General features: G+C 36.3%; 47 protein-coding genes (2 of these 47 cut by a window edge). 22 read left to right on the top strand and 25 right to left on the bottom strand.

Features of this window, described 5'->3' with window-relative positions:
* Positions 1-399 carry the 5' portion of a sterol desaturase family protein gene (locus tag CES88_RS00810; RefSeq protein ID WP_290729633.1) on the bottom strand. The gene continues 381 nt to the left of window position 1, outside the view, so only the first 399 of its 780 coding nucleotides appear in the window; the start codon lies at positions 397-399; its stop codon lies beyond the left edge, outside the window.
* 210 nt (positions 400-609) lie between these two features.
* Here CES88_RS00810 and CES88_RS00805 point away from each other — a divergent pair, with 210 nt between their 5' ends.
* From CES88_RS00805 to CES88_RS00770, 8 genes are all read left to right on the top strand, one after another.
* The gene (locus CES88_RS00805; RefSeq protein ID WP_290729630.1) at positions 610-1,089 is read left to right on the top strand and encodes an Rrf2 family transcriptional regulator; all 480 of its coding nucleotides are present in this window, start codon (positions 610-612) and stop codon (positions 1,087-1,089) included.
* Positions 1,086-2,513 (top strand): Fe-S cluster assembly protein SufB, encoded by a 1,428-nt coding sequence (sufB, locus tag CES88_RS00800; RefSeq protein ID WP_290729627.1) that lies wholly within the window; start codon positions 1,086-1,088, stop codon positions 2,511-2,513. The genes CES88_RS00805 and sufB overlap by 4 nt, the downstream gene beginning before the upstream one ends.
* 11 nt (positions 2,514-2,524) lie before the next feature.
* Complete coding sequence (sufC, locus tag CES88_RS00795; RefSeq protein WP_290729624.1) at positions 2,525-3,277, top strand: Fe-S cluster assembly ATPase SufC; 753 nt, start codon at positions 2,525-2,527, stop codon at positions 3,275-3,277.
* An 8-nt stretch (positions 3,278-3,285) separates the two neighbouring features.
* The gene (gene sufD, locus CES88_RS00790; RefSeq protein WP_290729621.1) at positions 3,286-4,542 is read left to right on the top strand and encodes a Fe-S cluster assembly protein SufD; all 1,257 of its coding nucleotides are present in this window, start codon (positions 3,286-3,288) and stop codon (positions 4,540-4,542) included.
* Entirely contained in the window at positions 4,542-5,762 is a 1,221-nt protein-coding gene (locus CES88_RS00785) for a cysteine desulfurase (protein ID WP_290729618.1), read from the top strand. Before sufD ends, CES88_RS00785 begins: the two co-directional genes overlap by 1 nt.
* Before the next feature lie 16 nt (positions 5,763-5,778).
* On the top strand, positions 5,779-6,333 hold the full coding sequence (locus CES88_RS00780; protein WP_290729615.1) for a NifU family protein: 555 nt from the start codon (positions 5,779-5,781) through the stop codon (positions 6,331-6,333).
* A 127-nt stretch (positions 6,334-6,460) separates the two neighbouring features.
* On the top strand, positions 6,461-6,613 hold the full coding sequence (locus CES88_RS00775) for a hypothetical protein (protein WP_290729613.1): 153 nt from the start codon (positions 6,461-6,463) through the stop codon (positions 6,611-6,613).
* Between the two features lie 191 nt (positions 6,614-6,804).
* Entirely contained in the window at positions 6,805-7,443 is a 639-nt protein-coding gene (locus CES88_RS00770) for a hypothetical protein (protein WP_290729611.1), read from the top strand.
* A 119-nt stretch (positions 7,444-7,562) separates the two neighbouring features.
* Here CES88_RS00770 and CES88_RS00765 read toward each other — a convergent pair whose 3' ends face one another.
* From CES88_RS00765 to hemF, 8 genes are all read right to left on the bottom strand, one after another.
* Positions 7,563-10,088, bottom strand: coding sequence for a hypothetical protein (locus CES88_RS00765; RefSeq protein WP_290729608.1), 2,526 nt, complete (start codon positions 10,086-10,088; stop codon positions 7,563-7,565).
* A gap of 235 nt (positions 10,089-10,323) precedes the next feature.
* Positions 10,324-11,559, bottom strand: coding sequence for a hypothetical protein (locus CES88_RS00760; RefSeq protein ID WP_290729605.1), 1,236 nt, complete (start codon positions 11,557-11,559; stop codon positions 10,324-10,326).
* 55 nt (positions 11,560-11,614) lie between these two features.
* The gene (locus tag CES88_RS00755; RefSeq protein ID WP_290729602.1) at positions 11,615-12,829 is read right to left on the bottom strand and encodes a hypothetical protein; all 1,215 of its coding nucleotides are present in this window, start codon (positions 12,827-12,829) and stop codon (positions 11,615-11,617) included.
* A gap of 226 nt (positions 12,830-13,055) precedes the next feature.
* Entirely contained in the window at positions 13,056-13,391 is a 336-nt protein-coding gene (locus CES88_RS00750) for a hypothetical protein (RefSeq protein WP_290729599.1), read from the bottom strand.
* Positions 13,378-18,369 (bottom strand): RHS repeat-associated core domain-containing protein, encoded by a 4,992-nt coding sequence (locus CES88_RS00745; protein ID WP_290729596.1) that lies wholly within the window; start codon positions 18,367-18,369, stop codon positions 13,378-13,380. The genes CES88_RS00750 and CES88_RS00745 overlap by 14 nt, the downstream gene beginning before the upstream one ends.
* The gene (locus tag CES88_RS00740; RefSeq protein WP_290729593.1) at positions 18,362-20,635 is read right to left on the bottom strand and encodes a hypothetical protein; all 2,274 of its coding nucleotides are present in this window, start codon (positions 20,633-20,635) and stop codon (positions 18,362-18,364) included. The genes CES88_RS00745 and CES88_RS00740 overlap by 8 nt, the downstream gene beginning before the upstream one ends.
* 122 nt (positions 20,636-20,757) lie before the next feature.
* Entirely contained in the window at positions 20,758-21,546 is a 789-nt protein-coding gene (locus tag CES88_RS00735; protein WP_290729591.1) for a hypothetical protein, read from the bottom strand.
* A 147-nt stretch (positions 21,547-21,693) separates the two neighbouring features.
* A complete protein-coding gene (gene hemF / locus CES88_RS00730) occupies positions 21,694-22,587 on the bottom strand; it encodes an oxygen-dependent coproporphyrinogen oxidase (protein WP_290729588.1) in 894 nt (297 codons plus the stop codon).
* Between the two features lie 78 nt (positions 22,588-22,665).
* Between hemF and CES88_RS00725 the strand changes: the two genes are divergently transcribed.
* From CES88_RS00725 to CES88_RS00695, 7 genes are all read left to right on the top strand, one after another.
* Positions 22,666-23,325 carry a DUF3943 domain-containing protein gene (locus CES88_RS00725; RefSeq protein WP_290729585.1) on the top strand — a complete coding sequence of 220 codons (660 nt, stop codon included), beginning with the start codon at positions 22,666-22,668 and terminating at the stop codon, positions 23,323-23,325.
* Complete coding sequence (locus CES88_RS00720; RefSeq protein WP_290729582.1) at positions 23,325-24,032, top strand: hypothetical protein; 708 nt, start codon at positions 23,325-23,327, stop codon at positions 24,030-24,032. The genes CES88_RS00725 and CES88_RS00720 overlap by 1 nt, the downstream gene beginning before the upstream one ends.
* 8 nt (positions 24,033-24,040) lie before the next feature.
* Complete coding sequence (gene arsC, locus CES88_RS00715; RefSeq protein ID WP_290729581.1) at positions 24,041-24,388, top strand: arsenate reductase (glutaredoxin); 348 nt, start codon at positions 24,041-24,043, stop codon at positions 24,386-24,388.
* Between the two features lie 170 nt (positions 24,389-24,558).
* Positions 24,559-26,028, top strand: a complete 1,470-nt coding sequence (locus tag CES88_RS00710; RefSeq protein ID WP_290729578.1) for a FecR family protein — start codon at positions 24,559-24,561, stop codon at positions 26,026-26,028.
* 63 nt (positions 26,029-26,091) lie between these two features.
* A complete protein-coding gene (locus tag CES88_RS00705; protein ID WP_290729575.1) occupies positions 26,092-27,675 on the top strand; it encodes a tetratricopeptide repeat protein in 1,584 nt (527 codons plus the stop codon).
* A gap of 20 nt (positions 27,676-27,695) precedes the next feature.
* The gene (locus tag CES88_RS00700; protein ID WP_290729572.1) at positions 27,696-29,927 is read left to right on the top strand and encodes an adenylate/guanylate cyclase domain-containing protein; all 2,232 of its coding nucleotides are present in this window, start codon (positions 27,696-27,698) and stop codon (positions 29,925-29,927) included.
* Positions 29,927-30,295 carry a methyl-accepting chemotaxis protein gene (locus CES88_RS00695; protein WP_365992767.1) on the top strand — a complete coding sequence of 123 codons (369 nt, stop codon included), beginning with the start codon at positions 29,927-29,929 and terminating at the stop codon, positions 30,293-30,295. The genes CES88_RS00700 and CES88_RS00695 overlap by 1 nt, the downstream gene beginning before the upstream one ends.
* Positions 30,296-30,337: 42 nt before the next feature.
* Here the strand turns inward: CES88_RS00695 and CES88_RS00690 are convergent, their stop codons facing one another.
* A complete protein-coding gene (locus CES88_RS00690) occupies positions 30,338-32,386 on the bottom strand; it encodes an alpha-ketoacid dehydrogenase subunit alpha/beta (protein ID WP_290729570.1) in 2,049 nt (682 codons plus the stop codon).
* A gap of 204 nt (positions 32,387-32,590) precedes the next feature.
* Between CES88_RS00690 and fbaA the strand changes: the two genes are divergently transcribed.
* On the top strand, positions 32,591-33,616 hold the full coding sequence (gene fbaA, locus CES88_RS00685; protein ID WP_290729568.1) for a class II fructose-bisphosphate aldolase: 1,026 nt from the start codon (positions 32,591-32,593) through the stop codon (positions 33,614-33,616).
* Positions 33,617-33,729: 113 nt separating this feature from the next.
* On the opposite strand, the gene CES88_RS00680 is transcribed toward fbaA, so the two are convergent.
* Both CES88_RS00680 and CES88_RS00675 read right to left on the bottom strand, forming a co-directional pair.
* Positions 33,730-35,049: a di-heme oxidoredictase family protein gene (locus CES88_RS00680; protein ID WP_290729565.1), complete on the bottom strand. Its 1,320-nt coding sequence runs from the start codon at positions 35,047-35,049 to the stop codon at positions 33,730-33,732.
* Positions 35,042-36,295, bottom strand: a complete 1,254-nt coding sequence (locus CES88_RS00675; protein WP_290729562.1) for an imelysin family protein — start codon at positions 36,293-36,295, stop codon at positions 35,042-35,044. The genes CES88_RS00680 and CES88_RS00675 overlap by 8 nt, the downstream gene beginning before the upstream one ends.
* A 92-nt stretch (positions 36,296-36,387) precedes the next feature.
* Between CES88_RS00675 and CES88_RS00670 the strand changes: the two genes are divergently transcribed.
* Positions 36,388-37,761, top strand: a complete 1,374-nt coding sequence (locus CES88_RS00670) for a cytochrome c peroxidase (RefSeq protein ID WP_290729559.1) — start codon at positions 36,388-36,390, stop codon at positions 37,759-37,761.
* Here the strand turns inward: CES88_RS00670 and CES88_RS00665 are convergent.
* The 7 genes from CES88_RS00665 to pepN all read right to left on the bottom strand — a co-directional run bounded on the left by CES88_RS00665 (position 37,751) and on the right by pepN (position 46,869).
* Positions 37,751-40,804 (bottom strand): hypothetical protein, encoded by a 3,054-nt coding sequence (locus CES88_RS00665; protein ID WP_290729556.1) that lies wholly within the window; start codon positions 40,802-40,804, stop codon positions 37,751-37,753. The two genes, CES88_RS00670 and CES88_RS00665, sit on opposite strands and share 11 nt — an antisense overlap.
* Before the next feature lie 71 nt (positions 40,805-40,875).
* On the bottom strand, positions 40,876-41,766 hold the full coding sequence (locus CES88_RS00660) for a sterol desaturase family protein (protein WP_290733270.1): 891 nt from the start codon (positions 41,764-41,766) through the stop codon (positions 40,876-40,878).
* Positions 41,753-42,073: a hypothetical protein gene (locus CES88_RS00655; RefSeq protein WP_290729553.1), complete on the bottom strand. Its 321-nt coding sequence runs from the start codon at positions 42,071-42,073 to the stop codon at positions 41,753-41,755. The genes CES88_RS00660 and CES88_RS00655 overlap by 14 nt, the downstream gene beginning before the upstream one ends.
* 51 nt (positions 42,074-42,124) lie before the next feature.
* A complete protein-coding gene (locus CES88_RS00650; RefSeq protein ID WP_290729551.1) occupies positions 42,125-42,643 on the bottom strand; it encodes a hypothetical protein in 519 nt (172 codons plus the stop codon).
* Complete coding sequence (locus CES88_RS00645) at positions 42,633-43,346, bottom strand: transporter substrate-binding domain-containing protein (protein WP_290729549.1); 714 nt, start codon at positions 43,344-43,346, stop codon at positions 42,633-42,635. The genes CES88_RS00650 and CES88_RS00645 overlap by 11 nt, the downstream gene beginning before the upstream one ends.
* 141 nt (positions 43,347-43,487) lie before the next feature.
* A complete protein-coding gene (locus CES88_RS00640) occupies positions 43,488-44,189 on the bottom strand; it encodes a transporter substrate-binding domain-containing protein (protein ID WP_290729546.1) in 702 nt (233 codons plus the stop codon).
* Positions 44,190-44,211: 22 nt separating this feature from the next.
* Positions 44,212-46,869: an aminopeptidase N gene (gene pepN / locus CES88_RS00635; RefSeq protein ID WP_290729543.1), complete on the bottom strand. Its 2,658-nt coding sequence runs from the start codon at positions 46,867-46,869 to the stop codon at positions 44,212-44,214.
* A gap of 193 nt (positions 46,870-47,062) precedes the next feature.
* Here pepN and CES88_RS00630 point away from each other — a divergent pair, with 193 nt between their 5' ends.
* Positions 47,063-47,812 (top strand): PilZ domain-containing protein, encoded by a 750-nt coding sequence (locus CES88_RS00630; protein WP_290729539.1) that lies wholly within the window; start codon positions 47,063-47,065, stop codon positions 47,810-47,812.
* Here the strand turns inward: CES88_RS00630 and CES88_RS00625 are convergent.
* Positions 47,809-48,792 (bottom strand): hypothetical protein, encoded by a 984-nt coding sequence (locus tag CES88_RS00625; RefSeq protein ID WP_290729534.1) that lies wholly within the window; start codon positions 48,790-48,792, stop codon positions 47,809-47,811. The genes CES88_RS00630 and CES88_RS00625 overlap by 4 nt on opposite strands.
* Positions 48,793-48,996: 204 nt before the next feature.
* Here CES88_RS00625 and CES88_RS00620 point away from each other — a divergent pair, with 204 nt between their 5' ends.
* From CES88_RS00620 to CES88_RS00610, 3 genes are read left to right on the top strand one after another with little or no spacing between them, the layout of a single operon-like run.
* On the top strand, positions 48,997-50,202 hold the full coding sequence (locus CES88_RS00620) for an aminotransferase class I/II-fold pyridoxal phosphate-dependent enzyme (RefSeq protein WP_290729531.1): 1,206 nt from the start codon (positions 48,997-48,999) through the stop codon (positions 50,200-50,202).
* An 8-nt stretch (positions 50,203-50,210) separates the two neighbouring features.
* Positions 50,211-51,335: a hypothetical protein gene (locus CES88_RS00615; RefSeq protein ID WP_290729528.1), complete on the top strand. Its 1,125-nt coding sequence runs from the start codon at positions 50,211-50,213 to the stop codon at positions 51,333-51,335.
* Complete coding sequence (locus tag CES88_RS00610) at positions 51,336-52,331, top strand: NAD-dependent epimerase/dehydratase family protein (RefSeq protein WP_290729525.1); 996 nt, start codon at positions 51,336-51,338, stop codon at positions 52,329-52,331.
* A 4-nt stretch (positions 52,332-52,335) separates the two neighbouring features.
* On the opposite strand, the gene CES88_RS00605 is transcribed toward CES88_RS00610, so the two are convergent.
* Both CES88_RS00605 and CES88_RS00600 read right to left on the bottom strand, forming a co-directional pair.
* Positions 52,336-53,145 (bottom strand): phosphatase PAP2 family protein, encoded by an 810-nt coding sequence (locus tag CES88_RS00605; protein WP_290729522.1) that lies wholly within the window; start codon positions 53,143-53,145, stop codon positions 52,336-52,338.
* 3 nt (positions 53,146-53,148) lie between these two features.
* On the bottom strand, positions 53,149-53,763 hold the full coding sequence (locus tag CES88_RS00600; RefSeq protein WP_290729519.1) for a sterol desaturase family protein: 615 nt from the start codon (positions 53,761-53,763) through the stop codon (positions 53,149-53,151).
* Between the two features lie 118 nt (positions 53,764-53,881).
* On the opposite strand from CES88_RS00600, the gene CES88_RS00595 reads away from it, so the two are divergent.
* Positions 53,882-54,565 carry a hypothetical protein gene (locus CES88_RS00595; protein ID WP_290729513.1) on the top strand — a complete coding sequence of 228 codons (684 nt, stop codon included), beginning with the start codon at positions 53,882-53,884 and terminating at the stop codon, positions 54,563-54,565.
* A gap of 244 nt (positions 54,566-54,809) precedes the next feature.
* Here the strand turns inward: CES88_RS00595 and CES88_RS00590 are convergent, their stop codons facing one another.
* From CES88_RS00590 to gltX, 3 genes are all read right to left on the bottom strand, one after another.
* Positions 54,810-55,151 (bottom strand): Hpt domain-containing protein, encoded by a 342-nt coding sequence (locus CES88_RS00590; RefSeq protein ID WP_290729510.1) that lies wholly within the window; start codon positions 55,149-55,151, stop codon positions 54,810-54,812.
* An 89-nt stretch (positions 55,152-55,240) separates the two neighbouring features.
* Positions 55,241-56,512, bottom strand: coding sequence for a tyrosine--tRNA ligase (gene tyrS / locus CES88_RS00585; protein WP_290729507.1), 1,272 nt, complete (start codon positions 56,510-56,512; stop codon positions 55,241-55,243).
* A gap of 1 nt (position 56,513) precedes the next feature.
* Positions 56,514-57,671 carry the 3' portion of a glutamate--tRNA ligase gene (gene gltX, locus CES88_RS00580; protein ID WP_290729505.1) on the bottom strand. It continues 270 nt past the right edge of the window, so only the last 1,158 of its 1,428 coding nucleotides appear in the window; the start codon falls outside the window, past its right edge; it ends in the stop codon at positions 56,514-56,516.

Below are 57,671 nucleotides of genomic sequence, written 5' to 3'. Positions count from 1 at the left end.
CGGATGAAAGCGAAGAGCTGTTGTTGAATCTAAAAGATTATCTACGTGATGAACTTTATGAAATCTCCAAAGAAAGTTAAATCGATGAAAGGCCCTATGTTGAAAATAAATAATTAAATCTAAAAAAATCACTCCAACAATGACTTCGGCAAAGAATGGAAGCTTTAACCAATTTAAAATTCCTATTTCATGGGCAGAAGCAAACTCGCTACTTGCCATGGGCGCTACTCGAATAAATAGCAATGAAAATAAAGCACCAACAGACAACAGAAGAAAGTTTGATAATTTCCTACTCCACCTCTCACCTAGAGGATTAGGATCGTCTCTTCTCTTTAGATATAATTCTAAGAAAGAAAAAATGAAAAGAATCGATAAGAACGCTAGAAGCCGATAGCTCATACTTCTCCCTAGAATTGAAGCTAGAAGCTCCATTATAACCTACTAAAATAACGTAGAAGACCAATTAATTTGGGCCATCAAACAAAATAAGTCAAAATTTACCGTACTTTTTGCCCTATAATGAACAATATAGGTTTCTTTTTAACTTATATAAAGGTATATGTGTGTAATTATTTGAAATTAATACATTTTAATAACTTAGGATAGCAAATGCTAAAAGTTAATAAAAAAGTTGAATACGCTTTAATGGCGTTAAAATTCATGGTCGAAAAAGGTGGCGATTTAACAAGCGCTCGTGAAGTTTGCGATCACTTTAAAACTCCCTTTGATACAACCGCAAAAGTTATGCAAGTCATGAACTCTCACGACATTCTATCTTCTGTAAAAGGAATCAAGGGCGGATACACAATTAGTGCCGACCTCTCCGAGATTAGTTATTTAAAATTAGCAAGAATCATCGAGGCAAAAGAAGTTAAGTCAATTTGCCAAACGAATAAAGGTCTCTGCGAACTTCACTGTGATTGTAATATTGTTAATCCAATGAGTACGCTCAGTGAAAAACTCAATCAATTTTTAAATTCACTCTCCATTCAAGAATTACTCTTTGGTGAAGAGTTCAGTGATACAAATCAACTTTGTCCAATTAAGGATATTGTTAAAGACTTTACGACAAATGGAACACAGGTATGAGCGAAGAAATACTATCAGAAGAGTATAAGTACGGCTTCTATACAGATATAGAAACGGAAGAGTTTCCTAAAGGTCTAAACGAAGACATCGTTAGACTTATTTCTAAAAAGAAAGAGGAACCGGAGTGGCTTTTAAATTATAGACTCAAGGCCTATAAACTTTGGACAACAATGAAAGCTCCAAATTGGGCCAAGCTCGATGTTCCGGCCATAGACTTTAATGACCTCTACTACTACTCGGTCCCAAAGAAGAAGGAAACACTTGCAAGCCTAGATGAAGTTGATCCAGAGCTCCTAGCAACTTTTGAAAAACTTGGAATTCCTCTAACAGAACAAAAGAGAATTTCTGGTGTTGCCGTAGACGCAGTCTTTGACAGTGTTTCAGTTGCAACGACTTATAGAAAAGACCTTGAAGAAGTTGGAGTTATTTTCTGTTCGATCTCTGAGGCCGTAAAAGAATATCCAGAACTCGTTAAAAAGTACTTAGGCTCGGTTGTTCCTCCGTCTGATAATTTCTACGCTGCTTTAAATGCTGCCGTTTTCTCGGATGGGTCATTCGTATACATTCCAGAAGGTGTTACATGCCCAATGGATTTATCAACTTACTTTAGAATTAACGCCAAAGAGACAGGACAATTTGAAAGAACTTTAATCGTTGCCGAAAAAGGAAGTTACGTAAACTACCTTGAAGGCTGTACCGCTCCTCAAAGAGATGAGAATCAACTTCACGCTGCGATCGTAGAGATCGTTGCTCTCGACGATTCTGAAGTAAAATACTCGACAGTTCAAAATTGGTACGCCGGTAATAAAGATGGTCTTGGTGGAATTTATAATTTTGTAACTAAGCGTGGAAATTGCCTCGGAAGAAACTCAAAAATCTCATGGACTCAAGTTGAGGCCGGTTCTGCAATTACTTGGAAGTATCCTAGCTGTAATCTTATTGGCGACAACTCTCAGGGAGCTTTCTACTCGGTAGCCCTAACAAATAATAAAATGCAGGCCGATACTGGAACGAAAATGGTTCACATCGGTAAGAATACGAGAAGTACGATTATCTCAAAAGGTATTTCAGCAGAACAGTCTGAGAATAATTACCGTGGCCTTGTTAAAGTCATGCCTTCAGCAACAGGTGCTAGGAATTACTCTCAATGTGATTCAATGCTTGTTGGTGACAAATGCGCGGCGAACACATTTCCATATATTGATGTAAAAAATAATACTGCTACTGTAGAACACGAAGCCTCGACGTCAAAGATAAGTGAAGACCAACTCTTCTATCTGCAACAAAGAGGAATGGATATGGAGAAATGTATCTCTATGATCGTAAATGGTTTCTGCTCAGACGTTTTTAAAGAACTCCCTTTAGAGTTCTCAGTTGAAGCAGTGAAATTAATTGAAATGAAATTAGAAAATTCGATTGGATAAGGAAAATAGCAATGATTGAAATAAAAAACTTACATGCAAAAGTTGAAGAGAAGGACATATTAAAAGGTATTGATCTAACGATTAAGGCCGGTGAAGTTCACGCGATAATGGGACCAAATGGTTCAGGGAAGAGTACTCTTTCAAAAGTTATTGCAGGTCATCCAGCATTCGAAGTCACAGAAGGCTCTATTGAGTACAATATCAATGGAAAGAATACTGACCTCTTTGAACTAGAAGCTGATGAGAGAGCAAAGAATGGAATTTTCCTTGGCTTTCAATACCCTATTGAAATCCCAGGAGTAACAAACTTTAATTTTCTTCACGAGTCATTCAACGAAGTTTCAAAGTCACAAGGTGCCGCAGAAATGGACGAGGCTGCATTTAGAGAATTTCTTATGCCAAAGCTTGAACTATTAGAAATGAGAGAAGAATTTCTTAATAGACCTGTTAACACTGGTTTCTCAGGTGGTGAAAAGAAGAAGAATGAAATCCTCCAAATGGCAGTACTAAACCCTAGACTTGCTCTTTTAGATGAAACAGACTCAGGTCTAGATATCGATGCTTTAAAAATCGTGGCCAAGGGAGTGAATGCTCTTAAGAATAGATTCAATGCTGTTGTCCTTGTAACTCACTACCAAAGACTTTTAGATTATATTATTCCAGACCATGTTCATGTTCTCTATGAAGGGAAGATTATTAAGTCTGGTGGAAAAGAACTCGCTCTAGAACTAGAGGCAAAAGGTTACGACTGGTTAATCAAGTAAGGTTTAAAATGAAAATTAATGAATTAACAGAAAACTATATTAAGGATCTAACGGCGCTGGCAATATCTCCTGCTCAGAAGTCTTCGCTAGATTTCTTTAAAGACAGAGGTCTTCCACACACAAAGATGGAAGATTGGCTTTATACAAAGTTAACTGATGTACTTCCTGAAAACTTTGAAGTTGCGACAGTTAGCGATCAACAAGAGGAAGCCGCACTCTTAGGTGAATATGCTCTCTATTTTTCAAATGGACACTTATTAACATCTAAAACAAAGCTTCCAAAAGAAATTACAATTGAAGAGACGTCTACTGCAGAGCTAAAGCTAGAAGACTATGGTGATGATAATAAAGACATCTTTGCCATGCTAAACGCAACTGTAAGTGAGAAAGTAATCTCTATCAATGTGGACCAGAACTTTGTTCTAAAAACGCCTTTAACAATTATCCATGACAGTAGCTGTGAAGGCGCTTTCTCTACTCCAAGAATTCATATTCAGATGAATGCATTCTCAGAATGTAACTTTGTAGAAGTATTCAAAGGCGCGGATGAAGTAAAGTATAACCAAGCAGCGGTAACGAACTTCAAATTAGAAGCTGGTTCAAGAGCAAAGCACGTAAAAGTCCAAATAGAAGGAAATATGTCTTTTCATGCAGGAAGTGTGAATGCAACATTAAAGAAAGATTCTCACTTTAAGAGTTTCACATTTAATACAGGCGCTCTTAAAGCAAGGCATAACCTAAGTGTTGCTCTTTTAGAAGCAGGTTCATTTGCCTCTGTTGATGGACTCTATACACTCGATGGTAATCAACACTGTGACAACTTCTCTCTCATTCACCACGTTGCCGAACATACTGACAGCTCTCAGCTTTTCAAAGGTGTTCTAAATAATAGTTCAAGAGGGATTTTCACTGGAAAAGTCTTAGTTGCTAGAGATGCACAAAAAGTAAACTCGGAACAATTAAATAAGAACTTACTCCTGACAAAGAAGGCCCACGTCGATACAAGACCACAGCTTGAAGTCTATGCAGACGACGTCAAATGCGCCCACGGAGCAACTGTTGGGCAAATGAGCGACGAAGAAGCTTTCTACCTACAATCTAGAGGATTAAGTAGAGAGAGAGCACAGAAGCTTCTTATTCACGCCTACTGCGCTGATGCTATTTCTAAAATTGAAGATGATATTATTGAAAACTATCTATCAAACGTTCTATTTGAATCATTTGAAAAGTCTATTTTTGAAAATTTAGATCAAGGCGAAAAATAATGGATAACTTTGATGTGGCAAAAATTAGAAAGGACTTCCCAGAACTTGAAAGAACAGTTCATGAGAAGCCATTAATCTATCTTGATAATGCTGCAAGTACTCTTAAATGTACTCCAGTTATAGAAGCACTTAATCTTCACTACTCTCACGAAGCGGCAAATATTCATAGAGGTGTTCACTATCTAAGTGAGATGGGAACAGTTAAGTATGAAGAAACTAGGAAGTGTATCCAAAAGCTAATTAATTCGGAAAATGACTACCAAGTTATTTTCACGAAGGGAACAACTGAGTCACTAAACTTAATTGCTTCTACATACGCGAGAAAGTTTCTAAAGAAGGGAGATCAAATTCTTCTCTCTACTTTAGAGCATCATTCTAATATTGTTCCTTGGCAAATGGTTGCCGAAGAAGTTGGCGCAGAAGTTGTAGAGATCCCAGTTAATGATCTCGGAGAAATTGATCAAGACGCTTATAAGAATTTATTAAATGATCGTGTTGCTATTGTTTCTACCAATCATATTTCGAACTCTCTTGGAACAATCAACCCTATAAAAGAGATGATTAAACTTGCTCACGAAGCTGGAGCCATCTATGTTGTTGACGCTGCTCAGTCGATCTCTCATGAGAAAATTGACGTTCAGGACTTAGATTGTGACTTCTTGGCCTTTAGCTCACACAAAATGTTTGGGCCAACAGGAGTTGGAGTTCTCTACGGCAAAGAAGAACTTCTAAACAAGATGCCTCCTTACCAAGGTGGCGGCGATATGATCGATGTAGTAACTTTTGAAAAGACTACTTATAATGGACTCCCTCATAAATTTGAAGCAGGAACTCCACATATCGCAGGCGTCATCGCACTCAAAGCGGCTGTCGACTATATCCAATCAATTGGTTTAAATAAAATTAAGGCCTGGGAACATGAATTACTTGAATACGCAACGAAGAAGCTCTCCGAAATTGAAGGCCTTACTATTATCGGCACGGCTAAAGAAAAGACATCTGTTATTTCATTTACAATTGATGGTGCTCATCCACACGACATCGGGACGCTCTTAGATAGACAAGGGATAGCGGTTAGAACTGGACACCATTGCACACAGCCATTAATGAAGAGATTTAACATACCTGCAACAACGAGAGCATCTTTCTCTGTATACAATACAAAAGAAGAAGTTGATGCCCTAGTTGCTGGAATAATAAAAACGAAAGAATTCTTATAAAGAAAAAGAGGTATATATGGACATTCAAATCCAACCAACACCAAACCCAAATGCTCTAAAGTTTATCCTAGATAAGCCTGTTAAAATTGAAGGTAATTCAAGCTATAGATCTCCTATGGACTGCGGAGATAATAACTTAGCACTTACTCTCTTTACTGTTAGAGGAGTTGATCAACTTCACTTCTACGACAATGTTATTACAATCACAAAATTTGGTTACGAAGAATGGGATGCTATGGAGCCTAACATTATGGAATACATAGAGTCTGAGTACCCTAAGCACGATCCAAATTACTTTGACCCTGACCCAGAGGCCGAGAGAAGAGCGAACCTTACTCCAGAGCTAAAAGAGATTGAGGCCATTCTTGATAAGACTATTAGGCCAGGCCTTCAAGGTGATGGTGGGGATATTCAAACAATCTCTTTTGAAGACAATATTCTCCTTGTTCAATACCAAGGAGCCTGTGGGACTTGCCCGTCTTCTACTACGGGGACACTAGAGGCCATTAAAGGTATTCTTAGAGATGAGTATAATCCTGACATAGATGTCTACATTGCGCCTAGTTATTAAATAACTTAACACATTGAAAATATTAAAAAAAAGCACTTTACCAGAAGTGCTTTTTTTATACACTTGACTTTAGTTTCAATAGAGATACAATAGTTTTACCTATCAAACATATTGATCCGAGGTAATAATGATAATTCGCAACTGCTTTGAGCTCCTATCAGAACTAACTGAACTTGAAAGAAAAGTTCAAGAAAAACAAGAACTGCTAGAACAACTTGGCGTTGAAGTAGATTGTGAAGAATTACTTCTTCAATTCATTTCCAAACAAAGAGCGTTATAGCCATATAACCACTCTTTCCTTTCTAATCAGTTTTGGGTGGAGGTATGAATAATACCTCCACTCTTTTTCTCTCTCTTTACTTGACCGTAGCTCCCCGACATAAACACAAAAGGCCTTCTTTTTTTTAAGTTGTAGGAAAATATTTCCGAAAAATGATTTAAGCACAGCAATTAAAATTCATTGGAGGAAAAATGAACGCATTTATTCACGCAAGAAAATACTCTTTAGTATTTCTTTCACTTTTAGGATTACTCTCTTTTACTTCTTGTAAATCAGAAAGCTCGAACATCGAAATTGAAGGTATTGATGGACCACATGTTCAGCTACTAGAAGATAATCTACTTATCTCTATGGTTGTTGAAAATATGGTTCTAGATGGTGGACTTAGATACAATATTCCAAAGTATCCAAACTCGTATGTTGAAATCTCACCAGACCTTCAAAGTTCAGGAACACTACTATCTGTCTCAGTATCTCTAGACGATGTATTTGATGACAGACTAGGAAATCTTGATCCACAAAGACTTCCAGGAGGAAGAGCTCTTCCAGGTGTTGCAGGTGGACAACTTCCAGCAGTTGCTTTTTCAATTCAGAAATTTCACAATATGAGTCTCTACGTTGGTCCAGAAGTATTTGGAGTTTTCGTTCCAGCTGACCTAGGAATTGATGGAGCTATCGCAACTTTCAGTTACTACATGAATGATAAGAAAGCTGGAAATGTTTCAGTTGTCGGAAATGATCAAGACGGTGAAAACGGTGGTATTCTTCTACTCCTTAACATGAAAGGAAAGTTGAAAAAGAAACTAATGAAAAGAGCAAAGAAGTATTAATTCAAAATTGATATTACAAATAAAAAAATTGCCCTCAACGAAAGTTGGGGGCTTTTTATTTGTAAACTTCTCTAGAAGTAATGCCTCCTAAGAACAAGGAGACATAGTCTTGTCTTTAATTACTTATTGCTATCTATAATATCTTTCAATGTCTCGTAAGAGAATATATTTCGTTTTTTCTGATCTTCTTCTTTCTTGGCAACACTCTCTTTTGCCTTTGCCTTCTTCTTTAACTCGTCTTTCTTAGAGAACTTCAGAACCTTTCCATCAGGGAACTCAATATAGACTTCTTCCTCTGGATTACTTTCTAAAAGCTCTTCAATTTTCTCTCTCTTCTCCTCTTCACTCAAGTCAGAGAATGAAGCATCTACAATGATAGGCCTTATCTCTCCTAAGTTGGAGTTATCTATTACCTGAACATCATCACCAATATTTCTAAGTGAAGATAAACTAATTCCAGAAATTGATGAGCTTTCATCTCCTGAGAATCCAGTATTAGCAATCGTTCCTCCACTACTTCCAGAGCTAGAACTTCCTGAGGATGGTTGATCTGCACTTGCAGAATATCCAGAGGCAGCACTTCTTCCATTTGTTCCCTCTCCAGCTCTGGTCCCAGGCTCATCAGAAGAGTTTCCTATGAAAGACTTATCTAGAGCTGACGCTAAAGGAGACTTAAAGCTTACAGGCGAAGAAGGAGCATTACGAGATGACGGCGTAGCTTCTGCAACAGCAACCTCTTCCTTCTTCTTAGAAAGCTTGGCGATCTCTTCACTCTGCTTTCTAAGCTCTTCACGAAGCTTTGCTAGCTCTAAACTTTCTTTTGTCGAAGCAAGCTCATCACTTAAAGCTTTCTCTGTATTAATTTTGTCTTGTTTTAAATTATTTATTCTCTTTGTAATGTAGTCATCATAAGACTCTTCTCTATCTCTTTGACTCTCTTGCCTCTTATTCCTAAACTCATTAGCTCTTTGCGAGCTCTTCGCCGTCGGCTTGAAACTACTTGCTCTACTCACTTGATTGAAGTAATTGTCTCCGCTCTTTCTAGAAGATGGAGCTATCGATTTAGAAGTGGTGGCATTATTCCCTTTCTCTTGAATTATTGACCTAGAAGAATTCTTACTCTCAATAGTATTTATACTTGTAGATCTAGCAACAACAAATGATGGTATAGAAGACGATTTTCTTGAGGAAGATCTATTTCTGGCCCTTTCAATATTTCTTGATTTAGCATTCATCATTTCAGATATTGATTGCCTCCCACGACTTGACGAATCAATCTGACTAAAAGCAATAGTTCCATTATCATTGACTGTTGTTTGAACACCTTTATCTACCTTCCAAATTTTAAATCCCATTAGTGCATAACTAAGAGCATCTTTATTCATATCAAATCCATTCATAATTGCAAGCTCAAGCTCCTCGATTTGATTTAAAACACTCTGAACTCCTCCATCATCACTCGAAGATGAGGAACTAGAAAGAGCCGCTAAGAGGTCTACACTTTTTAATGTTTCTAACTTAGCAAGCGCTAACCTTAAAGGCTTATTTGAAGAGATCGCTGCAGATCTTTCGCGAAATAGATTATACTTTCTACAGTAAAAAATATCTTTTTCATGCTCAGCTGGACCAATCATAGCAAATGTAGAATTCATAGACGATATTGATGAGCTTACTTTACTAAGTCTATCCTTACGATCACTTTCATCACTTGATTTACTTAAGTAACTTTCAGGAAAAAAAGTTACGAAGTTAGAAGTAATCTTATCATTCAAAGTAGATTCCTTTTTTACCGCAGCATAAGACAATAGCTTACGACACCCACTTCGCCCCTTTTCTTTAGTTAAGTTTGATGAAACTTTGTTAATAAAAAATTCATCAGGGTCTACACCAGACTTAATTTCATGGAGATGAAAAGATACGTACTCGTTAATAATTTCTTCTTTAATATCATACAGGGCTTTAGCATCGTCACTACGAGCTTCGGTAGTATTTTCTAACCTACTTTCTAAAAAAAACTTTTCTCCAGTCTGTTCTGACACTTTTTTAGAAATGGCCATTAGCTCATCATTTGTAGGTTTTGCAGACTTAAGTTCTTTGAGCATACGATTGAAAACTTGGTGCTGCCTATTAAGAGTATTATTAGACTCTCCTGGAGCTTTCTTATTTTTATCTCTATTATAATCTGCTCCAATAATTCTAAAATAAGCATCATTGTTACCAAAAGAACAGCCACCTATTCCCATTTCATCATACATTAAGTTTAAATCTGTCAACTTTGTAACCATAAGCTGCTTCGGTTCAACTGTAGACTCATCAAGAGATAATGCCATTTGCATCTGATTTTCTAATTCCGTCATCATATAACCATCATAAAACTCATTTAACTTTTCTTTATCGAATCTCTTGTCAATGCAATTGCAAACCTTCTCAGCTGAACTAAAATTAGAGCAGCCAAGCTTTTGATTAAGCTGGTCCATTACACCTTTTTTGTCACTATCTTCAATACACTTCTTTGCTTTCGAACTCAAAAAAGACTCTGCTTCTTTACTATAAATTTGAATTTCATTATTAGATGAATATGGGAATCCATATGACTGAAAAGCCACAAGGAAAGAGAAAACTAAATTATAAAATATCTTTTTCATTTTCTACCTATAGTAAATATTCTTTTTAATCTTCTCGGAAACCCGACCTTTTTACTTTAGATTAATATTATAATGAAATAGCAATAACTTATAGGTTTTTTACAAAGTGACTGAAACTCAGAATATTTTGTCAAATATCGAAGCCACAAAAATGGGGCGCTTAAGAGAGAATTAAATTGGTGCTGTAATAATAGAAGGCCAAGGTATAGAAACCTTGGCCAATAATTTTGAAATACTACTTTTCTTGTATCCAGTTTAAAATATCATCTTGACCATAGTCACGCCCAAGAGGATTATCAAGCAGTAAATCCATTTGATCGTCAGTTAAATATTTCTCACTTACTCTACCTGATGTTCTAAAGTCGACTAAACACTTTGTTAGTTTCTCCATATTACTACACAAGTTTTTGTCGTAATACATTTTTTTAATTCGCTCGACGAGGCATATATTATAAGACTTTGCATCAGCATCGAAGTGAAATGAAGTTCTTCTCCACACGAGTCTATCAACTTCTTTCCACCATATTTTCCCCATAGAATTCAGTCTATTTATCTTTTCATTAGTTAAGTCAAGAGCTGTAAGCATTTTTGTGGCCTCGCTTCCACTTTTAAACTTCCCGTTAGTTTCAACTCTTTCTTTGTCACACATATTTGCCATCTTATCGATACGTTTATAAAGTTTTTTTAAGTTAGCTGGCAGATTTTCTTTTTTATTTTCATAATTTGCTACTTGATGTAATTCAAGATCTCCAGCGATGGCCATAAGTGAAGCGAGTAATACTTGCTTTGTTTGTTTTATATTATGCTTAACCTCTCGGTAGGAATCATAACCAAACCGATCTCTCATCTCATCTTCCATAACTTTATATAGATTATCTACATCATCATTACGATCCCACCCCTTTCTGTGATACTGTGGAACTTCTTCTCCGTCAGGAAGATCAAGATAATCAACCTCCTCGGCATGAACGCCCTCAATTAAAAATATACTTCTCATAATATTAAAAGCAGAGGTTTTCTCTTTAAAGGCAATGTAGATATTTTTATTAAACTCTCTGTAATACTCTATAAAGTTTTTAAAATCTCTGTTTGGAAGCATCACGAGTTTATTTTTAATATATACTTGTCTCTTTTCTAAATCACTTAGGGAAAAGCGCGCAACTTCACCTTGATAAGTAAGTCTAATCTCACCTGCTTTACTCATCGTCATCTTTGGGAGTTCTTCCTTTGAAATATTAGGAAAGATTTTAAAAAAGAATTTCTTTTCAGATTTACTTAGTCCTAAAGAATCATAGTACTCCTTAGGTTTATCTTGAAGTGTTTTAAATTTTTCAAGTCTTGTTACAAACTCTGCAGCGAGAATTCTTCTGACTTGCCTTTCTGTGAATGTATTAACTTTCTCTTTAATTCCAAAGTTTTCTTGCCCTAAGCTACTAGTCATCAATAAGAAAGAAATTAGTATAAATCGCATCAAAATCTCCCAATAAGTTTAACTACTTATCGGGATATAATAAGAGAATATTAAGCTATTTTTCTTTACTTGTGTTAATCCACTTCAGAACATCATCTTGCCCATGGTCACGCCCAAGAGGGTGATCAAGTAGTAGATCCATTTGATCGTCGGTAAGAGTTTTCTCACTAACTCTCCCAGTTGATCTATATTTGATAAGACAATTAGAGATTTTCTCCATATTTCCACAAAGATTCTTATCTTCATAAATTTTCTTTATTCTTTCAACATGACAAATATTATAAGATTTTGCATCTGCATCGAAATGAAACGAAGTTCTTCTCCATACAAGTCTATCAACCTCATTCCACCAAGATTTCCCCATGGAATCCAATCTATTAATTTTTTCATTAATCCGATCAAGTGCCGTAATCATTTTTGTAGCATCATTATTTTCTGTGAATAGTTTTGATTCAGGCTTAGCTAGTTCTTCATCACACATATTTGCAAGCTTATCAATATGCTTATAAAGCTTCTTTAAATTCGCAGGTAGATTCTCTTTCTTATTCTCATAATTTGCGACTTGTTCTAATTCAAGGTCTCCAGCAAGTGCCATAATTCCAGCTAAAAGAACCTGACTTGTCTGCTTAACATTATGCCTGAACTTTTCATCACTATAAAGATTATCAATTATTTTATCTTTAGGGCTATAGCCCTTTCGATGATAGTGAGGGACTTCTTCACCATCAGGAAGATTTAAATAGTCAGATTCTTGAGCATGGACAGAAGGAATTAGGCTTAACGAGTTAATAAACATCATGAATGTGGTCTTTTTATTAAAGCCCTCATACATATTATCACTAAAGTCCTTAAAGAATTGTCCAAATTTATACTTTGTCATTTTCGGAGTTTTAATCTTCACACCGTTTATATATACTTCTCTACTTGCTAAACTTTTAAATGTGAACTTTACGACATTACCTCGGTCTCTTAAAACTAAAATACCTGACTTTCTAATTATTAACTCTGGTAAACTATTTTTAGTAAGTTCAGGAAAAATTTTAAAAGCTGCCTCTATTTCAGAACTTTCGATTCCAACAGATTCAAAATACTCTCTAGGATTAGCTCTTAAGGCATTGTAGTTCTCAATTCTACTAACAATCTCTTTTGAATAGATATCTGTTATTTTTCGACTAACAAGTCTATCAACTTTTTCTTTGATACCAAAATTCTCTTGCGCGAGAGAAGAGAATACTGAGAGAGTTAAAAATAGAGTTAGAATAATTTTCACTGTTCACCTTTTTTAATACAAATGTATATCGGCTATTCTAAGCAAAACTATAGGGTATTCGTTAAGAATATCTCTAAGATATTAAATATACGTAAAAGAAGTGTGAAAATATCCCCACAATTAATTGGCGAATTAACTAAATAAATCTAGAGTTTTGAGAAAATAGACTTTTAGATCGCTCCTATTGCTGTATTAGGAACACTAGAAGAAGGACTCACAGTAATACCTAGTTTTTCTTATCGTAAAAACCTTCAATCGGCACCATTGGAGTATCGCATTCAGGGCAGTTTTCTTCGTTTTTGCTCGCCAGTTGATAGTCTTTAACTGTTTCACAAGAAGGACAAATATAAGTTACACCTCCATATTTGAACACTTTAGGGTATATGAAATAAAAAAAAATAAAGCAGAAAGGAATGCTCACTAGCCAAGTTTGATAATCTAAAGTAACAAGCTCATATCCTTGTGGCCCTCGACTTGGATGAGAAGCATAAGACAATACTACTGTGATAATAACAGAAAAAAAAAGTTTTTTAATCGTATATTTTACTCTATTTAAGCTCATCTCTTACCTTTTCAACAAATCTTCTTCCTGTTTGAAACCAGTTAACAAAAGTATCAGGAACATTAGAACTTGGTGCCTTCCCTTTTCCTTTAAGCAATACTTGATTTGCCAGCTCAACACCTTCCTTAACGGCTTGTGGATTTTGAGCTGCAAGTGTCATTACTGAAGCATAAAGAGAAGGACCGTAAGCGTATGCCCCTGTGGCCAGTACAGCACTTCCAATTATCCCCATACCAATATTACTTATTAGTCTATCCTGTTCCATTATACTATTTATTTGGTTTTGATCGATGGCCATTGTTGCCCAATCAGCTTCTCTTTGTGTATTAAAAGTTGCTCCATCATAATCATTTGAACCATCTCCTGCACTAAGAGAATATGATTCACTGTAATACCCACTAGGATCAATAAAATTCACAGGATCACCATTGCAGTAGACAAGAGGATTCCAATCTCCTCGTCTACTCACTAGAGATAACGGTTCCCAGATATAAGCAGGGTCTAAAGTCATCCACTCTCTTACCTTTGGAGAATAAATTCGTGTCTTAGACCAATAGAGATGACTTACTCCTGGAACTTCAATCAAACCAGCAAAACTAAAAATTGTCTTACTCTCGAGAATTCTCGCTTTGTTATTAGAAGTATAGATCAAACTCTTTACTCCGTAAGCACTATATTCTCTTTCCCATAGTAACTCTCCATCTTGATCAAACATTGCAACAACGCTTCCGAGATGATCAGATAAAACAGGGTAGACTTCATTAGTGATAGAGACTGCTACAATCTTCCCTCCAATTTTGAATGAGTGAATAATATCATTTTCAACTTTAAAAGAGTTATTATTTATTTTTTCAAAAACAATTCTTTTCTTATTGGTAACTATTCTAAGCTCTTCGTTCTCAGAGTAAAAGAAGCTTAGATTGTCGGCCTGACAAAGTAAATTATAACAATAAGAAAACTTACGCTCTTCTATTGATACGACTTGCCCTTTCTTGTTCCTTTCAAAAGTGCTTTCTCTAAGAGCTGATATATACTGAGAATTAGCATCATAGTGATATGTATTCTTAGAACCTCCATTTCGAGAGGTTCTATTTACGGAAGTTATCAAGTTAAGATCATTCTGTTTGACCTTAATATTGTATTCATTATTGCCAGATTTAATCATAGAAGTTTGAATAAGCCTCAGACCATCGTATGAGAAGCTTATCTTTAATTTATCATTAAAGATAATATTGCTAACCAGACCATGATTATTATACTGAACATTGTTCACATAAGGCTTAAACGAGAGAATATTACCTAAGTAATCCTCCTCTCTTTCATAAGACAAGCCTCCAATAGACGTTTTGGAAATCTTACCAAACTGGTCATAATCAAAACTGAGTTCATAATCCTTTGACACCACTTTTGAAAGATTAGATTTTTCATACTCATAATAAATATTTTGAGAGAGCCCTTCTGTCTTTATAACTTCTTCTTTTAAAAGTGTATCTTCGTAAGAATTTTGAACTTTATAAAATCCTCGGCAAGCCCCGCCTAAACATTTTGTTTCCAAGAACTTTCCACTTTCATTATTAATAAATGTTGAGTTCAACCCTAGGGCCATATCTGAAAGAGTAAAGCTCGATAAATTTGTGGAAAATGTCCTAATAAAATCAAACTCAACTCCTTCTCCTTTAACTTGACTCAAATTAACTGCATTTTCTCGATTATAACCCCATTTAGTATCAAACAAGTTCCCCTTAACTCTTCTCATTCTATTATCTAAAGAATAGCTCATCTCAACAGAGTTTCCAAAAGTAGCTTCAAAGTTAAACGAATAACCTTCATTATGATCAGAAGTAGTTATTAAGTTCCCGTTTAAATACTCAAGTCTTCCTTCTATAGAATAAGTGTATTCTTTATTAGAGTTTCTTAAATGATCAATTTCTTGTACTGGCCTTGAAAACTCATCGTAATACCTCTCTAATGTAATTTGCTCTCCTGTAACTTTTAAAAACTCATCTCCACTTTTATCGCTTCTAGATTCCATTATTTCCAAAGAAAATGGCTCAATTTTCTGACTAGTTTTAACTCTTCCCCATGCGTCCAACTCAATATTCTCTATATCATTCGCTCTTCTCAACTTAACTTTATTGTCGCCGAGATAATCAGAATTTATAATCTCGGTATTATTTTTCATGACCCTAATAAGTCTGTCACTAGAGTCGTACTCATACTCTACAGTATCACCTACTAGCGTTACTAATTCTAGTTTTTGTCCAGTTATACTATCACTTTTGACTTTTACTCTATTATCATTACGCTCATAAGAAGAAATCAAGTTGGTGTCCTTAGTATATTCAAATGAGTAGTAATCTGTATTATTTCTTAAGACGTTTGATAATCGCCCGAATGAGTCGCGATAAAGACTTTCACTTTGATTCTCATTAGTATACTTTTCAACTATATAACCAAGTTCTACATCATATATATTTCGAATAATCTTTTTTATATTTATAAAATCATCACTTATAATTTCTTTTTTTACAAACGTCTTTAAGCGACTCTTATCTTCAGAGAACTCTTTAACAGTACTAAGACTATTCTCACTAAGGTGTGAAAATAGTCCTAACAATCCCCCCTCAACTCTTGTTTCAATAGACTCATAAAGAAAGTTATCCTCATTGAATTTATACTCATTAATTAAAGATTTATTTCTAACAATAGTGTTATCAAAAGCGATACTATCTGTTTTCTTACTCTTATAAATAAAGACTTGATCATCACTAAGGTTCATAAAAGACCAATCATTATGAACAATATGTCTCTCACCTTTATTGTACTGAACAGCATCGTAGGAACCACTAACTTTCTTTCTTAAGTATCCATAGAGTTCGTCTTTTCCCCAAGAATAAGAAGAGGAAATATCGCTAATATTAGAAAAAATAAGTCTTTGATATTTATTTTTGAAGTAATCACTATTTTTCTTATTCTCAATATCTACTATTGAAAACCCCTCAAAAAGACCGCTTTGATTATTTAAAACAGGCGTAATGTAGTTATAAGAACTAGTCTCTACTAACTCATCCGAAGAACTTTTAACTGATGAAACAACCCACTTACCTTTATAATCATAATTAACAGTATGAAGTCCACCATGAGAATTTTTAATTTTAGATAATAATTTTGTATTCGTATCAAGTCTTAAATATTTAAAATGATCATTAAAACTATAAACGGATTGATTCTCTAGTGGAGACCTAAACTCTCCTTCTCCCTCGACAAATCTAATCTTCTTTGTAGCTCTATCAAATGAATAAATAAACTTCTTATCTTTTACGCGAGTATAATCATCAACATTAACAACTTTATCTAAAGAGATACTTTTCTTTTGAAAATATCCAGAACTATTATCTCCAAAATAAACTTCCGATCCATTTATAACATCAATACTTCCATCTAGATTAATATCAGCAAAAATCGAATCACTATGACATTTTAAATTAATATCCCTTCGTAATTCAAAGTTTAAAAATCCATTAGTCTTCTGAAGACTATATACTCTAGCTTGTGAAGAATTCTCAGAAGGATCAACTCTCCCAGTTCTTGAGTACTCAAAGATAGAATTCTTTCTTTCTTTAGAATCCTCTAATGAATGAGACAATTTATCACCGCCGGAACAAACAACTAACTCTGCTACATTATCTTGGTCAACATCCAATACTTTCATGATATTAGTGCTGTAGTTAAGCCTATACCTAGATCTTCCATTACTATTCACTTCTTTTACGAAAACACTAAATGGCCTTTCTCTAAAATTGGATTGATACTCTTTCTTTAGACCAGACTCACTTAAGAATATTTTCTTACCTAAAGATATCGTATCTATTTCACTTTGAACTTCATCTATATTAGTTGAAGAATTTAACTCACTATTAGAGATGGATTTAGAAAAGACTTCAATTACTTTTCTTAAGTAATCACTCGATTTATAATATAGCTCATCGCTATAATTATCCCCTTGTAGATCAAGAAAGAGATGAATATTCTTGTTCTTCTTATAGAGACTAGGGGTAGACAGAGAATTATCAAACACATAGCTAGTATTGTGTTCGAATTCAAACTTTGGCTCTTCTTTAGATACAAGATCAGCATATTCTACATCTAGAATAGCTACTTCACTTCCTACTTTCTTAACGCTTTGAAGATAGCCTGACTTAATATTAAACTTATAAGTCGCAGAACTTCCCTTACTCTTCACTTCGACTCGCCGAAGCTCCCTCTTATTAACAAGGTAATTATAATTTACATAAGGAAGATCATCGATAGTTTCGTATTCAAATAAGGCCTCACTAGAGGTTGAGAATATTCTCTTAGGAAAGTCTTCTTCCCACTCAATTTGAACTCTATTATTAAAAGAGTCTGAGATAGAGACAACAAGACCTCTTTCATTTAACTTAAGATAGCTTCCGTCTTTCTTTATTATTAACCAAGACCCATCGTCAAATCGAAGATACTTATTAAAATTCCCAATTTTACGAGGGATATAAACCCTATAGCTCTGAGTAAGATTTAAATCTTGTAATCGTTGCTCAAATTCTGGGTAGTCGGATTCACTTCGAGTCAGCTTATCTACATACTGAAACCCCAAAACAACAAACTCATACTTCTTCGGTGTCGATTTTTTGAATATTATTCTTGGGAGATCAACCTCCCATCCAACTCCAAAACCAGAATTTTTGTAACTTGATGATGAGTAATTAAACTTAACCCTATCGAAGTTTACGAGATTCTTAAAAATTTGAATTGAGAATGAAGTTGAAAAGTTTCCAAGGTTTTCTTGTACTTTAAAAGATGGAATACTCTTATGATAAATATCGCTATGGTTAATACTATTTGTAGAACTTGAAATATCTTTCGCGATTTCCTCAAGATCTAAGTCCTGAGAAAATACGCTCTGAGAAAATATCAATATGAATAATAAAAATTTATTCATGAACAAGTAATGAACCTGCTTGTCCATCATGTAACTTACTCTCTAATAAATTAGAATTATAAGTAGGTGAATATAAGTTTGGATTGGTAGAACTTAAGTATGAATTATAGAATACATCTTCAGTGTAGTTAGCACCAGACACCCCAGATTTCCCACCAACATTACTTATAAGACTGTCTTTCAATCTTCCTTTTATCGTAATATTTCCACCATCTCCACCTCTACCTGCAAGACCTGGAGAAGGCTGCTTAAGAGTTACTACGACACTACCATTATCAATAACGGTACTAGTTCTAGAAGTGCAGTTCCCTTCTCTTCTATCATAACAGAACATATCAATGGTCTCACATTCTAGTTTAAACTTTCTTTCAAATGTTTTTCTCATCACTCCATTATCAAAAAATAATGACGAATTACTTTGACCATTCTCACCTCTTTCACCATTTGCTATAAGTGTGATTTTTTTAATACTTGGGGCATTGATCGTAACACTCCCAGCGTTTAGACCATTTCTTCCATTAAGATTGAGAAGAGGGCTAGAAACGTACCCAATAAGGCCTTCGTTTCTAATACCTACTTCTGTGACCTTTGTTACTTGTCCCATTATTTGCGCACCAAAAGTAGAGCATGCTCTATTAAAACTATGACTTTGATCTTGATAACTTCTATCCATCACTAGTTCCTCTTCAAATTGCTCTGGTAGCGAAGGAAAGTATTTCTCTCTTAGAATAGATTCTGCATCAAGAGTCTTTGTGTTCTTTTGAGTTGGGACTGTATAAATATTGAGACCAATAATATTTACGGAATCGACTTTAATATTCTTTCCATTAGTAACAATAAGAGACAAGGGGTGACCCAAAACGCCTTCTTCAAAAGTTATATCCAAGTGTTTATTTTTTATTCCATAAACTCCTGGAGCGATAATATTTAACTCTCTAAACTTTACTATTACTGTTTCATCTTCAACATCTACTTCATTTCCAAATAAATTATCTGAAGAAGAATCAAGATTAAACACATTATCTGATTTGTAGTTTTTGTCATAATATGAATTTAGAGCACTTGTTATAGATTTTTTAATTTCCTTATTTGCTTCAGTGCTTGAGTCAGTTCTTAGTCTAAACTTAAGCTTTTGAACTTCTAGTAAGTGCAGTCTGTACTCAACAGAACGATCAGTGAGAGCTGATTTCAATTTTTCCTCTATCACTTTTGAGACTTCATCCACTTCCAATTGACTACTCAAGAAAGGAATATTCAAAAAATCACTGAGTAAATTATCCTTTGAACTCTTCATTTCTTCATATATTAAGAGATCTAAAAACTTCAAAAATTCTTCTGTATCTACTTCAGAATCAATAAATCCATACGAAATAAAGAAGAGATTAGAAATTTTATTCTTTAAGGAGATCTCCTGCCCGTTCTTAAGAAAAACCTTTATCAAGGATAATTCATTCCTATTTAATTCAAATACTAATCGATCTTCATCTATCATCTCTATTATAATAGAAATATATCGCTCAAAGTGCTTCTCAACTCCCTGAACGGAAACAATTGATTCAATTTTGTAACTTCTTACAAATTTATTAAGAACTTTATAAAGTGAGTTGTCGCTTAACTTTTCAAAAATACTCTTATATAGATTTAATCCTGTTGAAATAAGCTCATAACTCATACCTCCCCTTATAGAGAAGCTATTTAATCTATTGCTAAGCAAGTTAAGAGTCATTCTACTATTTAAAAACTTCTCTTTCTCTTCTTCGCTTACTAGTTCAAAAGCAACTAGGTCATAAATGATTCCTTTCAAAGAATCTGTCTCTAAGTACTTTCCTCTTAACTTACTAGCTAAGTCAGCTGCACTTGAGACACCATCACACCCACTTATCGAATAGAGTTCACACATTACTGCGAAGTGATTCTTTCCCTTAACCATTTTTACAATATTAGAAAGATCTCTTATGTGTCCTAGAACCTCCGCTGTATCTGACCCTTCAGACAAAGTTACTTTTGAAACTTCTTTTTCGTATAATTTTCTGACGACAGAAAACTTGTTACTATCTAAATCTGTTTCTTCAATGAGCTTAGTAATCTCGTGCCTATTATCAACCTCAACAGGAGAATTATCACTATCGGCTACACCATCGTTTGAGTCACTAGTATCGACATGTTCAGTTCCATTCACTACAGGTGCTGCAGCAGGAAAAGTCTCTTTCTTACAAGAAACTAGAAGTAAGTTTAAAGCAATAACTGCCAAGGCCATCTTTCTCATTTTTTCTCCAAAATAATTACGCACCAAGTCACAAATATCATCTACCCAATAAATAACAAGTATTTTGCATTATTTACACAGTAGTCCTTCAAGGAAGACCTATAATTTCAATGTATTAGGTATTACCTCTTCCCTAAAAGAGATTCAAAATCAACCTTCTCAATCCCTGCGTCCTGTAACTTCTTTGAGAGTAAGCTTAGATATTCAGTGTTTGCTTTTAATTGATATTGCTCAAGAAATACACGTCCCTTCTTATATTCCTTCTCTTCTTGAATCTGAACAAGTTCCTCAAGAGCAGCAACTGGAACTTTTTGAAAGACGTAGAGATTTAATTGCAAAGTCACATGTTTAAAATTTGATTTCATCGCTCTGTAGACAGTTCTCTTCTTTTTCTCACTTTCTAATTTACTAATCATTAGGATTAACTTCGATGAGAAATCACCATGATGAAAGTGAGGAAAGTCATTACTCACGATCTTCTCAATAAGATCGAGCCTCTTTACCGCATCTTCAACAGTATTGAATTTAGCAATGTAATCGGTGAATTCTTCTACATTAAAATTCTTAATTTTAAGTAGGTCGAATTTTCTAGAAATTGGTAAATCTACTAATTTAAAGTACTCCTCTTCAAATTTAGCGTAGCCCTTTGAAGCCTGCGCTTTCTTGAAAAGTAATTCTGTATAATTATTTTCTTCTAGAAATTCTCTTGCAACTTCTGCGGCCTCGGGATTACTCGCATCTCCAGACTTTTTAGTATATTCACTGATCATGGCGATTAATTCATTTTGATCAAGGGCCACTCCTTCAAAGAGTTTATAGACTTTCTGATCTTTGTCTTGATTCTTTAAACTTGAAGTCCCACACGATACGAAGATCAAACTCATCAAAGTGATTGTTAGTATTTTTTTCATCTTTTGCTCCCTTTAGCTCTTAGTCTGAATATTTTAAAACTGACTCACTAAGAGCAATTACCTTGCCAAAGAGATTGAATGTAAAATTAGGGAGATAAGTAGAAGTGTTCCAAATTAGGAACACTTTATTGTTCTAATCTGAGAGGGCTAGACCCAATTCATAGGATAGTAATACTTAAGCATTTCTTCATGAGGAGAATTGGCCTTAGGTGCGTATTTGTAACTAAATTTAACTCTCCCTGGAAGAGAGATGAGAATAGAGTCTGTTCTTCCATTACTTTGAAGTCCAAACATTGTTCCTCTATCATGTAAGAGATTAAACTCTACGTAGCGGCCTCTTCTATGAAGTTGAAAGTCTTCATCTTCGTCCGTAAATTCTTCACTGACTCTCTTATCAAGAAGAGGAAAGAATGAATCTATAAAATGATTAGATAGATCTTTCACCATGGCAAGATCGCTTTCAGTGTCGCCAGTGTTAAAGTGATCAAAGAAGATTCCACCAACTCCACGCATCTCATTTTCACGGTGCTTATTTACAAAGTAGTCATCACACTTAACTTTAAATTCTTCGTAATTACCATAAGGCCCGCAAGCGTCCGCCCAAACCTTATGAAAGTATTTAAAATCTTCAGTATGTGGGAAGTAAGGAGTTAAGTCAGCCCCGCCACCAAACCAGAATTTCTCTCCGGCCTGAATCATTCTAAAGTTTGCGTGAGTTGTAGGAACTTTAGGATTTCTTGGATGAATGATGAGGGAAATTCCCGTTGCCCACATCGTCTCGTCCGTACTACCAATTTTCTTAGCAAAGTCTGGCGCAATCGCACCATAGACGACAGAAGTATTCACTCCAGCGTTCTCTATAATATCTCCAGCGAAGGCCCTAGTGATTCCCCCTCCACCATCATTCCCTTTGAAGTCAGCGCGCTTCCAATTATCTTCTGTGATCTCAATTGAAGGATCTCTCTTCTTAAGTTCTTCAGTTATAAGGTTCTGTAACTGACGCACATGGTCCACGAAGTTTTGTTTAAGGTTATCAAGCATAATTACACCGTAAGTTGTTTATAAATTAAGCTTTGCATGGTATCAAATTGATAAAACCATATAAAAGAAGCTAATTAAATGAAGTATCTATTTATTCTACTTTTATCAATTCAATTTGTCTTTGCAAATGAAGTTGATCATTTAGATAACATAAAACAAGCGGAAGTAAGACCAAAGAAATATCAGTATACATATATTGATAGAGATCATACTCAAAGAGAAAACTTGCTCAATATAGCAGGTGTCTATGGAGTATCTTGGTTAGTTTACCCCCTCTCTCAGCCGGAGACTTTCTTCGATGAAGGAAGTTTTAAGAAGTATGGAGACAACTTTGGAAAGTTAGTCTTTGACCAAGACGAACCATTTTGGAATTGGATTGTTCATCCTGCTTCTGGTTCTCAACTCTTTCTCTTCTACAGGGCCAATGGTTACAGTCGTATTGATTCTCTAACAATGTCCTTTATTTCAAGTACACTCTTTGAATTTACAGTTGAAGTTTATACTGAGCCCGCGAGTATTCAAGATCTCTATCAAACACCAATTCTAGGAGCGGTTCTAGGAGTTGGTATTGAAAACTTATCACTCTACTTATTAAATACAGGAAATATGTTTGGAAGGTTTTTAGGACATCTCATGAATCCTTCAACACTTTTTTGGTACTACGAAGGAAAGATTCAATTACTTCCAACTTACAATGGAAAAGATAAAGTGGGACTTTATTTTTCAATGGATTTTTAATGAAGTACTTATTTCTAATCCTATCTATTCTTCTTAGTACAAAATCTTTTTCTTTTGAAAATGCTTTCTTTTTAAAGGCCGGTCTAAATGCATCGATCAATAGAATTGGTGTTTTTGAAAAAGATGAAGATGACGACGATGACGAAAAAGAAATACAAGGAAAGAACTTCTTTGGAGGAGTTGGCTTTAACACTCACTTTGGTTACCGCTGGGATCGATTTGAAGTGACAGCAAGTTCAACTATTTTCTTTGGGAAAGTTAAAGATTTGGCCTTCGTTATTAATGAAAATAGTTTTGAAGGAAGTGGGAATTATCAAAACTTAATCGTTAGCCCAAATGTTCGATACTTTGTTCCTTGGTCACCACTTCAACAGTGGAGGTTCTCATTTGGTCTTGGGCCTATTTGGTCTCAGCAAACTGTGCGTTTGAAAGAATTTACTTCAAGCGGAGACTACGCCGGAAAGAAATTTAAACTTACATATGACTCTATTGGTTTTGGAGTTGGAATTGGTATTGAAGAGAAGTTAAAATTAAAGAGTCTACACCCAGTCTTCTTTGAAATTGCCTACGTTAGACTCTACTCAATTAAATCATATCTCGTCGATACAACCGACAGCACGAAAACAAATATCTTAAGTACCTCAGAAGCTAAGAATGACATCGGAACAGAGGCCATTCTCTTTAGTATGGGTATTATTTTATTCTAGGAGAAAGAATGCTTTATTATCACAATCCAAGATGTAGTAAATCAAGACAAGGACTAGAACTCTTGTCTAACGCTGGTGTTGAACCAAAGATTAAAGAGTACTTAAAAGAAGGGCTCACAAAGAGCGAAGTTCTAGAACTTATGGAAAAATTAAATATTTCTCCTCTCGAAGGACTCATTAGAGTAAAGGATAGTCTTTTTAAGGAATTAGGTCACACTAAGAGTGATGATTTAACTAATGATAAATGGGCCTCTATTATTTCAAAGAACCCTGCTCTCCTAGAGAGACCAATTCTCGTCAATGGAAAGAAGGCGCAGATTGGAAGGCCTGTAGAAAACCTTAGTAAAATCATCTAGTTCTCATACTACTGGCACAAAAAATTATCGCCACTTTTTTTGTGCCGTAGAATTTTCAACAAGTTAAATCTTCATTTCCTACCTAAATAAACTCTCTCAAGTTTAGAGATATAATAGACGAATAGTAAAAGGGCTATCTGCCTAACTTAACTAGGACTTAGGGAAGAAAAATGAACTTTTTACAAAAAATCTTATTAATGACTACTCTCCTACTTTGCGTCGAGCACTCTGCTTTGGCCAATAACGGTGTTGCAAAAGCAATTATCCTTAAAGGAAATGTTGTCGCAGAAAATCCAACAACCAAAGAACAAATTTCTTTAAAGAAAGGTTCGTGGGTCAATGAGGGATTCATTGTAAAAACAGAAAGTAAGTCCTTTGTTAAATTTCTCTTCATTGATAAATCACAAATGAACCTTGGTCCAAAGTCAGAAATGGCAATTAGTAAGTTTCCTAAAAAAGAAGCTGGTATTATTACGCTAATGAAAGGTTCACTAAGATCTAAAGTTACAAAGAATTACCTAGATAATAAAGATAAAGACAAATCTAAATTATTCATTAAAACAAAAACTGCAGCTATGGGTGTAAGAGGAACCGACTTCATGGTTACTTATAATCCAGTGAACGAAAATACTGCTCTTGTAACATTCTCTGGTGCTGTTGCGATGGCCCAGCTAAGTGATGCAATAAGAAACGTACAAGTCTCTCAGAGCGCATTAGAGAAAGTTGTCTCTAGTGATAAAGCCGTTATTGTAACGAAGGGTCAGTTCTCAGGTGTTTCACCAGGAACAACTTCAAGAGCGACTACTCCTGTAAAAATTAACCCAGGTCAACTTGAATCAATGCAGTCAAACGACGGTTCTAAAGAAGCACCAGACCAGGCAGCAACGGATACGAAAGGACCTAAGAAGAAATTTAGAAGTGTAATACCTCCGGGCGTAGATGCAAAAGGATTTTCAAATAAAGCAAAAGTTGCAGACCAAGTTGAAAAAGTTATTGGAAAATCTGCAACGAGCGCAGTTGTTGACAAAGTTGATAAAGAGAAAGCTCTAGGTGCTGCTAACAATCCTCCACCAGAAGGCTCTGTAAACTCTGCGACAGGAGAGATTGCTCCGCCAGCAGGTGGCTATATTGACCTTGCAACAGCACAGTACATCGCTCCACCTCCAGGATCAGTTTTTGATTCGGCAACAGGAACTTATATTCCACCAGCAAACTTCGGAGGATTTAATCCTACAACTGGTCACTATGAGAATAAGAATTTCACTCTAACTAACGACGGGAAATTTGTTCCTACAGTAGATGGAAAAAGAGCACCAGCGAGTGTTAATTCTGATGGTAGTTCTACTGGAAAAGGCACAGCTTCTGCCGGAGGAGACGCTCCTCCACAACTTGCTCCAATGGATAAACCAATGGAAGCAGCAATATCAGAGGATTTCTCTTCAGATGCAGGAGACTCAAGCATAGACGGTTCAGACGGCAGTTCAGGAGACTTTGCAGGAATAGATCAGGCAGAGTTAGACGAACTTGTTGAAGATGCTCAAGATACAATTGATGAGACAATTGAAGATGCACAAGACGAGAGAAACGAAGTACTTAACAATAGTACTCGGGTAAAATTTAATATTAACAATTCTAATTAGAGGAATTTTAGTTATAATATAAGTCACTAATATTAATACTTTAGGTTAAATGGATTTGGCCCAATGAAAAACTACTGTGCACTTGTATTAACAGGTTTTATTCTCACTTCAAATGTTTCAGCTAATGAAGCAAGTACGATAAAGAAATCACTCGAATTATTTGAAAAGGGCTCCTACACGAAAGTGATAGAGGGCCTCTCTTCTCTTCGTGAAACAAAATCTATAAGAAGTACTAAGTTCTACCTCACTGCTCTTTCCTACAATAGGCTTCAAGAGTACGACAAGGCGATCCCTCTCTTTATAAAAGCAATTAAGGCAAAGAGTGGAGCTAAAGATATTTACTATGAGTACGGACAGGCTCTCTACGCTAATAACGATTTAATAAAAGCCAGAATTGCATTCAAGAAATCTGCGTCTATGGACTATAAGAAAGATTCATCAATCTACTATGTCGCTCATATATCTCAAATCCTCGAAGAAAATAAAGTTGCAAAGACTTACTACACGCAAATTTTAAATTCTGAGACTGCTGAAAAGAACTTGAAACAAATTGCACGCTTTCAAACGGGAGAGGTTCTCCTCTCTATGGCCCGTGAAAATGAAGATGCTCAGAGACTAGTAAAACAATTTGTTCTTCCTCAAATGGATAAAGCAGTTGAAGAAGATAGTAAGTCCTCACTTGCTAAGGAAATTGGTTCTAGAAAGAAAGAAATTGAAAGAGAATTTGGACTCGATCCAAATATTCTTTACAATGGAAAGAGAATTTCTTCTAAGAGATGGAGCTTATCTTTTAATCAAGACTTTACTTACGATAGTAATATTTCTCTAACAAATGATCTACCGTCTTCGGCAGCTTCTAGAGAGGAGTCATTTGTTTTAAAGTCTAGAATGAATACAGGTTATGATTTTATTTTAAAGAAGAGGTTTATAGTCAATCCAGAATTAGGAATGAGTGTTAAGAATCATACAAATAGAGATTCTGATACTGTAAAGTCTGAAGACGCTTACGACATCTCTCCTACTCTAAATATGTCTTATGAGCATAAGGCCTTTAGTAACCCTGCCTCACTTTTTTTTAATATTGATTATAATTACAATGGTAAATATAAGACCGCTCTTGCTAGAAAGGCATTCTACTCAAGATCGACCACTTATACTTTTGGAGAGAAATTTAAATTCTTCACGAAGGGAGACACGAGCTTAAAGTTTAAATACAAGGATTTAAGCTCTCATACGACGACACTTTTTAATAAAACTACTTCATTCTCAGTCGATCAGCTCTACTTAACTTCCAATTCGACAATCTTTATGTTTCTTCTCTCTTACGATTCATTAGATACCTATAATAACCAAAAGAATTCAACGGACTCAACTCTTATGAGAGTTGATTATATCAATCCAAATATCCTTCCAAAAATCACTCTTCATATTGGAGCTTCAATGACATTTGTAAGCTATACAGATGCCAATGAAAGTTCTATTAGAGGTACAGAGAAGACATTTACCCCTAGTATCAAGTTAACCAAGAAAATTTCTAATCACTTAAAATTCTCTGTTGGATATAACTATACTAAGAACTCTTCCCTTAAAGCGGATTACAATTACACAAAACACGTAACATCATCTTCAATTAAATACTCCTTCTAAAGTAAGGAGAAAGGTTTTTTATGTGGTCTAAGATCATAAAATACCTAGGGTTTATCATTATCATCTCTTTCTCTGCTCTCAGTGTATTTTTCTCACTGACAGAGAGAGATATAGAAGACCCTAGTATCAAAGAGAAAATTTCCTATACTACATTCTTTGAAAATAGATTCTTCGATTTTCGAATGAGACAAACTCTTGATAAGAAGAAGTTTGATAAGAAATTAGTTATGGCAGATATTGATGACTACTCTCTAAAAGAATTAGGGCAGTGGCCAGTAAGTAGACAAACGTGGGCCGATGTAATTGATAAGCTAAGAATTTTTGGCGCAAGAGTTATTGCCTTTGACGTCTTCTTTGCTGAAAATAGTATGAGCTGTGGTGAAACCTCGGTTGACGATATCATGGCGCAATCGATTGTGAACTTCCAATCTATTCCAGGAAATAAAGTCATTCTCCCCTATTCTCTCGACACACAGGGAGCTGACCACTTTGAAGAACTTCCCGATCAACTCTACAACTTTGTTATTGATACAAAGAATAGTGAGGGAATAGAGCTTAAGCCTAAGAAAGTCTCAAAGGCTGTCTGGCCAATCCAAACTCTTTTAAATACTGATGTAAGTCTAGGTCACATTCAAGTTGAAGCCGACAGTGATGGTATAATGAGACATTATCAACTTGTTGGTAATATCGATACGCTATATCTTCCTTCCTACGGGCTCCAGGCCTACACTGATTACACAGGCGATAGCCCCGTTCTTGAAATGCTTAATATTGGTGATTACAAATTCAAACTGGCAAATGGAAATATTGAACTTAACTATAAAGGTGAAGCAAATGTTAAATGGTTTGGAAATGAGGAACAATTTCCAAGAGTAAGTATCGCTGACATTGTTAAAGCCTTTCCAGAAGATGAAAAAATGAAGTCCGTGTTCAATAACACGATTGTCTTCGTTGGAGCGAGTGCTTACGGTGCTTATGACCTTAGGCATACTCCAGTTGATTCTATGTTACCGGGAGTTTACTTTCATATGAATATGACTCATATGCTTTTAAATGGTGACTTCTACAAACCTCAGCAAAATTCAACGTTCCTTTCTTGGGCAATTTTACTCGCTGGATCGTTAATCATTCTTCTTATTCAATTCTTTGGGAATGCGATCTTAGATTTACTCTCAACTGTTCTGCTTATTGGGGGAATTTACTACTACGATACTTACCATCTAATCCCTGCAGGCTATGAAGTAAAACTCTTCTTCTGCTTCTTCTCCATTATTTGTAGTTACTCGTGGAATACTTTCCTGCACTTCTACTTGGCCAACAAAGACAAGGCCTTCTTAAAGAATGCTTTCGGCTCTTATATTTCGCCTGAACTTATTGATGAGATGTACTCTACGGGACAGCATCCTTCCCTTGGAGGAGAATGTGGAACGAGAACTGCGTTCTTTACTGACATTCAAAGTTTCTCAACATTCTCGGAAAAACTATCTGCAACTCAACTGGTAGAACTTCTAAATGAGTACCTAACGGCAATGACTGATATTCTTCTCGAAGAAAAAGGAACATTAGATAAGTATGAAGGTGATGCCATCATCGCCTTCTTTGGCGCTCCTATGCCTCTTGAAGACCATTCTACGAGAGCTCTTACGGTTGCAGTAAGAATGCAGCGAGCTCTATTGAAGCTGAGAGAGAAATGGGTATCAGAGGGTGACAAGTGGCCGCAAATTGTTCATGAAATGAGAATGCGTATCGGTATCAATACAGGTGAGATTGTAACAGGAAATATGGGTTCAGCTTCTAGAATGAATTATACAATGATGGGCGACTCAGTAAATCTTGCAGCAAGACTTGAAGAAGCCGCAAAACAATATGGTATTTTCAATCAGACCTCTCACTTTACTCTTAACGATTGTGAAAAAGAAAAATTTCTCTTTAGAGAATTAGATACTATTCTCGTAGTTGGAAAGTCTGAACCTGTGACGACTTATGAAGTTCTAGAGACAAGAGAAGATGCCTCTGATTTATTAATCAATCTTCAAAAGAATTTCTCAGAAGGACTCTCTTTCTACAAGAATCAAGAATGGGATAAGGCCCTCGATTGTTTTAAAATTTCACTTGAGCTAGAACTGGAGCGCTTCCCTCTCTTAAGAGAGAAAACCAATCCATCAAAGATCTACATTGAAAGATGCGAGAACTTTAAAGAGATACCTCCACCACCTGATTGGGATGGTGTTTATACTCTTACTTCTAAGTAATTATCGTCGAAACAATCGTTTCAAGTACAACTTCAGTAATGGAGAAAATTATTGAAGATGGAAAGAACGCTGTCACAAAAGGTAAAGACAGAGCGCAAGAGTGTAAAGTTGTTCTCGATGAAATTATCAATAATGTTGATAACGTAAATAGAAAAGTCGCAGAAATTGCCAATGCCTCTAAAGAGCAATCACAAGGTGTTGATGAAATTTCAAGAGCGATGGAACTTCTCGATCAAGTTTCTCATCAAAATAATGATGTTGTTATTAGTACAGAAGCTTCTTCAAAAGAGCTGCAAAAAGAAGCAGATGATCTGACTCTAGTCGTTGAAAAAGTTAGAGAATTAGTAAATGGAAAGAGAAGCGCATAAGAAATTATAGGCAGAAGGAATTCCTTCTGCCTTTTTTTTAATTTAGTAAGCGAGCACTTCTCTAATAGCTGTAGTAACCTTATCAGCATTTGGAAGAACAGCCTTTTCAAGAATTCTATTAAATCCAACTGGTGTAAATGTTGAACCAACACGCTTCACTGGAGCGTCTAAATCTTCAAAACCTTTTTCGTTGATCATGGCAACAATCTCACCACCGAATCCACCAAATACTTTATCTTCATGAACAACTAAACACTTATTAGTTTTAGCAATTGATTTAAGAACTGTTTCTTCATCTAAAGGTATGATCGATCTTAGGTCAATAACTTCTATGCTTGCACCAGTCTCTGCTTTAATCTTCTCAGCAGCATCAAGACAGAAGTGAACAGTGTTTCCGTAAGTAACAATTGTTAAGTCAGTTCCCTCTCTTCTAATCCTTGCTTTACCAAATGGAACTTCAAAGTCTTCAGGAACTACTGTCATCGCTTCCTTCGCATTATAAAGAGTCTTTGGCTCTAAGTATAACGTAGGCCCTTCAGATCTCATTGCAGTTCTTAGAAGTCCAGCAGCATCGTCTGCAAATGCAGGACACACAATTCTGACACCAGGAATACCAGCGAGGTTACCTTCAAGGTTTTGCGAGTGATAAAGACCTCCACCAATATATCCACCAGAAGCAAGTCTTATTAGGATATTTGGTGCAAACGCTCCATTCGATCTCCAATAGTCGTGAGAGCATTCTACATATTGCTCCATTGCTGGCCAAAAGTAATCTGCGAATTCTGCACCTTCAACAACAACTCTAATATCTTTGTTAAAACGTGAGAAACCGTTTGCTGTTCCTAAGATATAATCTTCAGCAATTGGGCCGTTGAAAACTCTCTCTTTTCCAAACTCTTGTTGCATTCCTTTAGAAACATTAAAAATCCCACCCTTATCTTTGTTGGCCATATCTTGACCCCAAATAAATGTATCTGGGTTATTTCTAAATTCTTTTTTAAGTTGTCCATTAAGTGCATCAATGAACTTAACTGGCTCACCACTTTCGTTGTGAGTCCCATCAACGTACTTCGTAGGCTTATGCGGCTCAGGGCTTACGAAATCAAAGATAGATGCAGGGTCAGGATTTGGTGCTTTCATCGCTAGAGAGTGGGCCTCAAGAACTGACTTCTTAGACTCATCATCAATCGCTGTAAGATCTTTCTCACTAAAGATTTTTTCACTAAGTAAAAGTTTTCTAAAAGCAACGTATGGGTCTTGAGCAACTGCATCTGCAATTTCTTTTTCATCTCTATATAGTTCGTGCTTGTCTGAGTTGGAATGTGATCCCATTCTCACACATTGAGCGTGTACAATGACTGGCTCATTATTTTCGATTGCATGTGCTCTGGCTGAAGTCATAGCATTCATAGAATCAAATACATCTTTACCATCACAGTGAATAATTCTTAAGTTCTTAAGCCCTGTGAAGTTATCAGCGACAAATTCGTTGGCGCACTGATCTCTTTTTGGAACTGAAATCCCGTAACCATTATCTTGAAAAACAAAAACAACTGGAAGTTTTTCATTAGAAGCACCGTTAATTGCCTCATAGCAATAACCTTCAGATACTGAAGACTCACCCTGAGAAGAAATAGCAACACCAGTGTGCTTATATCTCTTCATCGCTCTGGCAACACCAACAGCGTGTAGAGTGTGGTTACCAGTACAAGATGAAACATTATGAATATTCCACTCAGGCTTAGCAAAGTGGTTAGACATGTGGCGCCCGCCAGAAGCAAGATCAGTTGCTTTTGAAATACCATTTAGAATTAACTCTTCCGGAGTACATCCAGCTGAAAGCGCTGTTAGCATATCCCTGTAGTATGGAAAGAGATGATCTTCATTAAGTGTAAATACTTGTCCAATAGCTAATTGAATGGCGTCGTGACCAGCATATGGTGCGTGGTATGACCAACCAATGGCCTGCTTTAAATAATTAGGAGCTCGAAGATCAATGAGTCTTCCCACAGTCATCAGCGTGTACCACTGCTTAAGTGTTGCCTTGTCAGTCTTTTTCAAAGAATAAGTTTGTTCAGTTTTTTTAAGCATAATTATTTCCTCTAGGGATTTCTAAAATTATATATGTGTTTGAGAGTGGCTACTTAATCATATTTCTAGTGATTTGAAAACTCTTGTCGAGAGTTCGCGTCGCACAAAGAGGTCGTTTTTATACACATTGCATGGTGAAAGATCAGATTTTATAAGGTTAAATGTGGGCACAATCGAAAATTAGTAAATTTTACAGGAGAATATATGCCAATCGCTACTCACGAACAATATTGCGCAATGCTAGATAAAGCTAAGAATGAAGGTTTTGCTTTTCCTGCAATCAACGTAACTTCTACTTCTACGGCCAATGCAGCCCTTGCTGCTTTTGCGGAAATGAAGTCAGACGGAATTATTCAAGTCTCAACTGGCGGTGGAAAATTTGCTTCAGGAGTTGCTGTTGGTGACGAAGTAATGGGAGCAATTTCAATCGCTCAACACGTTCATTTAATGGCCACAAAGTATGATGTCTGCATTGCTCTTCACACGGATCACTGTCACCCTGAAAAAGTAGACTCTTTCCTCATTCCTCTAATTGAAGAAACTGAAAAGAGAAGAGCGCAAGGGCTTCCTAACCTCTTCAACTCTCACATGTTTGATGGATCAGTTCTACCAACAAGTGAAAATATTGAAATGAGTAAAATGCTTCACGAGAGATGCGCAAAATCAGAAATTATTCTTGAAATAGAAACTGGTGTTGTTGGTGGTGAAGAAGACGGTGTTAATAACGAAGACGCCCCTGCTGATAAGCTCTATACAACACCAGAAGAAATGGTTGAAGTAACAAAAGCTCTTCGTCCTATAGGAAGATTTATGTACGCGGCAACTTTTGGAAATGTTCACGGCGTTTATAAGCCGGGTAACGTTAAGCTGAGACCAGCTGTTCTAAAAGAAGGACAAGAAGCTGTAGAAAAAGAACTTGGAAAAGATGCTACTAACTGGCTTGTCTTCCACGGAGGGTCTGGTTCAGATTTAAGCGAAATTCACGAAACACTCGGGTACGGTGTTATTAAAATGAATATCGATACAGATACTCAGTACGAATACTCTAGAGCTGTTGTTGATCATATGTTTAAGAACTACGATGCGATGTTAAAGATCGAAGGTGAAGTAGGAAATAAGAAGTACTACGATCCAAGAGCATGGATGAAGGCCGGCGAGCTGAATATGACGAAGAGAATTGCAAAAGCTTGCAAGGACCTCAAGTCAGGCGGAAAATCCATCCTTCTCTAAAAAGTACTCTAAAAAGTACTACGCACCTTACGTTATGAGACTTGCGTCAGTAAGGTGCTATTTAACTACTTAACGCGCAACTCATAACACCAGGTACGTGGTACCTTTTGGGTTTAAATTTGATTTAGAAATTTAAGTAGTGAAGAACGCTCTTTTTTAGAGAGTGCCTTGAATTTTTCTCGAGTCTTAGAAGCCTCTCCTCCGTGCCAAAGAATCGCCTCCTCGACATTTCTCGCTCGTCCGTCATGTAGTAGATTCGTGTGACCATTCACTTTCTTAAGACTTCCAAGTCCCCAGAGAGGAGCAGTCTTCCACTCTCTTCCTGTGGCCTTAAAGTCTTCTCTATTGTCGGCGAGCTCTTCACCCATGTCATGAAGTAGAAAATCGGAATAAGGGGAAACTTCTCTCCCTCTCACTGCATAATTCGCTGTATGGCATTTTACGCAACCAATTTTTGAAAATATCTTTCGTCCAAAATCTTCTGACTTAACGACCTCAACTTTCGGTGGAGCAATAGACTTCAAGAGAAGATGAATAAAGCCTATGTGATCATCACTAATTTCAGGCTCTCCTCCATTTAAAATAGAGTGGCATTCAAGTTGAAGCTCTCCACAATTTTCCAAAGGTGCAAGAGAGCTAGTAATCCCCATATCACCTTGAAGGGCCCCTGCTATTTGATCTAGAAGAGTTGGAACATTCGCTTTATGTCCAAAACGCCCGACCATTAGCTTATTCTTAGATGCGCTCCAAGAATAATTAGCTCTTCCACTAATACCATCTCTATCAAGGTCGAACTCATCGACTTGAGAGAGAATATCCTCTTTGGAAATTGCATCAATAAAGCCAAGACCTGCAAGTATAGGACTCGTTCGCGGAGAGATATGAATTAAAGAATCAAAAGGTCCATAATTTAATTTAGAAAAGTTGAAAGAAGGTTTTCTAAGCGAGTATGTAGTGCCATCAGGATAAGTTCCAGAAATGCTAGTATAATGAACAGAGACTTCTGCCTCTCTTTCAATCTGAATGAGTGACTTCCCCTGAAGTTGCAATCCATAAATGGCGTCAGGAACAGGACCTCTCTCACTAGTATTACCGGTTGAAACCCTAAAAAGAATTGAGTGATCAAGACTACCGTCACTGCGAAGAGGGTTTCCCCTTCCCATGCGAGAGTGGCAACTCATACAGCTTGTAGCATTGAAGTGTGGTCCTAGCCCGTCACGAACTCGAGTTGAAGAAGGTGCTGCAACCCAAGGTTTAGCAAAGAGAGAAAAACCGGCCTTAACTTTGGCCAACTCACTTGAACTCAAACCTTCAATAAGGCGAGCGAAATCTTTAGGACCAGTGAAACTTAAAGTCCTTGCTTTAGCACCACTACTTATAAGAATTATTATAAGTAGTGGTAGTATATTTTTAAGTCTAAGACTCTTATTCAATCTCTAGACCTAACTCAAGAGCTGCTTCTCTTAGAAGCTCATCAATTGCACCCAAGTCGTCAATGATATTTTGAATCTCAACTTTATTAGTCGTTAGCGCTCTATCAAATGGAGTGTTGATATTTCCAATTTGAACTTCTCCACTTCTAGACTTTTTGTAAAAGAAATTAATATTATTAAAGAGTGACTTAAATTTTGTCGCAATCTTCTTATCAAGAGCTGGATTTACAAAAGCAACGAGATCGCTAATTCCTTTTCCATTAATTTTCTTATCTAAGTTTTGTGCTGAGTATTCTCCAAAATAGATATTCTTCACACCAAGAGCATTTGTATAAATGTCATTAATTGTCTGATCAGAAAAACACGAATGCTCTTCCTCTTGATCTTCTAAAAGAAAGGCATTTTCAATTCTCTCACTCTTAAGCTCATCACCGGCCATGGAAGTCATAGAAATAAAGATATCAGTTAAAACAGAATTCGTGTCTCTCTTTAGGAATTCAGTTCTGTAGTTAGTTTCTCCCTTTACCCATTGATTAGTCACTGAGCTTAGGTGATCATCTAGGAGATCAATAAGAAGAGAGAGGTATGTTCTTCTTCTATCTTGGTTTTTAGCAGTTCCACCAGTGACATAGTCAGTATATGGTCTAGTTCCTGCCGTTTCTAAAGATCTATCTTGTCCCCATAGAAGAAATTCAATTGCGTGATATCCAGTTGAAATATTCTTCTCACCTTCTCTCTCGTTCATTGAAACGATAACTTCTTTAGTTAGCTCAATCCCTCTATTATTTACAAGTCCTGCGCTTGAATCTTCCTTTACATAGTCGATGTAGATTTCATCAAGAGGCCACGCATTCATTAGGCCTTCTACACCTTCAAAGTTAATTGATTCTAAGTATGTCACTACTCCGTCATCAATTGCTTCAAAGTCAACTGGACCATTGTAGAATCTAAAAATTTCAGATTGTCCGTAAGGAAGACGAGCATCAATTGACCATGTTTTTTTAACCATTTCAAATTGCTCTTTTGCAGAAACTGCATTCTCTTCAGCTAGTTTTATAAATTTTGCAATTTCACTCTTAAGCTCTCTTGCTCCTGCAAGTGAATCGTTATAGTTTAAAAGAGCAAGTTCACTGTAATTTGAGATAACTTCTCTATTTAAGACCTCATTATTTTTAAATGGTGCTTTTACAGCGCTTGCAGAAAAAGATGCTACAAGTAGGGCCGACGTAAGTATAAGATTTCGCATGTATCCTCCAGCGTACTTTTGTTTGACTATTGAAACTAAAATACATATATATAAACTTAACCAAGAAAGCAACAAACCATCAAAGAATTTATATGAGAAAGCTTATATTATTTTTCACACTTCTATTTCTCCAAACAACTATGGCGGACATCGACCTTGAGCTCGCTAAGATTATTAAAGACAATAATTTACAGCCCCTTGAAAGCCCTACCCCCTCCCCAAAAGTTCTAGTTAATTTAGGGTCTCGTCTGTTTATGGAACCACTCTTAAGTGGAAACAAAAATATGACCTGTATGCACTGTCATCACCCAAGACTAGGCTCTAGTGATGGACTTCCTTTCTCTATTGGCGAAGGAGGTGTTGGAATTGGTCCAAACCGAGAACAAAATGGCCGCGGTAGAGGCTTGGTTATTAGAAGAAACTCTCCCGCCCTTATCAACTTAGGTTATAAAGATGAAGTGACGGTGATGTTTCAAGATGGCCGCGTAGAATATGATCCCAAAACAAAAGCTTACAGAACACCTGAAGTTGCACTTAACGGAAAGAGTCCAAAAGCTGCATATATAACAAAGAGTTTAAGTGGCGCTCTTTCCGCGCAAGCTTTATTTCCTATTACAAGCCCAGAAGAGATGATGGGAAGAGCAGAGACTGCAGAAGTAGATAATGAGTTTATAGGGATGGACTCTAACTTAAAAGTTTGGAAAGGAGTAATGGACAGACTTTTAAATGGAAAGAAGAGTGAGCTCTACACAAATTTATTTAAATCTTCTTTTCCAGATCAAAAAGAATTTAATATTGGAAATGTTGGAACTGCATTAAGTGCTTTTATGAAAGATGCTTTTAGCTTTGTTGAAACTCCTTATGATCATTATTTAAAAGGAAATTTAAATGCAATGACACTTAGTCAGAAGAAAGGACTAAAAGTTTTTGCAGGAAGAGGAAAGTGCATTAATTGTCACGCTGGAAAGCATCTGACTAACTTTGAATTTAAAACAACTGGAACTCCGCAAATTGGAATTGAAGGTTCAAACCAAATTGACGACAGAGGAAGGTTTGAAGTCACAGGAGAAAAGAGAGATCTTTATAAGTTCAAAACGCCTCCTCTAAGAAATACTGCACTCAATCCTCCGTACATGCACTCAGGTGTTTTTCAAACTCTCAAACAAGTTATTGATCACTACGATAACGTAAAAGATACACTTGGTAATTTTGAGATGACTTCTGAAATTCAAAAGTTCTATGAAGACATTCTAATTGTTGACAAAGACAAGCTTCGAAATAAGTTCAGGTTTCAATTAATGAGTATTGGAGAACTTAGAAAAGGTTTAAAACTAACAGTAACGGAAAAAGAAAATCTTCTAGATTTTATACAAAATGCTCTTACAGATAAGAGATTTAGTAGTAAGGAATTTCTAGAAGATGAAACGATCTGGCCAACGCGACCAGAGAACTTCGTTATTCAATAAAGTTAACGGTGCCGCTATCATATAAGATTTTACTGGCGCCACTGGCCTCTTCACTTAAATTTTGATTAGTTTTTTTGACCGCTCTCTCATAGGCTTTTTCAATAAGCTCTCTCTCATATTTTGTTAGAGAGATCCCCTTCCCAACGCCAAGATAGAGTTCAATGCTTCCTTTATTTAAAGTAGATGGCATTCTTGTACCTAGTGTAATCTGAGAAAGCTTCTTGTAAGGAATTTTCTCACTAGATATCCCTACAATTTGTTTTCGAAGCTCTTTTTCCACCAATTCCCCTTGAGTGGCCAAGATTGTTCTCTTCTCACTACTTACACCTGGAGGAATAAAACTAAGTCTATATTGAGATGGATTATCTTGAACTCTAAAAGCATTGATAATGGCCACTTCATCTCCACGTTCTAACTTAGAACTTGGAATAACGACACAATCATCACCCGAGCACTTTGACTCGTAGAGAACTTTTCTCTTATCAAAGACGTCTTTAACTGTTGTAGTGAAATTGTCTTTTATTTTATTGAATGTTTTTGTAACTTGTTGTTCTCCAAGTCTTGTCACAGTTAGAACTTCTTCAGCGTTAACAGACTTAGCGGTAGCAATATCTCTTGCTACTTGTTGAATATTTCGAGCCCCCATTCCAGTGACATCTCCTGAAAAACCTCCAAAGTTTGCCTTATCCAAACTAGCACTTACTCTAACCTCTTGCCATAAGCCAGGGGTAAGTCCATCTAACTTACTTACATACTCGACTAGATCGTGGGCCTCTTCATTAGATAGAACGACCCCAAACTTATCAGACAAGGCCTGACGAGAGTAGTCTGCATCAAGATTTTTTTTAATATCAAGATGAGAGAGATGATTTAGACGTCCAGAGAAAATTCTCTCAACTTCATCGATTCTTGCATTACCAGTAGACTTTCGTATTGTTTCAATAACCTCAAGCCTAACCGTCTTTACTCCTGTTCCAGCGACGACTTCAGTAAGTCCAGCTTTCTCTAAAGACGAATTACTTAATTTTGATGAGTATGACTTTATACTTTCTAAATCTAGATCAACTAATCTTCTAATGTCATTAAAAGAAACAAGCCTTGGTGCGACCCTATTGATCACTCGAGACCTCTTAGCCGCTTGTCCAGCTCCATCTGCAGTGGCGGCAATTCCACCTTCAAACCAGAGAGCGGGAGTCTCAGCGCCAAGGCCATCTAAACTCTGAACCATTTTTGCGTACTCACCATTAGCTTCTTTATAAACTGTATTTAGTTCTTTTAGAAATTTCTCCTCTACACTTTTAGGAATATTTTTTGGAGTAAAAGCAAAGCGAAGAGATTTAAAGTCAGAGTAAACTTCAAAATTAATTCCATTAAATTTCTTAGACAGCTCATTTATCTTCTTAAACATGACTTCTTTATGAAGATTCGTCAAAGAAGTCACAAGCTCCTTATCCCCTAAACTATCATTAAGCCTCTTCAGTGCACTATTTTCAACATCGAGATAGAAACTAGCATTTGATTTCTTCGCATTATCAATCCATCTCCTATTTAAACGAGGAGTTGTTAAAGCGTAATCACTGTAAGCTCTTTTTAATTCACTCACACTTGAAAAATTCTCTTTCAATTTAGGAGTAAAGTTTCTTATTTCGCTTAATTCAATTTTTGATTTTCTTGCTTCAAAAGTATTTTCGATACTTTTCTTAGATCCAACATAACTATTCTTAGCAATTCTTGCTGCTGGTCTTAATAAATTACCCGCACTTCCAACGGCAACAAAAGCGAGAGCAAGGTTTCGATCACTTTCAGCACTTTCTATAGCATCCACAGTTCCAAGACCTGATTCAAATGATAGTCTTGAGTTATTCAACTGATTTTGCTGCATGTAGAGATCAACTCCCTCAGCTACAACTCCAACACCAATGGCACACCCAATTCCCAAAGTCCCAAGACAAATCCCTCCGCCAACAATCGCCGCTCCTCCGATATAGAGAGAGGCCATAAGCTTATCAGTTTCAACCTCATCATAGAGGGACTGAGCAATATCGCAACTCGCCTTAGAGACTCCTTGCGTACTTAAATATCCTTGTACTGAATTCTTATTCTTAATTAGATCAATTAAGTCATCATCATCTTCAAGACTTGCAATTTTCTCGAATGATTCTTGATTGGCCTTTGAAGATTCTATCAATTGCTTTCTTAACTCTTTTATAATTGTGTCTCTAGGCTCATCCCCTCTAATATTTAAGCGTGCCAGCAGAGGATCTAGATTTGTTCTCTTATTATATTCTTCTTTATAAAGATCTCTTACTTTCGCTACCCCTTTAGAAGTTTCACTTCGAAGTTTTCCTTTAATAGCACGAGAGCAATTACTCATCTTATATTCATAATCAAATGAAATGCACTCATCCTCAATAGAGGCAAGAGCATCTTGTTTTATATTAAAAACAATTTCTTTCTTTAATTTAACTGCTTCTTCATACTCAAGATCTGAAAGTTTTGGAATATCATAATCAAGACTGTCATGCTCAAGGTCTTGCTTGATATTGTGAAAAGTATATCCTCTTCCTCCAACAGTGTAGAGTTCAGATAGTGCCATGGTCTTTCTATAGCTTGGAAGACTTCCTTTAATGTAATCTAGAATCTTTTCAATTCTTAATTTACAGTCAGTAGAACTAGAGTTTAAACAATTTATTGTTGAATTGATTTCTTCTTTATTCTTTTTCAGAGAAGATAGTGTGTAGTCTCTTAAATCTTTTAAAAAATTGTCACTATAGATTTTCTTACTAATTCGGTACTGTGATCTTTCAAGGTTTGTTATCGGACTTGTGATTAGTTTAGAATCATCACATGAGAATAGATAATAGTTCTCATTGTCTTTTGCAAACTTCTGACAAAGAGAAAAGTCATATTGATCAAAGGCCTCTACTTGAAACTTTCTCTTATCTGCGGCCTTCTTCGCCCTTTGCATTCTACCGTTAGCAGCAAAGCTATTAGTTATTAGCAAAAAGGAAAATAAGAATAGAAGAAAAACTTTAGCGCGCATTATTCCTTATCGGCTAAATCCTATAAATCTCGAAGGATACTTCGATTTATTATTTCTTTATCCTACTGAAATTACGTCCTAAAAGCGTCTAAAACTTGAGTTTTAAAGGAGTGGTCCCCCTCTTCCCCTCCTGTTCCGTAGCCAGAGATGGAAACTCCCCTAGATCTCTTAAAACTTTTAAAGAGAATATCCCATAGAGAAAGAGCTATTCCATAATTTCTATTGTAGAGAACTTCATCCTTAGCATGATGAATTTGATGTTGAGCTGGACTAATAAAAATATATTCAAGTGGTCCATAGCCTAGAAAGATATGAGAGTGTCTTAAGTTGCTTCCAAGAAAATTAAATAGAAAGCCTAAGAAGTTAACCCCTAAGATATCAATTCCACCAATCTGTTTATTAAATAAGAACATAAATGTTCCAGATATAAATCCTAAACTTATCACATTCCTCATCTGTGCAAGTAAGACTTCCACTGGATGATTACGATGCAAAGTAAATGGGGTTAAACTCGTCGCCGTGTGATGAGTGCGGTGAAACTTCCAAAGAAAAGGAATTTCATGCATTAAGTAGTGAAGAAAGAATCTAAAGAAATCATTAATCACAAAAGAGTAGAGAGAGAAAATCCAAATAAGTTTTTCGTCTCCCAAAGAAAATGCTTTAAAATCGCTAAAGAAGAAATAGAGAAAACTTAAGACGACTTTTGAAACCGTGAAAACGGAAAACAAAACAGGAACAATAAGAATAGCTTTAATAAGAGAATTAAAAGCATAAACTTTATAATCAAAAATGGCCGAAGGATTAAACCAGTACTTCTTTGTAAGTACTTCTCTACTTCCCTTGGAGAAAATTAGGGCCAGAACAAAGAAGGATAAAAGATATAAGTAATAGAGCCTATTGGCCGGATTACTAAAAAGAAAGAATGAGCTAGAGGCCCATTCTAAAATTTTAATCGCTGTCACCTGCTTCAAAGAATGTTCTATAACCAATAGAGTTATAACACTCAAGCGATACCGTTAAAATATCTCCGAAACAAACTTCGTCATTTTTGCTCTTAGCAATAAATTTCCCTGTTCTTCCAAAAACTTCTAATTCTGTAATATTCTCTGGAAGCCTATCGAATTTCTTCATAAACTCGTACGCTTCTTTCATTTGCTCGGTATGAACAACTGATCTTCTTCTCTTATATTCTTCAACAAGTGGTGAAGCTGCGAAGGCCGCTGCAGATATAGCAAAAGCTGAAACTATAATTAGGGTGGTTTTCTTCATATAAATCTCCAATAAGAAGACTTATACAAACATTAGTTTCAGTAGTCAAACCTAAAAGATCTGACAGACATTCTCTAATAATAACGATAACTTATTTCGTAGGACAAGGGGATCACTAAATTCTATCGACTCTTCTTTATAACTTTCAAACTCGGCTTCAGAGGCAAATCCTCTGTCCATATTCCAGTTTATTGAAGCTCTACATTTCATAAGCCCTGGCCCGCTTCCAGAGACTCCTGAAGTATCGCAGAGAAGTTGATACCTGATCTTAAGACCTACGCCCTTGGTTGCAGAAAACCTCTTGGCCAGAGAAATAGCGCCCTTCTTAGCATTAAGATCACTCACCTTAAGGGCAAGCATTGGGTCTGTCTCAAAACTTGTAACAGTGTACTGATTGGCACCATTGAATTCAGAGACTATATTCTTTGAATGAGCTGTCTCTAGATACCTATAGGCGAAGTTTTCAAGAGTGAACGTAATGAGATGGTCTAATCCACTCTCCTCTAACTCCATTCTCGCTTTTTCTTCTTGTTCTTTCTTTAGCGTTTCAAAGTCTTTATTATCTTTCAATTTTGGCTGTCCCTGTAGGAAAAATTTTATCAAAGCTTCTATCTATCATAATCTCTTTTAAAGCTTTATCAAACTTTTCACTTAATTTCTTTCCATCACTTCCCTTTCTAAATGCAAGGGTCACTTTATCAGAAGAAATAGGGCTATATTGATTGAATTTTATAACTTCACTTAGACCAAGAACATTAATGGACTCCTTTACCGTTACAATTTCTCCAATAAATAGATCGACTCTCTTCTTTTCAAGAAGTGCTAAGCAGGTCTCATCGGAGCTTGCCACAATTTTTTTCCATCCCTTTTCTTTTATAAAGTCACTAGGATAAGTATAGCCTTCTGTAGTGCAAACTTTGGCATTTTTAATTTTCCTATAATCATGTCCCGCCCTTTCAAAGACGAACATTTCTTTAGTGTAAAAATCGGAGATCGTTTCAAATGAGCTTAGACCTTTAGACTCCATAGCGGGAAATAGCCCCTCGATAGTTCCAAGCTCAAGTTCATAGTAGGCCCTCTTAGGAGGAATTAATACTATCTCGATATCCACATCACTCTTCTTAGCAAGTGCTGAAATGAGCTGGACAAATTCACCTTCTGTCTTCGATCTAACATACTTTGGAATTAGGAAAGTCCCAATCTTAACCTTACGAGGAGTTTGTCCCCAGGTAGATGTGAGAGTGAATAGTAGGATTAGAATAGTTTTATACATGTGATGATTTTAAGCTGGAATAAATGGTGGGTAAACTAAAGATTCCTTGATTAAGTTACCTAAAATACACTATTTATCATCACAGTACTTTAGATTTTAGGAACAAACAACTCAAATTACAGGAAAGTAAAATTGAAAAATTCACCTCTTTTTCTCTGGAAATAGAGAATCGAAGCTTCCATCCATAACCATTTTCTTTAGGGCCTTATCGAATTTTTGACTAATTATCTTGCCTCTCTTAGTTTCGGAGAATGCGAAGTACACCCCTTGAGTAGAGACAGGAGTAAAGCGGTCATAGAAAACCTTATCTGACAATTTTAGGGATTTTAAGGCCGCCATTATTGTAAACTCCTCCCCGATGAAAAGCTGAACTCTATTAATCTTTAATAGCTCCAAACAATTCTCGTCCGACTTCCCATAAAGAATTTCCCACTTCTTATTTTCGAGTACTTCTTTTGCGTAGGGATAACCTCCAGTCAGACAAACCTTTGGCATCGCGATTTTTTTATAATCGGAACCTTTCATTTGAAAAATAAAATCTTCTTTAATGTAGAAATCAGAAGTCTTATAAATATTCTTCGGACTTATACTATCAACACCTGGAAAGTAACCATCAAATTCTCCATCAGTAAACTTCTGAATAGCTCTCTTGGGAGGAAGAACTGTTAGTGAAATTTCGTAACCCGCTATTTCTGCGAGCTTCTTCACAAGTGTTATAAACTCTCCGTTAGTCTCAGACTGTACATATCTAGGAATTAAAAAAGTAGCAATGGATACTTTTTCCTTTGCTACGATTTGAGATGAAAGAGAAAAAACTAATAGTAAGTAAATTAATTTCTTCATTCTACAATATCCTTAAAGCCAATTACGCATCAGCATGTGTTTTAGAAATGATTTCATAAACATTTCTAGATATATCTTTTACTGCGAGAATTCTTTCTAGAGAATCCTTCACTAACCCCTTCAACTCTACTGGCAATCTCTTGTAGTCCTTAAAACTTCCGGCGAGTCGAGACGCCATTTGAGGGTTTAATTTGTCGATATCGATAATTTGATCTGTAATAAACTTATATCCATCACCAGATTTCGCATGAAACTCAATAGCGTTACTAGTAAAAGTTCCTACTAATGATCTTACAAGATTTGGTACTGACTTATCATAAACTTCACTACTTAAAAGTTCTTTAATACGCCCCAGAGTCTTCTCTCCAGAAGCACTTGCCTGAGCAGTTAACCACTTTTGCATAACAAGAGTTTCATGTTTCCATTTCGTAAAGAATTTCGAGATAACTTCTTCGCTATACTTTGATTCACTGTGAATAAGCATCACAAGAGAAGCGTATTCATCCGTCATATTTGTAGCGCTATTAAATTGGTCATAACACCAAGTCTCATATTCAGGATTCTTAGTTGAAAGTAAGAAATTTAGAACCATATTCTTAAGTTCTCTCTCTCCCATGTCTTCTGGTGAAAGAGTGTATTCTTTTTCGACAGCAAGAGACTTATAAATTTCTGCAAATTCATTTTCATATCTGGCTGACAAAGTACTTATTACAAACTCTCTTACCTTGTGTGTATTTTCAAAGTCTACAACCTCTTGCGATTGGTGAAGAACTCCTTCCGAAGGAATTCCTAGAGCAAGGGCCTTGAATGAATGATCTAGACTTGAGTCAGCAATAAGTTTTCCATAAGCTTCAACGTAAGGCTCATCAAGTTTTAGTTCAACTCCGTTAGCAGCGTCTTGAACAAGACAGAGCATTAGAGATTTCGCTAAATTTTGAGCCGACTCGTAACGATTAAATTCGTCATTATCATTTGCCATTAGGTAGACGTAGTCACTTAATGATCTATCCGTTTTTAAGTTAATAGGAGCACTAAAACCTCTATTAAATGAAGGAATTGGCTCATGATCAATTCCAGTAAAAGTAAAAGTCTCACTCTCTTGAGTTAAGTGAAGAATATTCTTTTCAATTTGAGGTTGAGCAGTAAAAACTTCTTTTAGTTTTAAAGGGAAATCATTTCCACTCTTATCAACAAGCCCCATTGCAAATGGCATAAGGTAAGGTTTCTTATCCGTTTGCCCAGGAGTTGCCTTACAACTTTGAGTAAGTGTAATACTATATTCATTAGCCGCTTCATTATAAGAAGTTTTAATTTCAACTTCAGGAGTCCCCGCTTGATGATACCAATTTTTAAACTGTGAGAAGTCATAGTTATCATTTGCGATGCTCATTGCATGGATAAAGTCTTCTGTTGTTACTGCTTGTCCATCAAAGAGTTCGAAGTACTTATCTGTCCCCTTTCTAAACCCCTTTGGCCCTAAGAGTGTGTGAATCATTCTTATCACTTCCGAACCTTTTTCATAGATAGTCATGGTGTAGAAGTTATTAATTTCAATATAGCTACTCGGCTTAATAGGATGGGCCGTCGGTCCTGCATCTTCTACGAATTGTCTAGATTTCAATGTTTGAATATTTGAAATTCTATTAACAACTCTTGAATTCATGTCAGAAGAAAATTCTTGGTCTCTAAAAACAGTTAGTCCTTCTTTTAGAGTCAGTTGAAACCAATCTCTACAAGTGATTCTATTTCCAGTCCAGTTATGAAAGTACTCGTGTCCGATAACTCCTTCTATACCAAAGAAGTTAGCATCAGTCGCCGTTTTTGGGTCCGCTAGAACATATGCGGAGTTAAAAATATTTAATCCCTTATTTTCCATAGCTCCCATATTGAAAGCGTCAACTGCAACAATCATATAAATATCTAAATCATATTCACGACCATAGACTTCTTCATCCCACTTCATCGAGTTCTTCAAACTCTCCATAGCATGACCACACTTAGACTCATTTCCTTTATCAACATAAATGCGAAGATCAATTTTTCTTCCAGTCATTGTGATAAATTCATCTTGAACAAGCCCTAGGTCTCCGGCCACAAGAGCATAGAGATAAGAAGGTTTAACAAATGGGTCTAACCATTCTACAAAGTGTTTCCCATCTTCTAAATCTCCATAGCTAATTGGGTTTCCATTTGAAAGGAGCACTGGATACTTAGACTTATCTGCAATCACCTTAGTTGTATAAACGGCCATAATATCAGGACGATCAATAAAGTATGTAATTCTTCTAAATCCTTCTGGCTCATTTTGAGTACAGAAAATTGAACCCGACTTATAAAGTCCATCAAGGGCCTTATTGGCCTCTGGGTTAATTGTATTGTGAATCTCTAAGATGAAAGACTCTTTAACCTCTTTAAGAATTAATCCTTCATCAACAAATTCATATTGCTCAGATGATAACTCGACTTCATCTACTAGAATTTTATTAAGTGACAGCTCTTCACCATTTAAGAACATATCTCTCTTTCCACCAGATAAGTCATAATTTGCTTTAACTTCCATTCTGGAAATTACTTGAGTCTTTGTATCGTCTAAATTGAATGTTAAATGAATTGTAGAAATTAAATAGTCAGAAGGGGCGTAATCCTTTAAAAAAATTGTTTTTGGAGTGGCGTCTTTCATCTATATAGTCCTTTTTAATTTATTGAAAGAGCCAATATACCTAAATTTTGCCGTTTGTCATGCTTGAGAAGGCTAAAAAATACGAAATCAGGCCCTAACTAGCTGAAAATTATTCCCTGATATCTCTTAGCTTTGTAAAAACTTAAAATTTGTTTAAAATAGAAGAAAGATTATTATTTACAGCTATTTGGGTATGACAATTAAAGACGCTAATAAAAAACATTACTTTTCCATCGTTGAATTAGACGAGGTCATGGAAGCATTTTCAGCTGCTGCAAGTGAGAACCTGACCGGTTATCTCTGGTCACAAGGCCAAAAAGGAAGTGATGTAGAAGAGTATGAGCTCATAAACTTCAGCGAAGCAAGAAAACTAAAACTAGCTTCTACAGGTGGTTTTCTAGCGAAGCTTTCAAAGTCAAAACTCACCAATCAAGAAATTTTTCTAAAAGTTAACTACAACCGATTCCAATACTTCACTTACGGTATCCTTAGGTATGACCAAGAAGAGAAAGACTACTTCATACACATCACAAAAGACGTTTATAGATCTCAACAAAGAACAAACTACAGGCTCGCTGCCAATAACTTTGTTAAGATTCAATTTAAAATTAATGAAACCGTCTATGATGCTCACGACATTTCGGCGGGAGGTACATCATTTTCAATAGATGAATCTGATCTCGAAAAGTATCCTGAAGGCGAAATCTTTCGAGATTGTATGCTAAGGCTCAATACTTACAAGTTTGAAATTCCACAAGCAAAAATTGCTAAAACATGGCCAGTAAAAGATACCGAAGAAAATCCTACAGGTGTTTTCAAAGTGGGAATTGCTTTTATTGATGTTCCCAAGGCCACTGAAGAAGAGCTATTTAAATCTATAAATGGTGAAGCCAGAGCGGAAGAAATTAGAAAGAAAATGAAAGAGAAAAAGCTTAACTCTTAATAACAAAGAGTAGAGCGCTTAACTTTTAAAATCTCTGCAAGTTTTAAAGCATCATAACCAACTTCAATACCAATCGACTCCGCCTTCTTCATATTTACTGTTGCCGCTATTTTGATGGCCTCTTGCGCACTGTAGGTCTCCGCGTAAAATTTATACGCATCCCAAATATTTAATGGACAAAAAGCCCCTGAACGCGCCAAGAACTCCTTTAAAAGAGCTCTATTTTCTGAAGCTATAATCTTCTTAGTCTGAACCTTCATCCAACCAGAATCGTAGACAGATAAGTGGATGACCGCTCTATTTAAAACCACTTCATCTCTAGATTTATAGAGTAGTGTTTTTAAGAGATCATGAAACTTTTCAAAATTTGGAACATATTCAGAAAGCCCCATAACCATGAGACGAAGCTCCTCTGAATCACTAATACTCTCCCCTTTTTCAACAAGCCAGTAGAGATCTTTCTTCTTATCGGCGAAGTAACTCTTCGTTTTAAAGAGAGCGAAGTGGTAGTGAATGAGAAACTTAAGACTTCTATTTTTAAGTAATATTTTTTGAAGAGATAAAACTCTTAGAACATCTTCATGAGCGCTTAATCCTTTTAAAGCGTAGAGAGAATGAGACTCATTCTCTCTTTCAGAAACTTTTCTAATTAGAAAGTTTATTGATTCTTTATCTGTATAATTACCAAGGGCCAGAAGCATCGCCTCTTGAACAACTGCGTGCTCATTTTCAAATTCTTTAAAGATCCATTCTTTTATTGATGGCTTTTTCTTTTTAGACTCTCTTAGAAGAGATGAAACTCTTTCACTATTTTCACTTTCAATATTTTTAAAAATTTCACTCTCACTTTGAAGGAGGGGATCAAAGGATCTTTGAGTACTCTTATTCTGTATCTCAACAGATTTCTTCACCCAGTATAGGCCAAATACCCCAGAGACGACGAGTAGAATAGAAAGAAGAAGAAGCAATTTATTTTTCATTACCTTTAAGTAATGTTTTCTACCGTTAAAAGCAAGAATTTAACCTATTTTTTATGATTTCAAGTAATTAGCTTAGATCTTGTCTAGTTTTATTGATATATAGATCTTTCACTGCATCAAGAAATCATTGACTAGCACCTCACATGGGGCTAGAAAAAATGGTCTCAAATTGAATTAGATAAACACACTTGAATTGGAAAATGCATGACATCTAGATTTGTTGGAAGTAACTCAAAAGTTCTTGAAAAAGCTAATATGCTAAAAAGTAATAACCTCTACCCTTTCTTTAGAGCAATCGAAGCCTCTGAGGGATCTGTTATTACTTACGATAAGAAAGATCAAATTATGATCGGTTCAAATAATTACTTAGGACTTACTCACCACCCTATTGTTGTTGAAGCGGCCATTAAGGCCATCGAAAAATATGGTACTGGTTGTACGGGTTCTAGGTTCCTAAATGGTAACTTAACAATTCACGAAGAGCTTGAAGACAAACTCGCAACATACCTAGGTCACGAAGCTGCAATCTGTTTTTCAACGGGAATGCAAACAAATCTTGGAACACTTTCAGCAATTTGTGGTCCAAGAGATTGTATGATTTTTGACTCTGAAAATCATGCCTCTCTAATTGATGCTTCAAGATTAGCTCTTGGCGCTACCTTTAAATATAAACACAATGACATGGAATCTCTTGAAGAGCAGCTCGCTGCTAACGTTAACAGATTTAAGAATGTCATCATCGTTGCAGACGGTGTCTTCTCTATGACAGGAAAAATTCTAAAACTAGATAAAGTCGTAGAACTTGCCGAGAAATATGGTGCCATTATCTACGTTGATGATGCTCATGGAATCGGTGTTATGGGTAATAAAGGTAGAGGAACAATGGATCACTTTGGAGTGACTGAGAAGATTGACTTTAATATGGGAACGTTCTCAAAGTCTTTTGCTTCTATTGGTGGAGTCATTTCTGGTTCAAAAGAGAATATGGACTATGTTAAGCATACTGCAAGATCGTTCATGTTCTCTGCTTCAATGCCACCATCTGCTGTTGCAACAGTAAGTGCTTGTCTAGATGTAATCAACACTGACGATACAATTCATCCAAGACTTTGGAGAAACGTTGAGTTTATCAGAAATGGGTTTAAAGAAATTGGTTTCTACACATACGAATCAGAAACTCCAATCGTTCCAGTATTTATTGGAGATGATTTAAAAGCAATGCAAGTAACAAAGTTCCTTGGAGAAATGGGAGTATTTGCAACTCCAGTTGTTGCTCCGGCCGTCCCTCAAGGAGAAGCTCTAATAAGAACGAGCTATATGGCAAGTCACTCCATCGAAGAGTTAACTAAAGTTCTCGAAGTATTTAAAGTGGCAAAGAAAGAATTTGATATACCAGGAATACATCACTAGGAAGAAAAATGAGCATCAAAATTGAAGAAGTAGACGTACTGAGAAATAAGAAAGATCAAAAACGTTTTATAGATCTTCAATGGAAATTATATAAAGGGGACCCAATTTGGGTTCCTCAGCTCAAACTCTCTTTAAAAGAACAATTTAGTCCTAAGCATCCTTTCTATTTAACTGCAGAAATCAAATCTTGGATGGCCACTAAAGATGGCCAAGATGTAGGAAGAATTCAAGCTATCATCAACAACAAACATAATGAATTTCACGGAGAAAATATTGGTTTCTACGGTTTCTTTGAATCAATTGAAGATCCTGAAGTCTTTAAATTACTTTTTGAAGCTGCTGAAGCTCACTTAAAATCAAAAGGTAAAACTGAAATGAGGGGGCCAGCGAACCCATCAACAAACTACGCAGTTGGAACTTTAATTAATGGTTTTGACGACGATCCTCAAGTGATGATGACTTATAATAATCCTTACCACCAAATTCTTACAGAATCTCTTGGTTACCAAAAATCAAAAGATCTTCTCGCTTATCAATTAGACTTAAATTTTGAAATGCCTGAGATCATCGAAAAGATTTCGGCGAGAGCAGAGAAGTCTAATAAAATCACTTATAGAAAAGTGAATATGAAAAATTGGAAGAAAGAAACTGATATTCTCTGGGATATCTACAATGATGCCTGGGAGAAGAACTGGGGATTTATTCCAATGCTTAAAGAAGAATGGGAACACACTTGTAAAGATATGAAGTCCATTGTTGACCCTAACCTTCTGCTCATCTGTGAAGTTGCTGGAGAGCCTGCTGGGTTTATCTTAGCTCTTCCAGATATTAATCAGGCATTTAAACAAGTTCCAAATGGAAAACTTCTTCCTTTTGGAATTTTCAAATTACTCAATGCTAAAAAGTATATGACTAGAATGAGAGTTCTAACAATGGGAGTGAAGGCAAAGTATAGAAAGCTTGGTCTTGAATCAATCCTCTACACAAAGACAAAGCAGCTAGGTCTTGATGCCGGATACAACGAAGTTGAAATGAGTTGGATTCTAGAAGATAACCTCAACATGAATAAACCACTTCTTAGAATGGGTGCTAAACCTTATAAGACGTATCGAATCTTCTCTAAGAATCTATAGATGAATATCCTAGTAACAGGGGCCACCGGATTCGTTGGCTCTCACCTAAGTGAACTCCTTACAAAAAATGGCCACAACGTTTTTGCTCTCGTTAGAAACCCTTCGAAGGCAAGAGAGTTTAATGTTCCAGGAACTTATATCCAAGGCTCACTCTCATCAACAGATGAGAATAAATGGGTAAGAGAGCTTCCAGAGAAATTAGATGCAGTTATTCATACTGCAGGGATTGTTCATTCTATGAACGTCGACCAATTCTATACAGTCAATGCCATGGCCACACAGAGACTTATTCTCGATCTAAAAGAAAGATATCAAGAGCTAAAGTTCACACTCATTTCTTCCCTTGCTGGTGCGGGACCATCTAATCGAAGTGAAGAGAAAGTGGAAACTGATATTCCAAAACCTGTTAGTGATTATGGTAAGTCTAAGAAACTTGCAGAGAGATTTACAAAAGAGCTTTGTCCTAAAGAATGGAGCGTTTCCATTATTAGACCACCAATGGTAATAGGCCCAAGAGACCCAGCTGTACTAGATATTTTTAAAATGATTAAGGGCTCATTTGTTGTAACAGCGGGACTAGATGGCGATAAGAACGAGTATAGTTTCGTTTGTGTCTATGATCTCGTACAGACAATTGTTAAAAGCCTAGAGCTTAATAATACAGCTCCTGAAATATATTTTAGCTCCTACCCTCAGACCATCACAACGGCAGAGCTCTACCATGAAATAAAGAAGCAATTGAATAAAAGGTACTTATTCAACTTGAAGATCCCTTCTCTACTCATAAGAATACTTGCAGGTATTATAGGATTCTTTTCAAAGTTTATGAAAATAGATATTCGCCTCACTCCTGATAAGGTGAATGAACTTCTGCCTAAGGCATGGACGTGTAATTCACAAAAATCAATAGATCAACTCTCTCAGAAGTACGAATGGAGTTTAGAGAAGACTATCGCTATAACATTAAAAGACTATAAGAATAGAAATTGGCTTTAATTAATTAGTAATTCCAAACAACAGCAGGACCATAAGCTCCATCGTGCCGAATGACTGAAATATTCGCTTCATGTTCAAATGCCCATTTATAGAACGGATGATTGTTCTTATACTTAGCAACTTTTCGAACACCTTCCGAAGCAAATGCCATTAAAAAGAATGAACCGACAACATCTGATGTGTAATGCTTGGCAGACCTCACTCGTTGCTTAGCCGCCCACATAGAAAGAACTGCAGGAGCTACCGCCCAATAAGGTCCATAGAATTGAAGAGTCTTAAAGAAGAGTCCATAGTACGGAATAACGTGCCCTGATGGGAAAGATGAATCCCCTCTAAAGCCAGTCTCCCAGGAGCTTAGATTCTCTTTATCAGGTCTATGATGAACTTGAACAAAACTTAATACCCCTGATTCAACAAGAGCTAAGTACATTGAGGAGAGATATTCCATAGCAAATTGCATGGCCTTTTTATTCTTATACTTTCTTCCATAAGCATAGAAAGAAGATTGTAGGATTGGAAAGCTTAGAACCACTCCAAAATCGCCAGCAAGGCGAATATGTCTTGGAGCTTTTCCTTTACGTTTAGCGCTTGCAAGATTATCTTCGTCTTTCTCAAAAGCATACCAAGTCACTGGCAGTGCAGCCCCAAGATAGTAGAGGTTATTCTTCGTTCTAAATTGCTCTACAGAACCACTAACAAGCCAACTCACAGAAGTTCTAATATCTTTCCAAGTAGACTCTCCAATAGGTGTATCTGCTAATGAGTATGAACTTGAAATAAGAATGATAAAAGCTATCGCGAGATACTTAAGCATTACCTAGTGTTCCTCTTCTTTAGGGCCTGTCATAGTTCTTAGAATTATATCCCAAAGAGGAGAGCTCACTCCATACTTCGCCTTCTCATGTCTAAAGTGATGCTGAAGATGAAACTTCTTTAAGTATCTCCCCACTTTATTATTCATCTTAAAGTGGTGAGTAGCATAGTGAATATAATCATAGCAGAGGTAGCCTATGACAAATGAAGACATAAAGACTTCTAAATACCTCGCAGGAACCATTAGAGAAAATAAACCATAGAGAAGTGCCATAATAATGATTGCTGGCACAGGTGGCATTACAAGTCTCGTAGGATCATTAGGATCGTCATGATGAAGCCCATGAAATAGGAAAACAAATCTCTTTCCAAGTGGTCCCTTTGCAGGAAAGTGAAACATATAACGGTGAAGTATATATTCTGTGAATGTCCAAACCAGAAGTCCAATAGCATACCAAGAAAGCATCTCACCTAGGGATAGGCTATAAGTCGTCTGTCCAGAGATCCCCCAGTAAATGGCTACTGGAACCCAGAGAATTAAAGGGATAATTGGATGCACATGAGTACAAGCTTCAAGCACAGGATTTTCAAATATTTTGATTGAGTCATATTTCTTCATAAGGGCCTTAAATTTTTGGAATTTATATAATTTAATTGCCAGAAAATATTCAGCTTGTAAAATCGTTGTGACTTTGAAATGAAGATGTTTACTAAAATCTAAGAATTGGACCAAAATAATGAAAATATTTCTTACTCTCTATGTTTTACTAACAAGTGTAGTTGCGCACGGGGCCATAAAAGAGAAAGACTTCCCTCTTCTTGAGCAGGGAAAGCAAATTCTCTACAAAGAAAAAGTAAATGCTAATCCATGGCCTAGAATTCACATCTATCAAATAGTTGATGCCACTCCGCTTGAGACTTTGGCGATCTTCCTCGCCCTTGATCATCAAAAGAACTACCTACCAAATGTCCTTGTATCTACTCCTGTAAAACATATTGGCCCTACGGAAGTATATACGAGCTATGAATTAGAGCTTCCGTGGCCCCTCTCAAACTCACACTACACTCATGCCAGTGACTTTAAGAAAGTCTCAGATACTGAATATACAGCGAAGTGGTGGATGATCACTTCAGAGAGTGCTGAGAGTGTTGAAGGAAGTGCTAAATTCAAAGCATACAAGGGTAAGACACTTATGGAGTACCACAGTCTGGTTAAGCCAAAGTCTTTTCTCGCGGGACTCGTAAAAAGCTCTATGCTGGAAGACACACTCGCTTCAATTGAAGCAGTAAGAGCTGAGATAAAGAGAGTGAAGAAAGAAGACCAAAGTCTTCTAAGAAAATATGAAAAAGTTATTACAGATTCTTTAAAAGGCATCAATGCGTACCAAGAAATCATACAAAGTCTTTCTTCTAAGAAATAAATTAACCCGAGTAAAAGAAGCCAATAATAAACAGAAAAAGTGGTAAGTTTTTAATAACGAAGACTTACCTCTAGTCGATAAAAAACCTTCAGTGAAAAAGAAAAAAAGAATGAAGATTTTCCTTTTAAAAAATTGAGGCCGCGGTTAGAATAAATACAAGGCAGAGACAAAAAAATTAATGAGCACTATAAGTCGACGATGGCAACAGGATGATCTGCAATCGTCGATTTTTTTTGCCCAATTCCTACGTTAAATAATCCCTTAAATCTTTCGAAAGCCCCTCTAATTCAGCCTCTAGAGCTTTTAAGAGAGAATTGGCTCGTTCTATATCGATAGTTCCACTTCTTCCCATTTTTTCTAACTCAAAAGAATGTTCAACACATTTTTCTGCAAAGAAATTACTAACTGCCCCCTTCAAGGTATGAGCGTGTAAGTGTAGATCAGCACTCACATTTTCATCAATTGACTTCCTAATCGGAGAGATCATATTGGGTAGTTCTGAAAAGAAAACATCAACTAACTCAATAAGAATTTCCTTATCGTCACCAAAGTTTTCATTTAATAAATTTTGATTAAAACTCGTCATATTACCCCTAAATTTAATTTATATAATTATCGGCAACAGAGAATTTTTCTTGAAGAAATTTGGCCACATGAATTGTGGCCAAGATGAAGTTATTTAAACTTTACGACACAGTAATTCTTCTTACCTTTTCTAAGAACAAGTGCTGTCTCGCTAGCAAGATCAGCCTTTGAAAGAGTTTGATCGGCCCCTTCAATCGCAATATTATTAATATAAATACCTTTTTGATCAACTGCTCTTCTCACCTCTTTCTTACTATTAAAGAGTGGTGTCTCAGAGAGCATTTCAATTACGCTTCCATCATTTAATAAATCTTTAGATAACTCTACAGAGGGAGTGTCTTCAAAAATTGAAGCGACATCGGCGTCTGATACATTCTCAATCTTTGCTCCAAAGAAGAACTTAGTCGCTCTCATTGCCGATTCGAGTCCCTCATCACCATGAACAAGTTTTGTTATATGTTCAGCAAGACTCTTTTGAGCCGTTCTAAGGTGTGGTTCTGACTCTGTCATGACCTTAAGCTCAGCAATCTCATCAAGAGATAAGAATGTATAATACTTAAGTAGAGCGTCCACGATAGCGTCATCTTGATTTAGAAGAAATTGATACATCTTATACGGAGAAGTCATCGATCCATCTAAGAAGACAGCATTTCCAGCAGACTTTCCAAACTTATTACCGTTTTGATCAGTCACAAGAGGCATTGTCATACAGTAAACTTGATTTTGATTCATCTTACGAGTGAGATCAGTTCCCGCCGTCATATTTCCCCACTGATCGGACCCACCAATCTGTAGAGAAACACCGTGTTCTTTATTTAAAGTCACAAAGTCGTAGGCCTGGAGTACTTGATAAGAGAACTCTGTTAGAGAGATCCCCGCATCACTTTCGATTCTTGATTTTACAGAATCTTTATTAAGCATTTCGCTAACTCTAAATCTCTTTCCAATAGTTCTTAAGAATTCTAGAAAGCCAAGCCCTTGCCACCAATCGGCGTTATTAACAAGAACCGCAGAATTAGCACCACCATCAAAGTCAACAAATTGTCCCAGCTGGTTTCTAATCGCTTCGATATTTTCTTTAAGCGTATCCATATCGAGAAGATTTCTCTCCTCACTCTTCCCAGATGGATCACCAATCATTCCCGTAGCTCCACCAACGAGCATAAAAGGCTTATGCCCTGCTTTTTGAAAGCGCATACAAGTTACAATGGTAAAGAGATTTCCAAGCTGAAGAGATCTTGCCGTAGGATCATACCCACAATAGAAGGACATTCCGCCTTCATTAAACTTCTTCTCTAGCTCTTCTTCGTGAGAGAGAGCATCAATAATTCCACGTGCTTTTAATTCGTCGAAAAAATTCATTCTACTTTAACCTTTCTTTTACAATTGCAATAGGAGTTAGCGCCACAACAGTTTTTAAATCTGGCCCATGGGCCCTTCCTGTCAAGCAGACTCTCATTCCCATAAAGAGTGGCTTCCCCTTTATCTTTAATTCTTTCTTTAAGTAGTCCATCCACTCTCCTACTTGATCTTCAGTAATGAAGTCAGCAGAAAGAGAGCCAACTTGAGTCGCTAGATATTCTTTCACTTGTGGAGTCGTCTCCCAAGCGATCGCTTCTTTATATTGATCATCTTCATCAGCAGCAGCATCAAAGAAGATTGGCATATGCTCTTTAATATCACTAAAGAGTTGAACCTTCTCTTTCATAAGAGCAGCAAACTTCTCCTTCCACTCTGGAGTTTGTTTTGCGAATTCGCTCTCGCTTCCAAGGGCTCCTTCAAATCCTGTTGCAATTTCTTTATCGCTTAACTTTCTAAGCCACTGCTCATTAAAGAAGTTTAATTTCTTAATATCGTACATGGCCGATGACTTTGAAAATCTTGTGTAATCAAACATCACGCCTAGCTCTAGGACATCAAAGATATCTGTCTCATCAGGATGAGACCAACCAAGAAGAGTAAGATAATTCGTTACCGCTCCAGGAAGATAGCCCATCTCTTTATATTGAGTTACAGAAGTTGCCCCGTGACGCTTAGAAAGTTTCTGTCTATCTTCACCAACAAGTAGAGAAACGTGAGCAAACTCAGGAGGTGTCGCTCCAAGTGCTTCATAGATTTGTAATTGGCGACAAGTATTATTTAAATGCTCTTCTGCTCTAAAAACGTGAGTCATCTCCATTTTATAATCATCTACGACACAGCAGAAATTATAAACAGGCATCCCATTAGAACGAATAATAACGAAATCCCCTACCATGTCTTCAGGAAAAGTTACTTCTCCTCTTACAAGGTCAGTGAAAGTCCATTTCTTACCTGGATTCTTAAATCTAATGACGTGCTCTTCACCGGACTCAACTCTCTTCTTCGCTTCTGCAAGATCGTAGTCTCTAAACTTTCCATGATAAGCGTGAGGGGCCTTCTTCTCTTCGTTCGCTTTATTGCTCAATTCTTCTAATTCTTCATTCGTTAGAAAACAAGGATAAGCGAGACCTCTTTCAACAAAGTCCCATGCAATGTCTTT

The organism is Halobacteriovorax sp. JY17, from assembly GCF_002753895.1.
GTDB lineage: Bacteria > Bdellovibrionota > Bacteriovoracia > Bacteriovoracales > Bacteriovoracaceae > Halobacteriovorax.
The sequence above is the reverse complement of the archived record's forward strand: the minus strand, read 5'-3'. Positions and strand labels throughout refer to the sequence as shown.

Bases quoted from the DNA above. Each gene is read 5' to 3' on its own strand.
- CES88_RS00805 (WP_290729630.1), top strand. From the start codon at position 610: ATGCTAAAAGTTAATAAAAAAGTTGAATACGCTTTAATGGCGTTAAAA.
- sufB (WP_290729627.1), top strand. From the start codon at position 1,086: ATGAGCGAAGAAATACTATCAGAAGAGTATAAGTACGGCTTCTATACA.
- sufC (WP_290729624.1), top strand. From the start codon at position 2,525: ATGATTGAAATAAAAAACTTACATGCAAAAGTTGAAGAGAAGGACATA.
- sufD (WP_290729621.1), top strand. From the start codon at position 3,286: ATGAAAATTAATGAATTAACAGAAAACTATATTAAGGATCTAACGGCG.
- CES88_RS00785 (WP_290729618.1), top strand. From the start codon at position 4,542: ATGGATAACTTTGATGTGGCAAAAATTAGAAAGGACTTCCCAGAACTT.
- CES88_RS00780 (WP_290729615.1), top strand. From the start codon at position 5,779: ATGGACATTCAAATCCAACCAACACCAAACCCAAATGCTCTAAAGTTT.
- CES88_RS00775 (WP_290729613.1), top strand. From the start codon at position 6,461: ATGATAATTCGCAACTGCTTTGAGCTCCTATCAGAACTAACTGAACTT.
- CES88_RS00770 (WP_290729611.1), top strand. From the start codon at position 6,805: ATGAACGCATTTATTCACGCAAGAAAATACTCTTTAGTATTTCTTTCA.
- CES88_RS00765 (WP_290729608.1), bottom strand. From the start codon at position 10,088: ATGAAAAAGATATTTTATAATTTAGTTTTCTCTTTCCTTGTGGCTTTT.
- CES88_RS00760 (WP_290729605.1), bottom strand. From the start codon at position 11,559: ATGCGATTTATACTAATTTCTTTCTTATTGATGACTAGTAGCTTAGGG.
- CES88_RS00750 (WP_290729599.1), bottom strand. From the start codon at position 13,391: ATGAGCTTAAATAGAGTAAAATATACGATTAAAAAACTTTTTTTTTCT.
- CES88_RS00745 (WP_290729596.1), bottom strand. From the start codon at position 18,369: ATGAATAAATTTTTATTATTCATATTGATATTTTCTCAGAGCGTATTT.
- CES88_RS00740 (WP_290729593.1), bottom strand. From the start codon at position 20,635: ATGAGAAAGATGGCCTTGGCAGTTATTGCTTTAAACTTACTTCTAGTT.
- CES88_RS00735 (WP_290729591.1), bottom strand. From the start codon at position 21,546: ATGAAAAAAATACTAACAATCACTTTGATGAGTTTGATCTTCGTATCG.
- hemF (WP_290729588.1), bottom strand. From the start codon at position 22,587: ATGCTTGATAACCTTAAACAAAACTTCGTGGACCATGTGCGTCAGTTA.
- CES88_RS00725 (WP_290729585.1), top strand. From the start codon at position 22,666: ATGAAGTATCTATTTATTCTACTTTTATCAATTCAATTTGTCTTTGCA.
- CES88_RS00720 (WP_290729582.1), top strand. From the start codon at position 23,325: ATGAAGTACTTATTTCTAATCCTATCTATTCTTCTTAGTACAAAATCT.
- arsC (WP_290729581.1), top strand. From the start codon at position 24,041: ATGCTTTATTATCACAATCCAAGATGTAGTAAATCAAGACAAGGACTA.
- CES88_RS00710 (WP_290729578.1), top strand. From the start codon at position 24,559: ATGAACTTTTTACAAAAAATCTTATTAATGACTACTCTCCTACTTTGC.
- CES88_RS00705 (WP_290729575.1), top strand. From the start codon at position 26,092: ATGAAAAACTACTGTGCACTTGTATTAACAGGTTTTATTCTCACTTCA.
- CES88_RS00700 (WP_290729572.1), top strand. From the start codon at position 27,696: ATGTGGTCTAAGATCATAAAATACCTAGGGTTTATCATTATCATCTCT.
- CES88_RS00690 (WP_290729570.1), bottom strand. From the start codon at position 32,386: ATGCTTAAAAAAACTGAACAAACTTATTCTTTGAAAAAGACTGACAAG.
- fbaA (WP_290729568.1), top strand. From the start codon at position 32,591: ATGCCAATCGCTACTCACGAACAATATTGCGCAATGCTAGATAAAGCT.
- CES88_RS00675 (WP_290729562.1), bottom strand. From the start codon at position 36,295: ATGCGAAATCTTATACTTACGTCGGCCCTACTTGTAGCATCTTTTTCT.
- CES88_RS00670 (WP_290729559.1), top strand. From the start codon at position 36,388: ATGAGAAAGCTTATATTATTTTTCACACTTCTATTTCTCCAAACAACT.
- CES88_RS00665 (WP_290729556.1), bottom strand. From the start codon at position 40,804: ATGCGCGCTAAAGTTTTTCTTCTATTCTTATTTTCCTTTTTGCTAATA.
- CES88_RS00655 (WP_290729553.1), bottom strand. From the start codon at position 42,073: ATGAAGAAAACCACCCTAATTATAGTTTCAGCTTTTGCTATATCTGCA.
- CES88_RS00645 (WP_290729549.1), bottom strand. From the start codon at position 43,346: ATGTATAAAACTATTCTAATCCTACTATTCACTCTCACATCTACCTGG.
- CES88_RS00640 (WP_290729546.1), bottom strand. From the start codon at position 44,189: ATGAAGAAATTAATTTACTTACTATTAGTTTTTTCTCTTTCATCTCAA.
- pepN (WP_290729543.1), bottom strand. From the start codon at position 46,869: ATGAAAGACGCCACTCCAAAAACAATTTTTTTAAAGGATTACGCCCCT.
- CES88_RS00630 (WP_290729539.1), top strand. From the start codon at position 47,063: ATGACAATTAAAGACGCTAATAAAAAACATTACTTTTCCATCGTTGAA.
- CES88_RS00625 (WP_290729534.1), bottom strand. From the start codon at position 48,792: ATGAAAAATAAATTGCTTCTTCTTCTTTCTATTCTACTCGTCGTCTCT.
- CES88_RS00620 (WP_290729531.1), top strand. From the start codon at position 48,997: ATGACATCTAGATTTGTTGGAAGTAACTCAAAAGTTCTTGAAAAAGCT.
- CES88_RS00615 (WP_290729528.1), top strand. From the start codon at position 50,211: ATGAGCATCAAAATTGAAGAAGTAGACGTACTGAGAAATAAGAAAGAT.
- CES88_RS00610 (WP_290729525.1), top strand. From the start codon at position 51,336: ATGAATATCCTAGTAACAGGGGCCACCGGATTCGTTGGCTCTCACCTA.
- CES88_RS00605 (WP_290729522.1), bottom strand. From the start codon at position 53,145: ATGCTTAAGTATCTCGCGATAGCTTTTATCATTCTTATTTCAAGTTCA.
- CES88_RS00600 (WP_290729519.1), bottom strand. From the start codon at position 53,763: ATGAAGAAATATGACTCAATCAAAATATTTGAAAATCCTGTGCTTGAA.
- CES88_RS00595 (WP_290729513.1), top strand. From the start codon at position 53,882: ATGAAAATATTTCTTACTCTCTATGTTTTACTAACAAGTGTAGTTGCG.
- CES88_RS00590 (WP_290729510.1), bottom strand. From the start codon at position 55,151: ATGACGAGTTTTAATCAAAATTTATTAAATGAAAACTTTGGTGACGAT.
- tyrS (WP_290729507.1), bottom strand. From the start codon at position 56,512: ATGAATTTTTTCGACGAATTAAAAGCACGTGGAATTATTGATGCTCTC.